We start from the raw sequence: 45,507 nt of genomic DNA, 5'->3' as shown, positions 1-45,507 counted from the left end.
AGATACCGTGGTGCAAACCTGGTTGAATCTGGCTGAGCTGGATGCTGCAAAATCTTAGTCAGCTATTAATTAGGACGCTTTCAGTAAGATTCTGAAGTGTCCTTGCTGAGATCATCAAGGCCAGCTCTGCTGGCCTTTTGTTTATGCATAAAAAAAGCAAAAAAAAAGCCCATCACAGGGGATGGGCAAAGACTACACACAGCAATTCTTTACTTTACTCAGGGGAAAAAGGTTGTTTAAAAATCAGTGGTTTGATCTCAAACTTAGGATTCATGTTATTCACACCGTCTGCTGGCGTCTTTAAGAATCCTCTTATTAGTTTAAAGCTGATAATCTTTCGTGGCCTTTTTCACCGGTTTGACCTGATGATTCAGTGCGAAAAATAATCATTCCGTTAGCGAAACACTCCTAAATCGGCCAAATCTGCGTTTTTTCTTAAAAATCGCTTATGAAAAATAATGCGTAACGGGAGCAATTAAGTGATGGCGATTAACAGGCATTAATTGCCATCGCATAAGGCAAATGAGAGAAGAGAGAGACGGTGCGCGTTAACGCACCGTTTTGGAGGGTGTCAGTCGTTACGGTTGATCTTCTTCGTGCTCGGCCAGCGCTTCAATTGCCGTTTGCGGGTCATCATCAGGTGCGGGGGCTTCATGCATCCACACCGAAACCAGACGATAAGACACCGCCAGCACCACCGGTCCAATAAACAGCCCAATCATGCCGAAGGCGATCAATCCTCCGATAACCCCAGAAAGTATCAGAATCATCGGCAAATCTGCGCCCATACGAATCAGCATCGGACGCAGCACGCTATCAAGCGTGCCGACCACGCAACTCCACACCAGTAAGATGGTGCCCCAGGTGGTATCGCCACTCCAGTAGAGCCAAATGATGGCCGGCACCAGCACCACCAACGGGCCAAGTTGCACCAGGCACGTCAGAATCATCAGCACGGTGAGCAGGGTGGCGTAAGGGATGCCGGAAATCGCCAGGCCAATGCCGCCCAGCACACCCTGTACCAGCGCTGTCACCACCACGCCCAATGCCACGGCGCGGATCGCTTGTCCGGCCAACAGCACTGCCGCATCGCCGCGACGTCCGCCCATGCGATAAGCAAAGTGGCGAATGCCGTGACCGACTTGTTCACCGCGCCAGTAAAGCAGCACGCTAAACAGCAGCATCACAGCGAGGTGGATCATAAAGCGGCCAAAGTGGCCAGCCTGTGCGACAAAGAAGCCCGTGGTGCGACCAATGTATGGTTGCAGCTGATTTAAAATCGCCGTACCGCCGCCATCGACCATTTTGTGGTAGCTGGAGTAGGTTTTGTTACCGACATAAGGAATTTCACGCAGCCAGACAAAGTCCGGGAAAACCAGATGGCGTTGCGTGGCCCAGGCAATCACCGGCGCGCTGTTGTCGATCAGGCTACTCACCAGCAGGGCAATCGGAATAATAAACAGCAGCAGTAACAGAATGGTCATGGCGATCACCGCCAGCGATCGTCGTCCCCACAGCAGATGCTGCAAACGTATCATTAATGGCCAGGTGGCAATCACCACCATGCTGGCCCAGGCAAAGCCCAGAATGAAGGGTTGTACCACCCACAGGCAGGCGATGATCATGATCAGTATGAACATCAACGAGAACAGCAGTTGCGGTAGATCCATACCGCGTTGCAGGCTTTTCATCACAACGTTTTGACCTCAATTAATCCTTCATGGTGGGCCGCACGGGCCCTAATCAATGATGAGCTATTTCCTGAAAATTAAACAGAAAAAAGCAGGTGTCGCGGAGGTCTTTCCTGAAAAAACAGCAGGCGATAAAAAATATGATAAAACCAATGGTTGAAAAAAATAACCACGCAAACGTTTACAACATCTCGGTCGCGCAATAATGATCCCACAGATTTCCCAGGCACCCGGCCTCGTTCAACGGGTGCTGACATTCCTGCAGTCATTAAAAGAGCAAGGATTTACCGGTGATACCGCCACGAGCTATGCCGATCGGCTATCACTTTCTACCGATAACAGCATTTATCAGCTGTTACCTGATGCAGCGCTGTTCCCACGCTCGACCGCCGATGTCGCGTTGATTGCGCGTTTGGCTGGCGAGGAGCGGTTCAACAGCCTGACCTTCGCCCCACGCGGGGGTGGCACCGGCACGAATGGTCAATCACTGAATCAGGGTATCGTGGTCGACATGTCGCGCTACATGAATCGCATCCTGGAAATTAATCCTGAACAGGGTTGGGTGCGCGTTGAAGCGGGCGTGGTGAAAGATCAACTGAATGCCTGGCTGAAGCCTTATGGCTTTTTCTTCTCGCCTGAACTCTCCACAAGTAACCGCGCGACCTTAGGGGGCATGATTAACACCGATGCTTCTGGTCAAGGCTCGCTGGTGTACGGTAAAACCTCCGATCACGTTGAAGGTTTGCGCGCCGTATTAATCGGCGGCGATATTCTTGATACCCGCGCGATGCCGACCACGCTGGCAGAGCAATTGGCCGCCACCCCGACTGCGGAAGGGCGCATCTATCATGAAGTGCTCAATCGTTGCCGCGATCAGCGCGATCTGATTCTGGAAAAATTCCCCAAACTGAACCGCTTCCTGACGGGCTACGACCTGCGTCACGTGTTCAGTGATGATTTGCAAACCTTTGACCTGACGCGCTTGTTGTGTGGTGCCGAGGGGACGCTGGCATTTATTACCGAAGCGCGCCTCGATATCACACCCATTCCGAAAGTACGGCGTCTCGTCAATATCAAATATGACTCGTTTGACTCCGCGCTGCGTAATGCGCCCTTTATGGTCGAAGCCAAAGCACTGTCTGTCGAAACCGTGGATTCAAAAGTGCTGAACCTGGCGCGCGAAGATATCGTGTGGCATTCAGTGAAAGAGCTGATTACTGATGTGCCTGACAAAGAGATGCTCGGCCTGAACATCGTTGAATTTGCCGGTGACGATGGTGAACTGATTGAACACCAGGTCAATAGTTTGTGTGCACGGCTGGATGAGCTGATGCAGCAACAGCAAGGCGGCGTGATTGGCTATCAGCTGTGTAACGATTTGGGCGGCATTGAGCGCATCTACAATATGCGCAAAAAAGCCGTAGGCCTGTTGGGTAACGCGAAAGGGCGTGCCAAGCCGATTCCGTTTGTCGAGGATACCGCTGTCCCACCAGAGCAGTTAGCCGATTACATTGTCGATTTCCGTGCCTTACTCGACAGCCATGGTTTGAGCTATGGCATGTTTGGTCACGTTGATGCGGGGGTGCTGCACGTGCGCCCGGCGCTGGATATGTGCGACCCGCAGCAAGAGCTATTAATGAAACAAATCTCCGATGAAGTGGTGGCGCTAACGGCTCGCTACGGCGGATTACTGTGGGGCGAGCACGGCAAAGGTTTCCGCGCCCAGTACAGTCCAGCCTTCTTCGGTGAAACCCTGTTCAACGAACTGCGACGCATCAAAGCCGCTTTTGACCCGGATAATCGCATGAATCCTGGCAAAATCTGCACACCTTTTGGCTGCAGTGAGCCGATGATGCAGGTGGATGCCGTCAAACGTGGCACCTATGATCGCCAGATCCCGGTCACTGTGCGTAACGACTGGCGGGGAGCCATGGAGTGCAACGGCAACGGTTTATGCTTTAACTTTGATGCGCGCAGCCCGATGTGCCCATCCATGAAAATTACCCGCAACCGTATCCATTCGCCCAAAGGCCGTGCCACGTTAACGCGTGAGTGGCTACGTTTGTTGTCAGAGCAGGGCGTTGATCCCTCTCAGCTGGAGCAGGCACTGCCGAAGCAGGGCGCCAGTCTGCGTACCTTGATTCAACGTACCCGTAACTCCTGGCACGCGAAACAGGGCGAATATGATTTCTCGCATGAAGTCAAAGAGGCCATGTCCGGTTGCCTCGCCTGCAAAGCCTGTTCGACCCAGTGTCCGATAAAGATAGATGTGCCGAGTTTCCGCTCGCGCTTCCTGCAGCTGTATCACACCCGCTATCTGCGCCCGGTGAGCGATCATTTGGTGGCAACGGTGGAGAGTTATGCGCCGTTAATGGCAAAAGCGCCGAAAGTGTTCAACTTCTTTCTCAAGCAGCCATGGGTTCGCGAGTTGAGTCAAACCCATATCGGCATGGTGGATCTGCCGCTGCTCTCATCTCCGAGCCTGAAACAGCAGCTCAGTGGTCATCCGGCGATGAGCCTGACGCTGGAGCAGCTCGAAGCGATGGATGTGGCTCAGCGTGAAGACTGCGTGCTGGTGGTGCAGGATCCTTTCACCAGCTATTACGAAGCCCAGTTAGTGACTGATTTCGTGAAGCTGATTGAAAAGCTGGGCTATCGCCCAGTGCTGCTGCCGTTTTCACCTAATGGCAAAGCGCAACACGTGAAGGGCTTCCTGCAGCGTTTTGCACGTACCGCCACTAAAACTGCAGAACTTCTGAACCGCGTGGCAAAACTGGGTATGCCCATGGTCGGCGTCGATCCGGCCACCGTGTTGTGCTATCGCGACGAATATAAAGAAGTCCTGGGCGAGAAGCGGGGTGAGTTCCAGGTGCAACTGGTTCACGAATGGTTACAGCAAGCGACAGACTCGCGCACCGTGCAAATGGCCAGTGGGGAAGCATGGTACCTGTTCGCACACTGTACTGAAGTAACCGCGCTGCCCTCCACTCCCAACCAATGGCAGGATATTTTTGCGCGCTTCGGGGCTAAGCTGGAAAACGTCAATGTCGGCTGCTGCGGCATGGCCGGTACCTACGGCCACGAAAGTAAAAACCTGGAGAATTCACTGGGGATTTACGCGCTTTCATGGCATCCACAGTTGCAGAAGCTACCGCGTCAGCGTTGTCTGGCAACCGGCTTCTCGTGCCGTAGTCAGGTCAAACGTGCAGAAGGCAATGGGATGAGGCATCCACTGCAAGCGCTGCTGGAAATGATGTAAACAAATTGTAGTAGACGTCACAAAGCTGGATTAGAATATCCAGCCTGCGTGACGGACGAAATCACTTTGCAGGCTGGTGGCTTGGTCCCACTGGCCGCTGAGCGCCAGTTGATGACACAAGCGAGTCAACGACAGGCGCGCCAGTTGATAAGCCTGAATACGGAACAAACGGTCGCGATCGGCATTGCCCATCTCCTGCACCAAGCGGTGATGGAGCTTGCCCATGGCATGCAAATAGCTTTGATCGTCGCCGTTCAGTTCGCAGATTTCGGCCATGTCGAGGCAGGTATCGTTAAAGCGGCGCAGTTGGTCGATAGTACAATCGGTGCGGTTGAGCTTAGCCTGAGCCATATAGAAGTCTACGGTGATATCACGCACCGAAAACTTATATTCATCGATTTTGTGTTGTAACCAGGCCGAGACGGTAAGCGTCATGTCGCTGCTCTAAATGGGTTAATGATAATCATTATCATATTCAACCGCGTCAGGAATGCAATTCCCGCAATGAAATTTTATTGATTTCCTTTGCCTGTTAGTAAAATCGGCAATAACAATCTCTTTACATTGAAGAAAGGCGTAACCTATCAATTGTGACATTACCGTAAAGTTGAATTTTTAAATTTTTCGATATTTTAACGGGTTACGCAGTAAAGGCGCGCACGGGAATGCCGCTCACAAGCTGGTGTGAAGGGACTATGCTTAATAAAGCAGCAGTAAAAAACAGCACGAGATGATTATCCCTGCAAAACAAGCGGTTGAAGTGATATCTGATATCACTACCATAGGGGGATAGCCTGAAAAGGCCCAGACTTACGAGGTAGCACCATGTCATCAGTAAATGCAGCTTCTTTTTCACCCGAAGATTTCGTCTGGAAAGGACTTACGCTGACCGAAACGGCAGCGAAACAGATTCTTAGCCTGGTTGATCAGGATCCTGAAATTAAAGGCCTGAAACTGGGTGTGAAGCAGTCCGGCTGTGCCGGTTTTGGGTACGTTATGGATCTGGTGAAAGAGCCTGCCGATGACGACCTGACGTTTGAGCAATTCGGCGCAAAATTATTTGTGCCACTTCAGGCGATGCCGTTTGTTGACGGTACCGAGCTGGATTATGTCCGTGAAGGCCTGAATCAGATTTTTAAATTCAACAACCCTAAAGCTCAGCACGCCTGCGGGTGCGGTGAGAGCTTTGGCGTCGAGTAAGTGAAATATGTCACGACACAGCGAAGCATCTGACGATGTACAAATGTGGGAAGGTAGCCTGAACTACAAAGAAGGCTTCTTTACCCAGTTGCAAACCGACGAAATGGCTCACGGCATTAACGAAGATGTTGTGCGCGCTATTTCGGCCAAACGTAACGAACCTGAGTGGATGCTGGAATTCCGTCTCAAGGCGTTCCGCGCCTGGTTAGAGATGGAAGAGCCGCACTGGCTGAAAGCGAACTACACCAAACTCGATTATCAGGATTACAGCTATTACTCTGCGCCGTCTTGCGGCAATTGTGATGACAGCTGTGCCTCTGAACCGGGTGCGACCCAGACTTCTGGCAGCGTAGCGTCAAGCGACTACCTGACCAAAGAAGTGGAAGACGCGTTCAACCAGTTGGGCGTTCCGGTACGTGAAGGGCGTGAAGTGGCGGTTGACGCCATTTTCGACTCCGTATCCGTTTCCACTACCTATCGTGACAAACTGGCTGAGCAAGGCATTATTTTCTGCTCTTTCGGTGAAGCCATTCATGATCATCCAGAGCTGGTGCAGAAATACCTCGGCACAGTGGTTCCGCCTAACGATAACTTCTTCGCGGCGCTGAACTCAGCGGTGGCTTCTGACGGAACCTTCGTTTACATCCCTAAAGGCGTCCGTTGCCCTATGGAGTTGTCAACCTACTTCCGTATCAACGCCGCCAAAACCGGTCAGTTTGAACGTACGATTCTGATTGCCGATGAAGACAGCTATGTGAGCTACATCGAAGGTTGTTCCGCGCCGGTGCGTGATACCTACCAGCTGCACGCCGCAGTGGTTGAAGTCATCATTCACAAAAATGCGGAAGTGAAGTACTCCACCGTACAGAACTGGTTCCCTGGTGGTGAAGGCGAGGGCGGTATCCTCAACTTCGTGACCAAGCGCGCCCTGTGCGAAGGCGACCACAGCAAAATGTCCTGGACCCAGTCAGAGACCGGCTCTGCCATCACCTGGAAATACCCGAGCTGCATCCTGCGCGGTGATTATTCTGTGGGCGAGTTCTACTCTGTGGCCCTGACCAGCGGTCGCCAGCAGGCGGATACCGGCACCAAGATGATCCACATTGGTAAAAACACCAAGTCGACCATCATCTCGAAAGGGATCTCCGCCGGTAAGAGCGAAAACACCTATCGTGGCCTGGTGAAAATCATGCCAACCGCGACTAACGCGCGTAACTTCACCCAGTGTGACTCCATGCTGATTGGCCCGGACTGCGGTGCGCACACCTTCCCGTATGTGGAAACGCGCAACAACACCGCACAGCTAGAACATGAAGCCACCACGTCACGTATTGGTGAAGATCAGATGTTCTACTGTCTGCAGCGTGGCATTAGCGAAGAAGATGCGATCTCCATGATCGTTAACGGCTTCTGTAAAGACGTTTTCTCCGAGCTGCCACTGGAATTTGCTGTGGAAGCGCAAAAACTGTTGGCTATCAGCCTTGAGCACAGTGTGGGCTGATGCCACACGCGTTGCCGGAAGCAATGTGAAGGAAAGAGTATGTTAAGCATTAAAGATTTACAGGTTAGTGTTGAAGACAAAGAAATTCTGCGCGGACTGAACCTTGAAGTAAAACCGGGGGAAGTGCACGCCATTATGGGACCTAACGGTTCGGGTAAAAGTACCCTGTCGGCAACACTGGCTGGTCGTGAAGATTACGAAGTTACCGGCGGTTCTGTCAGTTTCAAAGGCAAAGATTTGCTGGAGCTGGAGCCGGAAGAGCGCGCGGGTGAAGGTATCTTCATGGCGTTCCAGTACCCGGTAGAGATCCCGGGTGTCAGTAACCAATTCTTCTTGCAGACTTCTGTCAATGCGGTGCGCAAATACCGTGAGCAAGAAGAACTGGATCGTTTCGACTTCCAGGACTTCATCGAAGACAAAATCAAATTGCTGAAGATGCCAGAAGATTTGCTGACTCGTTCAGTAAACGTCGGCTTCTCCGGTGGTGAAAAGAAGCGTAATGACATCTTGCAGATGGCAGCGCTGGAACCTGAACTGTGCATTCTGGATGAAACCGACTCCGGTCTGGACATCGATGCACTGAAAATTGTCGCTGAAGGTGTTAACAGCCTGCGTGACGGTAAGCGTTCATTCATTATCGTAACTCACTATCAGCGCATCCTGGATTACATCAAGCCTGACCACGTACACGTGCTGTATCAGGGCAAGATCGTGAAATCTGGCGACTTCACGCTGGTTAAGCAGTTGGAGGAGCAAGGCTATGGCTGGCTTACCGACGAAGAGTGATAATGCGCTGCAACAGTGGCACCACCTGTTTGAATCGCGCGGTGAAGCGCGCTCATTGCAGGCACAGCAGCACTGGCAGCAACTGATGCGTCTCGGCTTGCCAACTCGCAAGCACGAAAACTGGAAATACACCGCGCTGGATGGTCTGCTGGCCAATCAGTTCGTGTTACCCGAAGAACAGGCGGTGACTGCCGAGCAGGTGGCCGAATTGGCTCTGCCGCTGGACGCTGTTCGTCTGGTGTTTGTTGATGGCCGTTTCCAGCCCGAGCTGAGCGCGCGCGACACCGAACTGTTTGAGGTGCAGCACAGCCGCGCTGCTGAGCGCTGTCCGTTGCCAGCCGCCGTGCAGCCTGAAGTGTTTCTGCATCTGACTGAAAGCCTGGCGGAAGAGGTCACCTCTATTCGTCTGGCGCGCGGCAAATCAGCAGCTCGCCCGCTCTACTTGCTGCACATCACCAGCGGCAAGGCCGATGCGCTAAACACGGTGCATCACCGTCATCACCTTGAGCTGGAGCAGAGTGCTGAAGCTGAGGTGATTGAGCACTACGTCACGCTGAACGGTGCCTCGCACTTTACCGGCGCGCGTTTTACTTTTGCTGTCGCAGACAATGCCAAGCTGAAGCACATTAAGCTGGCCTTTGAAGAGAGCAGCAGCTACCACTTTGCGCACAATGACATTGTGATTGGTGGTGATGCGCAGGTCAGCAGTACCAGTTTTCTGCTGGGTGCGGGCTTGTCACGTCACAACACCAGCGTGCAGCTCAATGGTGAAAATACTGAGCTGGCACTGAACAGCCTGATCTTGCCGATCAATTCAGAAGTGGCGGATACCCGTAGCTATCTGGAGCACAACAAAGGTCACTGCCTGAGTCGTCAGCTGCACAAAACCATTTCGCGTGACAAAGGCCGTTCCATCTTCAATGGTCACATTAAAGTGGCACAGCATGCGCTGAAAACTGACGGGCAGATGACCAACAATAACCTGTTGCTTGGTCGCCTGGCGGAAGTTGACACCAAGCCACAGCTGGAAATCTATGCTGATGACGTGAAGTGCAGCCACGGCGCGACTATTGGTCGTATCGATGACGAGCAGATGTTCTATCTGCGTTCGCGCGGTATCACCGAAGAAGCGGCACAGCAGATGATCATCCATGCGTTCGCGGCCGAATTGACCGAGATCCTGGAAGAAGAGTCACTGCGTCAGGTGGTACTGCAACGCATTACGGCGCGTTTCCCCGGAGTTGAGTTATGAGTTTCGATCTCGAACGAATCAGAGCGGAATTTCCGATTCTGAAACGTGAGGTCAACGGACATCCGCTGGCCTACCTTGATAGCGCGGCCAGCGCTCAGCGCCCGCTCGCGGTTATCAATGCGGAAAGTTATTTCTACCAGCACGGCTACGCCGCCGTGCATCGTGGTATTCACTCGCTGAGTGCCCAAGCCACTACCGACATGGAAAACGTGCGCACCCAGGCTGCGCGCTTTCTTAATGCGGCCTCGCCGGAAGAGATCATCTTCGTTAAAGGCACCACTGAAGGCATCAATCTGGTCGCCAACAGCTGGGGCGGCAGTCAGTTGCAGCCCGGTGATAACATCATCATCACCGAGATGGAGCATCACGCCAACATCGTGCCTTGGCAGATGGTGGCGCAACGCACCGGTGCTGAAATTCGCGTGTTGCCACTGAATGCACAAGGCGAATTGGCTCTGGAGCAACTGGGTGGTCTGATTGATAGCCGCACCCGTTTGCTGGCGGTGACGCACGTTTCCAACGTGCTCGGCACGGTGAACCCGGTCAAAGCCATTGTTGCGCAGGCGAAAGCCGCAGGCGTGGTGACGCTGGTGGACGGCGCGCAAGCCGTGATGCACCACGCGGTGGATGTGCAAGATATTGACTGCGATTTCTACGCCTTCTCCGGCCATAAAATCTATGGTCCGACCGGTATCGGTGTACTGTATGCGCGTAAAGCGCTGCAGGAAATCATGCCGCCGTGGGAAGGCGGCGGTTCAATGATCGATCAGGTTATGCTGCCAACTGGCACCACCTGGAACAGCACGCCATGGCGTTTTGAAGCGGGTACACCTAATACTGGTGGCATTATCGGACTGGGTGCCGCGTTGAGCTGGATCAGCGAACTGGGTTTGGAAGCGATCAATGAGCGTGAAAGCGCGCTGATGCGTTACGCACTGGATAAACTGGCCTCGGTGCCTGATCTGGTGATTTACGGTCCCGCGCAGCGTAGCGGTGTCGTTGCTTTTAACCTCGGCAAACACCACGCGTTTGACGTAGGAAGTTTCCTTGATCAATACGGTATTGCCATCCGTACCGGCCATCACTGTGCGATGCCGCTGATGCGTCATTTTGCGGTGCCAGCCATGTGTCGCGCCTCCTTCGCCCTGTACAACAGTGAAGAAGAGGCCGATCGCCTGGCGGCAGGTTTGACCCGTATTCATCGTCTGCTGGGCGGTTGAGCAGATTTCAGGAGTAATCCATGGCGAATTTGCCAGATAAAGAGAAACTGGTGCGCAATTTTAATCGTTGCGCAAACTGGGAAGAGAAGTACCTTTACATCATTGAGCTTGGGGCGAAATTACCAGAATCCTCTGAAAGCTTGCAGCAACCTAAGTACGTGATTTCAGGTTGCCAGAGCCAGGTTTGGATCCGCATGACCCCCCAGGCAGATGGCACCATCGCCTTTGAAGGTGACAGTGATGCCGCTATTGTTAAGGGTTTGATTGCAGTGGTGTTTAGTCTATATCAAGGGCTGAAATCACAGGAAATTCTCGACCTCGATGTTCGTCACTGGTTTGGCGAATTAGCACTGACTCAACACCTCACTCCTACGCGTTCGCAGGGACTGGAAGCGATGATTCGCGCGATCCGTCATAACGCACAAAGCCTCAGCTAAGTTACACTCCCCAGACCCCGGCATGACCGGGGTCTGTTCCATCCGACAAAGAGAAAATTGCATGAAACCAGCGTTACGTTTAGCCGGTGCATTGCTGTTGTCCTGCTTCGGGCTTTCTGCACCTGCATTTGCTACGGAATATCCCCTGCCAGCCGATAACAGCCGTTTAATTGGCGAGAATACCCTGACCACCGTGCCGGACGACAAACGGCCCTTAGAGAGCATTGCTGCGCATTATAAGATTGGTATGCTCGGCATGTTAGAGGCCAACCCTGGCGTTGATCCCTGGTTGCCGAAGGCCGGTACCCAATTAACGGTGCCGCTGCAGATGCTGCTACCGGATGCGCCACGGGAAGGTATCGTTGTTAACCTTGCGGAACTGAGATTGTATTACTATCCGAAAGGCGAAAATCGCGTGGTGGTCTATCCGATCGGTATCGGTCAGTTGGGTGCAGCGACACCCAATATGGTCACTACTATCAGCCAGAAGATCCCCAACCCGACCTGGACTCCTACCGTCAATATCCGCAAACGCTACGCCAAAGAGGGCATTACTCTACCTGGTGTGGTACCTGCAGGGCCTGATAACCCAATGGGACTGTTTGCCATGCGTCTGGCGCGAGGAACCGGGCAGTATCTGATTCATGGCACCAACGCTGACTTCGGTATTGGCATGCGTGTCAGCTCTGGCTGCATTCGTTTACGTCCGGATGATATCGAAGCGCTGTTTAACAGCGTGCCGAAGGGAACCCGCGTACAAATCATCAATGAGCCGATTAAGGTGGCCGTGGAGCCGGATGGTAAGCGTTACGTCGAAGTGCATCAGCCACTGTCACGTAATGAGAAGGATGATCCGCAAACCATGCCAATTGCGCTGACGGCGAAGATGAAGGCTTTCCTCAATAGCCAGCACAGTGACACGGCATTGATGAAAGAGGCGATTGCACGCCGTTCTGGCATGCCGGTGTTGGTGAGCAGTGGCGAGCCAGTCACACAGGACACGGCGTTACCTGCAGTGCTGCAAACGCAGCAGAAGGGGGAACAAGCCACTATCACCGAGGCATTGGGAGAGGCGAAGACAACGCCTTAACGCAGGGCCAAAATCAGGACAAAAAAAATGGTGCCACATGGGCACCATTTTTCAAACCAGAACTCTTACTTACGGTAAGAGTGAGCCTGGTTGTCCAGACGCTGGTTAGCGCGAGCTGCGTCATCTTTAGCAGCCTGAACGTCAGAACGGATTGCGTTCACGTCGTTGCTCAGCTGGTCAACTTTAGCGTTCAGAGTCTGAACGTCTGAAGACAGCTGGTCGATTTTAGCGTTGCTTGAGCAACCAGCCAGCAGAGTTGAACCCAGAATTACCGCGCCCAGTACCAGTTTAGTACGATTCATTATTAATACCCTCTAGAATTGAGTTAATCTCCATGTAGCGTTACAAGTATTACACAAAGCTTTTTGAGTTGAGAATAAATTTTTGATGAGAACATGCTTAAATTTGATCGTTCGCTCAAAGAAACAGCGTTTCGCAGAAGATGATGAAAATATTTAGCTAAAACAGAGAGATTTAATCGGACTAACCTTAATTGTGCGGGATATTGAATAGTTATTTTCGATTGGAAAATTCTGGTTTTTGTATTAGCGCAAGATTAAAAAAGCGCCTTAAAAAGGCGCTTTTAAATAAAACTTCAACCAAAAATCAGAGTACGTGCACAGAAGCGGTGTTGGTGGTGCCACTTGGCACCAGTGCGCCAGAAACCATCACCACGACATCACCTTTTTGTGCGTAGCTGCTGTCCAACGCCAGTTCTTTACCAATGCGGTAGAAATCGTCAGTCGAGGCAATTTCAGTGACCAGACGCGTTTCAATACCTTTGCTCAGAATCAACTGGCGCGCGGTGGTAGGATTGGTGGTCAGTGCCAGAATGGTGGCGTATGGGAAATATTTACGCACAGCCTTGGCTGATTTACCGCCTTCAGTTGCCACAACAATCACTGGCGCTTCCAGTTTCTCAGCAGTTTCAACAGCGCCGCGACAGACGGCTTCAGTGATACGCAGTTTGCGAGACTCCAGCAGCTCATCGATACGTGATTTCATCACGCGATCGGTACGCTCACAGATGGTCGCCATGATAGTGACGGATTCGAGCGGATACTTACCTTTAGCACTTTCGCCTGACAGCATGACAGCATCGGTGCCATCCAGGATGGCGTTGGCCACATCACCGGCTTCCGCACGGGTAGGGCGCGGGTTTTTGATCATGGAGTCCAGCATCTGCGTAGCGGTAATCACCACTTTACGTGCTTTATTACACTTCTTGATCATCATCTTCTGAGCGAAGATCACTTCTTCAACCGGGATTTCAACCCCCAGATCGCCACGAGCCACCATGATGCCATCAGAAGCTTCCAGAATTTCGTCGAAGTTATTCAGACCTTCCTGGTTCTCGATCTTAGAGATGATCTGAATGTGTTCGCCACCGTGTGCTTTCAGGTGCTCACGGATTTCCAGGACATCTGAACGCTTACGGATAAAGGAAGCAGCAACATAATCGACGTTCTGTTCGCAACCGAAAATCAGGTCACGCTTATCTTTTTCTGCCAGAGCGGGCAGCTGAATGGAGACACCTGGCAGGTTAACGCCTTTGTTCTCACCCAGATCGCCGTTGTTCAATACGGTGCAAACTACGGTGTTTTCAGTGACTTCAGTCACTTGCATCCCGATCAGGCCGTCATCAACCAGAACGGTATTGCCGATTTTCAAGTCTTCAGTGAAGCCAGAGTAGGTCACAGCAACACGTTCGTTGTTGCCAATCACTGACTGGTCAGTGGTGAAGGTGAAGGTCTGGCCAGCCTTTAATGAAACGTCATTGCCACCGTCCAGTTTCATGGTACGGATTTCAGGGCCTTTGGTGTCCAGCAGAATCGCGGCCTGACGACCGGTTTTTTCCATGACGGCGCGCATATTGGTAATACGCTGACCATGTTCGGCATAATCACCGTGAGAGAAGTTCAGGCGCATGACGTTCATGCCTGCTTCCAGCAGTTGAGTCAGCATCTCTTCAGATTCGGTTTTCGGACCGATAGTACAAACAATCTTGGTCTTTTTCATGTCAGGTTTTCTGTAAGTTGTGATGGATGATAAAGGTCGGGATTCGCAGCGCAAGGCAGCGAAGTGAAAATGAGTATGGTGTTGGTTCGGATCGTACAGAAGTAAGAATAGGTGACGAAGGCCAGCCGTGCAGAGAAGTTATGCAGTACGCGAGGGAACTGGTTAAGCAGTGTTGCGCAAATCATTAGAGTTGTTTGCATAGGCACGTTAGCGCTGAAACCTTTCAGGTGGACAACGCGGCATAGTATAGTCGCTAAGTATGCGAAAACCAATATAAAAGCTAAGAGAGAAAACGATTCAGATCAAGGAAAGGGGTGTTGCGCAAAGAGAGAGAATACGAAAAGTGGTGCGCTCTAATGGACTCGAACCATCGACCCCCACCATGTCAAGGTGGTGCTCTAACCAACTGAGCTAAGAGCGCATTGCAGAAATTTGGTGCGTCCGAGTGGACTCGAACCACCGACCCCCACCATGTCAAGGTGGTGCTCTAACCAACTGAGCTACGGACGCACTTGGTGCGCTCTAATGGACTCGAACCATCGACCCCCACCATGTCAAGGTGGTGCTCTAACCAACTGAGCTAAGAGCGCAACATGCTGTCAGGGCGACAGCGGGGACGAATATTAACGGCAGGCCGCGATGCTGGCAAGGGAAAAAATGAATTTCCATGACGACTGACCAGCATCTGTGCGACCCGCTGTTTTTTTAAGCGAGAAGGGGCCAAATAACGGCCCCTTCAGCCACTTAGCGCGCTGCACGTGCCAAAATGACCTGTGCAGGCAGGCGCTGCAAACGTCGAATTCGCCAGATCATCATGATGGCGGCGGAAGTCAGGCCAACAATGAATCCACACCAGAATCCAGCCGGACCCAGTTTAGGTACGACCCAGTCCGTCAACGCCAGAATGTAGCCAACGGGTAATCCCAACACCCAATAGGCAATAAAGGTAATGAAGAAGATCGACCGCGTATCTTTATAACCACGTAGGATCCCGCTACCGATCACCTGAATAGAGTCGGAGAACTGGTATATAGCGGCCAGCAACATTAGCTGGGCTGCGAGCGTAATCACTTCAGGATTCGCGGTGTAGAGCGCCGCAATATCTGCTCTGAACGTCACGGTGAAGATCGCCGTGATTGCAGCCATGCTGATACCGACACCTTGTCCGGTCCAGGCCGCCACACGTGCTTGCTCTGCGGAGCCTTGTCCCAAACGGTAGCCGACACGGATGGTGGTTGCCACGCCGAGTGATAGTGGCAGAACAAACATCAGCGAACTGAAGTTCAGCGCTATCTGGTGCCCTGCAACTTTGACAATGCCTAACGGTGAAACCAGCAACGCCACAACGGCGAACAGGGTCACTTCGAAGAACAGCGCCAACGCCACAGGTAAACCTAACGTGAACAGACGCGTTAGCACGGCTTTTGAAGGCGCGGACCAACGTGTGTTCATGCGAATATCGCGCATGCTGGCCATGCGTTTCACCCAGAAGCGCATCACAATGAACATCACCCAATACACCGAGGCTGTTGCCACGCCGCAACCGACACCGCCGAGCGCCGGCATGCCAAAATGACCATAAATGAAGACATAGTTCAGCGGAATGTTCACCATCAGGCCCAGAAAACCGAGTAACATCGCCGGTTTGGTTTTCGACAAACCTTCACATTGGTTGCGAGCGACCTGGAAGAAGAGATAGCCAGGGGCGCCCCACAATAAGGCATGCAGATACCCCTCTGCTTTAGCCGCCAGTTGCGGATCGATATCATGCATCGCATGGATGAGATAACCCGCGTTCCACAGCACAATCATGATCAGCAACGCCACGGCCAGGGCTAACCAATACCCCTGGCGTACCTGTTCTGCGATGCGTTCACGTCGCCCTGAACCGTTGAGTTGCGCAACGGTTGGCGTCAAAGCCAGTAGAAGACCATGACCAAACAGAATGGCGGGAAGCCAGATAGAGGTGCCGACAGCAACGGCGGCCATATCCGTGGCGCTTACCGCACCGGCCATAATGGTATCCACAAAACCCATCGCTGTCTGAGCCACCTGAGCAAGGATGACCGGGATCGCGAGGGCCAGCAATTGACGCGCTTCTGTTAAATACTTCTGCACGTAACACCTGCTTAAATTATCAAGAGAGTGGGGTGAAATCCCCAGAGAATGCGCGGCATAGTGTAACGGGAGCACTCTGTTCCACCAAACTTTGATCGCATTTTGTTAAGTTATTTGTGTAAAGTTTGAACTCCGGCAAATTAAACGCCGCAGGCTAAGCTGTGATAAACTACGGCAAACTTCACCAAGGCTGAGATTATGTTTACTGGGATTGTGCAGGGCACGGCCGAAATTATCGCCGTTGAAGAAAAAGAGCTGTTTCGTACCCATATTGTGCGTTTGCCGGAAGAGTTGTTGCCCGGTCTGGCACTGGGCGCATCGGTTGCGCATAACGGTTGCTGCCTGACCGTGACGGCGATTGAGGGCGATCGCGTCAGTTTCGATTTGATCAAAGAGACATTGCGCATTACTAACCTGGGTGAATTACAGGTTGGTGATATCGTGAATATTGAACGTGCGGCGAAGTTCAGCGATGAAATTGGCGGTCACTTAATGTCCGGCCATATTATGACCACGGCTGAAATTTGCAAAATTATCCAGTCAGAAAACAACCGTGAAGTGTGGTTTAAATTGCAGGATGCATCGCAAATAAAATACATCCTGCATAAAGGCTTTGTTGGCATCGACGGCATCAGCCTTACGGTTGGGGATGTGACGAAAAGCAAATTCTGCGTGCACCTGATTCCGGAAACGTTGGAACGCACCACGTTGGGAGCCAAAAAATTGGGGCATAAGGTCAACATTGAGATCGACCCGCACACGCAGGCGATTGTCGAAACTGTTGAGCGCGTGTTGGCGCAACGTGAAGCTGCGGCGTTAGCTCACCTCGACGACGCGGAATAAAAGAGATAAAAAAGGCGCCCGCGGCGCCTTTGTTTTTAGCTTCACACATAATTAACGTGCTACACGTAATCCGCCATCCTTCCCGCGACTGAATACCACCTGCCACAGCTGAATATCACGCGCACGGAAAGCACCCGCGCAGGCGTTGAGATAGTAACTGAACATGCGTTTGAAACGGTCGCCGTACTTCTCTGACAGCTGCGGCCAGGCCGCCTGGAAACGTTCATACCAGGCCATTAACGTAGTGTCATAGTCAGCGCCAAAGTTGTGCCAGTCTTCCATAATAAAATGTTTCTCGCTGGCATCAGCAATTTGACGCACAGAAGGCAGGCAGCCATTCGGGAAAATGTATTTATCAATCCACGGATCGACGTTCATATCGGTGGTGATGGCACCAATGGTATGCAGTAAAAATATGCCGTCTGGTTTGAGGTTGCGATCAGCGACGTCAAAATAAGTGGCATAGTTTTTCGGCCCCACGTGCTCAAACATCCCAACCGAAACAATACGATCAAATTGCAGGTTCAAGTCGCGGTAGTCTTGCAGCAGAATGGTGACATCCAGGCCTTCACAGCGCTGCTGTGCCAGTTTCTGCTGCTCAGCGGAAATGGTGACGCCATGAACTTTCACGCCATAGTGACGCGCGGCAAACTCCGCCAGTCCACCCCATCCGCAACCGATATCCAGTAGTGTCATACCGGGTTCGAGCTGCAATTTGCGGCAAATCATATCTAATTTGGCGTGTTGCGCCTGTTCAAGCGTCTCCGCATCTTTCCAGTAACCGCAGGAATATTGCATGAAAGGATCGAGCATCAGCGAAAAGAGGTCATTGCCCAGATCGTAATGTTCTTTACCAACAATCCATGCGCGTTTTTTCGACTGTAAATTGGTCAATCGCGCGGCAGCAATGCGCAACGTATCCTTGAAATGGTGAGGCAGTTGTTTGTCCAGGTGTTGTTTCAGTACGCGATGGAAAAATACATCCAGCTGTTCGCAATCCCACCAGCCGTCCATATAACTCTCACCTAAACCCAACGATCCTTCTTGCAAAACGCGTTTGAAAAAATCAGGGTGCTTAACCTGAATATCCCAGGGGCGTGTGCCATTGATGGTAACATCAGCGCGTTCCAGTAATTCGCTGACGATACGAAACCAGTGGTTTTCTTCAAGGCTCACTTCTTCTATACACGATGAACTCATAGCTTCTCCATCACCTTTCCGATTTGAACCTGAGGAAATAATAGTCAATTTCCCCAGGCCTGTGAGAGAACTCACGGAAAATCCGTGCGCCACATAGCCGACGTTTTACAGAGGTATGAATCTGAATAGAAATGTCTGGCACAAATCAGGAGAGGAAGATCGTGCAGACGCCATCCCAGCGACAGAGTCGCTTAAAATTAATACAATTATGTTATTGATTTGTTACGGGAATGCTGACCCACCGAGTATATGCTCACGTGGGTCAATATTCAACGAGTTATCGTTAGTATGCTAACGAAAGTTATTTCGTTAGTGATTATCTTCGCAGGGACGAGAGTTGTGAGCAACATCACTTTGTGCGCAAGGCGAACGCTGCCAGATAAAGCCAGCCCATGCCAGCACGACCGTTGCCACCATCACGAGGGTCGTATTGTGCAGCGCTTGTGCCAATCCTGCGGATACCAGCAGACTGGCAATAAAGCACAGGCCGAGTTGAAACAAGTTCTGTAAACCCGCCGCTTTACCTGTGGCCTGAGGGAAGGGGGCCAAAGCACTGGCAACCACTATCGGGTAAATCGCGCCATTTGCCAGCGCCATGCCGCAGAAAGGCAACAATAATGCCACTAATGATGGAGCAGGCAGCATGGCGACCACAAACAGACTGAGGATGCTCAGGCTATAAACCACCAGCAGCCATGGAAGAAGCTGCGCACCCTGATAACGATTGAGCAGCGCGCGGCAGCCGAAGCCACCAATCAGAAAAGCAATGGTCTGTGGGATATAGCTCAAGCCAATGTCTGCGGGTGTTAACCCTGCTGAGGCGAGAATAAAAGGTGAACCGGTTAGCCACGCGAAAAAACTGGCAGAACAGGCTGAGTAAATCAGCACGTTGCCACTGTATACGCGGGTCTTCAGCAGCGTGAGCCAGCCAGGTTGCGCAACCTTTGCAGCCTGACCCTTTTTGCGGGCAGTCAGTTGCAGGGTGCCAATGAGCAGCAAAACGGTGATCGCTGTGAGCGCGATAAAAATACTGCGCCAATGGAAGTGTCCCATTAGCCAGGCACCCAGCAATGGGGCTAAAGCTGGCGAGAGCGCGACCAGAGGCATGATGGTGGCAAACACTTTGTTGGCTTGTGCTTTCGGGTATCGATCCACCACCAGTGCCTGCCAGCTCACGGCCGCCGCACAGACGCCCACAGCCTGTACGAAGCGCAATGCCAGCATCAGGTTTACATCTCTTACCCACAACATGCCAAGGCAGCCCAAGGCGAAAAGTGTCAATCCTGCCAACAGAATTGGTTTACGACCAAAGCGATCCGACAAGGGGCCCCAAAACACCTGCGCACAGGCAAACCCACCGAGAAACAGGCTAAGGCTAGCGCTGATCGTACCCGGAGTCGTGGCAAAATCGCGTTGCATGTCACCAAAAGCGGGCAGATACATATCCGTGGCGAGAAAGCCGAGCATACTCAGCAAGGCAAGGTAGGGCAGAAATCCTTTTGAAGACAACATAGTGATTCTCATTGGCAGATTGAACGCCGGGGAGTGTAAAAGAGTGCGTTGCGGTTTGTGAAACGCTAATATTTGCAACCTGCTGTTAAAAATTTTGAAGGCAAATCCATGTGGTCTGAGTATGCACTGGAAGTAGTAGATGCGGTGGCGCGCAGCGGCAGTTTCAGCGCGGCAGCGCAAGAGTTGCATCGTGTGCCTTCTGCCGTCAGCTATACCGTCAGGCAGCTGGAAACCTGGTTAGCGGTTCCGTTGTTTGAACGTCAGCATCGTGAAGTCGTCTTAACACCAGCTGGTGAGCACTTTGTCCGTGAAGGGCGATCTGTTATCAAAAAAATGCTTGCAACGCGCAGGCAGTGCCAACAGTTGGCGAACGGCTGGCGCGGACAGTTGAGCATCGCGGTGGACTGCATCGTCAAACCCCAGCGCACCCGACAACTGGTGAAAGATTTTTACCGTCATTTCCCGGATATGGAGCTGATTATCAGCTACGAAGTGTTCAACGGTGTCTGGGATGCGCTGGCCGACGGGCGTGTTGATGTCGCTATTGGCGCAACGCAGGCGGTTCCGGTTGGCGGGCGTTTCGCCTTTCAGGATATGGGGGCCTTAAACTGGCGTTGCGTTGTCAGTCCCGATCATCCGTTGGTCAACAATACAGAATTAAATGATGAAATATTGCGTGCCTGGCCATCGCTGGTGCTGGAAGATACGTCTCGCGCATTACCCAGACGTATGACCTGGACCCTGGACAATCAGCGGCGTTTGGTGGTGCCGGAGTGGGAAACCGGAATGGATTGTTTGCAGGCGGGATTGTGTGTCGGCATGGTGCCAGGGCATTTAGCGCGGCCACTGTTGGATCAAGGCACGCTGGTGGAATTGCCACTGCCGCAGCCGTTTCCTGACAGCCCTTGCTGTGTCAGTTGGTCAGAGCAGCGAGCATCACCCGCGTTGGATTGGCTTCTGGCTTATCTGGGTGATGCAGAGACGCTGAACCACGAATGGCTCAGCGAAACGCGAGGTTAGCGGCGATAGTCGCGGAATGGACCATCGGCAACGGAGCGGCGCTCAATCAAGGTCGGTTGAACCTCAATAGTTTGTGGCTCTTCACGCTTGCTGGTGATGCGATCCAGCAACATTTCGAGGGCTTTCTCGCCCAACTCAGCCTTCGGTTGGTGCACGGTGGTGAGTGCTGGCGTGAAAAAGCGCGCGTTGCGCACGTTATCGTAACCGATCACGGAAATATCTTGCGGGACGCGCAAGCCCATCTCATCTGCTGCGCAAATCGCGCCCATTGCCATGATATCGCCACCACAGAATACGGCAGTTGGACGCTGTTTCTGATTCAGGATTTGTTGCATCGCCTGATAGCCTGAATCGGGTTCAAAATCACCCTGCACAATCCACTCTGGCCGCACCGTGACCCCGGCTTCATTCATTGCCTGTAAGAAGCCAGCGTGGCGTCCACCGCCCGTGTTGCGTTCAAGCTGTCCTGGGATCGCGCCTATATCGCGGTGACCACGTTCGATCAAATAGCGCCCAGCCAAATAACCGCCGTGGAAAGCATTGTCCTGCACGGTGTCGGTAAAGTCACCGCGCGAAGCACCCCAGTCCATCACCACCATCGGGATATTGCGATTCTCCTCCAGCATTTGCAGCAGGTCATCTGGGTATTCTGAGCACATTACCAACAGACCATCGACGCGCTTCTGCGCCATCATCGAGAGATAGGCACGCTGCTTTTGCAGGTCGTTGTGCGCATTGCCAAGGATTAATGTGTAGCCGCGCTCGAAGCAGTGATTCTCCACCGCTTCAATGATCTCAGCAAAGTAGGGGGCTTCACTTGAAGTCGCCAGCAATCCCAATGTCTTGGTGTGATTGACTTTCAAGCTGCGCGCAACGGCGCTGGGGGAATAGTGCAATTCTTTAATAGCTTCCCAAACGGCGTTACGCGTCTCTTCTGCGACAAAACGCGTTTTGTTGATGACATGCGAAACCGTGGTGGTGGAGACACCCGCGCGTTTTGCTACATCTTTAATTGTGGCCATGAAAATGGACCTCCCCGGCTTATCGCAAAGTACTGATAAGTATATTGTTAAACGTTTGCGTCTGCGAAGGGTTTTGCACCCGAAAATTTGGGTCAATGCTGCCTGTTCAGGCAGGAAAAATCGCTTCAGCAGGCTGTAAATACAGCATGCGCAAAATGGGTTGCGCAACGAAAGGCGGCGATTCTAGCAAGCTGGCGCGGATAAGACGAGATTTTTGCCTGACGCTATGCGAAAATTGTTTTAACCCTAATAAAAGTGTGACTAAGGAGTAGTGATGAGTACAGATCTGAAGCTGGCCCTGATGACCACGGTTGGCGCACTGTTAATGATTATTGCGTTTAGCTTTACGGCCATCCTGCATTAAACAAAAGCGTATAAAAAAAGCCGGTGCTGTGAAAGCATCCGGCTTCTTTTATACGTTGCGCAACGACTAACGAATGGTTTTCGGCGTCATCATGCGGCGTGCGCCAACATAATGTTTCTCCCAATAATCCTCACCCAACGCACTAATCTGAATGTCTTTACCGGTTCGTGGTGACTGAATAAATTTACCATTACCAAGGTAGACACCCACGTGGTCGGCAGCGCCTCGATTGTTAATACGGAAGAAGACTAAATCGCCTTTTTCGAGCATCTGGCGCTTAATCGGCGCTGCATCATGTAAGTGATACATCTCATTCGCGGTACGCGGGAATTTGTATTTGACTAAATCTTTGTAGGCGTACCACACCAGACCACTGCAGTCGAAACCGGTATTCGGCGAGGTGCCCCCCCACTGATAAGGTTTGCCCAACTGGCCCATCAATTTGGTCATCGCCGTTTCACGCGCCTTTTGATAACGCTGGCGGTGTGATTTGCTCATGCGAATGCCGGTCAGTTCCAGCGCTTCATCATCGACTTCTCGCGTTTTTTTAGCTAAGCGTTGATGACCATATTTCTTTGCTGGGGATTTCAGCAGGGATTTCTTACGGGTGGTTTTGTGCAGTGCGGTTTCTGTCTTGCTTTGTTTCTTCAGCTTGAGTTTTTGCACCGTAGTCGACAGGCGAGACTTTTTAGCCGTGGTTTTCACCGGACGTCGCTTGCGACGCTCATCTTCGCGCGCGCTTTTTTTCTCAGCATTATGCAAACTGGCGTTAACGGGCGCATGCGGTGAAGCAGAGGCTACATTAACGAACAGTTGGGCGAAAGCCAGTATGATAAGCGTAATCAGTAAACGCATAGTCCGGTTACAGGTTAAGCAGTCTGATAAAAAACAGGCCGCGGCTACGTAAGAGAAATCTGATCAACGATCAGCGCCGAAGTGATTCTAATCCACTTTTTTTCCAAAAGGTAAGGCCTTTTTCTATTAATCTGTTACACGGCTTGTTCTGTTGTCTTAATGAGCAATTTCAGCTGGTTAACGCAGCGAAACTATTGCTAATTATTAATTTATTCATGTCTTTTAATGATATGAAATTGTTATTGAAGTTGGCGGAACTTAACAAACATGGCGATTCGCAGGTCGCGAACGCAAAATCCCGTTTTCAGTGCAGGCCTGAAGTCGCTACAATAAACAAACACGAAGTGATGCTTTAAGGAAGGCAATAATGAGTACTGTTGAAAAAATTCAGCGCCAGATCGCAGAAAACCCAATCCTGCTGTACATGAAAGGTTCCCCGAAACTGCCTAGCTGCGGTTTCTCTGCGCAAGCTGTGCAGGCACTCTCGGCCTGTGGTGAGCGCTTCGCCTACGTCGATATTCTGCAGAACCCGGATATCCGTGCCGAATTGCCAAAAATCGCTAACTGGCCAACCTTCCCGCAGCTGTGGGTGGATGGTGAGCTGGTCGGCGGTTGCGACATCATCGTCGAGATGTTCCAGCGTGGCGAACTCCAGCCGCTGCTGAAAGAAACCGCTGAGAAGTATAAAGAAGCGGAATAAGTGAAAAGGCCGACAAATGTCGGCCTTTTCTTTGGCTGCTGATCAGGCCGACGCGTCGTCTTCTGACTGCTCATCGTTAAACGCCAGCGGCCAGCCGCCCAAACGTTTCCAACGATTCACCAGTTCACAAAACAGCGTTGCCGTTTGCTCGGTGTCGTACAGTGCGGAGTGAGCCTGCGTGCTGTCGAAATCCATCCCCGCAGCCTTACAGGCTTTAGCCAGAACGGTCTGACCCAACACCAAACCACTCAATGCTGCCGTATCAAAGGTGGCAAACGGATGGAAGGGATTGCGCTTCAGGCTGGCGCGCTCGGCAGCAGCCATCACGAAGTTGAGATCGAAAGTGGCGTTGTGCGCCACGATAATGGCGCGATTACAGCCGTGATCTTTGGTGCCTTTACGCACCATTTTGAATATCGCATGCAGCGCTTCATATTCGCTCACCGCACCGCGTAATGGGTTGGTCGGGTCAATGCCGGTAAAGGCCAGTGCTGCCGGGTTAAGAATCGCGCCTTCGAACGGCTCCACGTGGAAATGCAGGGTTTCATCACGGTGTAACCAGCCATCTTCATCCATCTTGAGCGTGGTGGCTGCAATCTCTAGCAGCGCATCGGTTTGTGCGTTGAAACCCGCGGTTTCGACATCAATTACCACAGGATAAAAACCACGGAAACGTTGATGGAGAGCGTTTAAGGCGTTCGAATCAGACATCAGGATCTCATAGCTGGAAATGGGGCAGCGCGCATTATGGCAAAAAATACAGCGGGGTGCAGCAGGAGAGGGAGGTCAGCCCGCAAATTAGCAGGCTGACAAACGGGACTAGTGCCCGAGGCCGTGACCGGCATGTTTGTTTTCGATCAGCTCGATTTTGTAGCCATCGGGATCTTCCACAAACGCAATAATGGTGGTGCCACCTTTGACCGGGCCCGCTTCACGGGTGACGTTACCGCCCACGCTGCGAATGCGCTCGCAGGTTTCCGCCACGTTATCTACGCCCAGTGCAATATGACCATAGGCATTGCCCAGATCGTATTTATCCACGCCCCAGTTGTACGTCAGCTCAATCACCGCGCCTTCGCTCTCTTCGGTGTAGCCAACAAATGCCAGGGTGTATTTGTATTCGGTGTTTTCGCTCTGGCGCAGCACGCGCATGCCCAGCACGCGGGTGTAGAAATCGATTGAGCGTTGCAGATCGCCAACACGTAACATGGTGTGAAGTAAACGCATAACATCCTCTTTTTAAAAGTCATCAAGGAATGACAAAGACTATCAAGTATAGCCAGTTAACGCCCTGAAGAAACAGCACTGCCGCACATCCGGTGCGGCAGCTTGATTCTTACAGGGTTGGATAATCAGTGTAGCCTTCTGCGCCGCCACCGTAGAAACTCTCCGGACGCTGCGGATTCAGCGGGGCGTCTTGTTGCAGGCGAGCCACCAAATCAGGGTTAGCGATAAAATCGCGACCAAAGGCCACGGCATCGATCAGGCCGCGAGCAATCAGGTCATCCGCTTTCTCAACGGTATACGCACCGGCACCAATGATCACGCCAGGGAAGATCGCTCGCACTTTCTCACGGAAGGCGTCGCTGTAGGGCTGACCACCGGCCCAGTCTGGCTCAGAAAGGTGCAAATACGCGAGGCCGCGTTTACCCAGTTCCGCGATATACCACAGCGCCGCTTCTTCTTCATCCGGGCCGTTTTCCAGATTCTGGAACGCGCCAATCGGTGACACGCGAATACCGATACGATCGGCAGACCAGTTGGCAATTGCCGCATCGACCACTTCTAAGGCGAAACGGCCGCGCTTCTCGATGGAACCGCCATATTCATCGGTGCGCTGGTTAGAACCCGGCGCCAGGAACTGGTGCATCAAATAACCGTGCGCAGAGTGCAGCTCCAGCAAATCGAAGTCGGCTTCACGCGCGTTGGACGCGGCCTGGCCAAAGTCTTTTACGATCTGCTGAATCTCCGCCACGCTCAGTTCACGCGGCAGGGAAGTATCTTCACGATAGACGCTACCATCTGCAGCGCGCAGTGAGGTGCGGGTACCGGCTGCCAGTGCGGAAGGGGCAACCGGCGCTTTGCCTTCTGGTTGTACGCTGTTATGCGAAATACGGCCGGTATGCCACAACTGTACGGCACTGTGACCATGGGCAGCATGAATGCTCTCGTTGACCACTTTCCACGCGGCAATTTGTTGTTGCGTATGCAGACCTGGTGCGCCTGCGTAGCCTTTCGCCTGGAAAGAAATTTGCGTGGCTTCGGTGATGATTAAACCGGCGCTGGCACGCTGCTGGTAGTACTCAGCCATCAGCGGGGTCGGAATATCGCCCGGCTCAATGCTGCGCAGACGCGTCAGCGGGGCCATAAATACGCGGTTAGGTACGGTAATCGCACCTACTTTAAGCGGGGAGAACAGCTGTTTACTCGCCATGATGACTCCTGTAAGTAGACCGGTCGTCTAGAAACTACGGTTTTTAAAAATCAGTAGCCAGTTAGCCACTGTTCGATGGTTTCGAGTGCCAGGCTAATCGGGCCTGGCTCACGGGAAATTTTGCTCTGTAGACTGGCACCGAGCCACAGCAAATAGCAACGTTGCGCCAGTTGCTGCGGCGTTTGCCCGAAAGGTAGAGCCTGTTCAGCTGCGACTTCGGTCAAACAGCGCGCATAAGCCGCAATCATCGCGGTTGCGCCATGTTGCAGCGCATCACGCATCGGCTCAGAGAGGTCGCACACTTCTGCTGATAACTTCACGCCAAGGCAGCCGACGATATGGCCCTGTTCGACGAACAAGGTTTCGCCATAGCGGAAGTGATTGAGCAGTCGTTCACGCGCGGGGATACCGGGCTGATTCAGTTGCTGCTCAACCTGCTGCAGATAGTTAACGAAATAGCGCTCCAGCAGCGCGACACCGAAAGCTTCTTTTGAGCGGAAGTAGTGATAAAACGATCCTTTCGGCACTTCCGCCAGCGCCAGCATCTCGCTCAGGCCCATTCCGGTAAAACCGCGTTGCAGGCAAACCTGCTCGCCAGTAGCGAGCAGATGTTCACGGGTTTCGTTGCGTTGCACAGTCTTGTTCATGGGCAGCAGGTTATTAGACCGGTCGGTCTAATGCAAACCTTATCCAACATGTTGGCACGATCTGATCATATCCAACTGCGGTTGATACTCGCTTGTCTGGACGTTGAACATGCCTAAAACCGTATGGAAAAGATTATCTTGCGACACTTTTTCACTCGCAGCCTGCTGGCGTAAACATGACTCATCAATATGATAGGCCGCGGCGTAACCCGGTGACATCCACATCAGCAAGGGAATGTGCGTCTGTTGTGAAGGAGCAAACAGATAAGGTGCGCCGTGCAGATACATGCCGTGCTCGCCAAGGGATTCACCGTGATCGGAGAGATACACCAACGCCACGTTGAAGCGATCGCTTAAGGCTTTGAGTTTATCAATCGTGCGACTCACCATATCGTCGGTGTACAGCAGCGAATTGTCATAGGTGTTGACCAGCGCCTGATGATCGCAATCCTGAATCTGATTACTGTCGCAGGTTGGCGTGAAACGTCGGAATGCCGCTGGATAGCGCTGGAAATAGGCCGGACCATGGCTGCCCATTTGATGCAACACAATGATGCCGTCGTTATGCAGGCTGTCTACGTAATTATCGAAACGGTGCAGCAGCACATCATCCAGGCAGAAACCGTCGTGGCAATATTGCGGCAATTTCCACTGTGTCATATCGGTGTGCGGGACGCGGTCGCAGGCACCTTTACAGCCACCGTCGTTTTCACGCCACAGCACGCTGACACCGGCGTGGGCAAGGATATCCAGCACGCCTTCCTGATGATGCGCCAGATTGGCATCGTAGTGTTCGCGCGGCATATTTGAGAACATGCAAGGCACTGAAATCGCGGTCTCGGTACCGCAGGAGCTGGCATCAGGATAGTAGATAACCTGCTGTTTTTTCAGTTCTGGGTTGGTTTCGCGCGCGTAGCCGCCCAGTGAGAAATTCTCTGCACGGCCGGTTTCGCCCACCACCAACACCACCAGCGTTTTCTTCTGGGCTTGTGCGATCAGCGGGCCTTTCTTCGCATCCTGGCCCAATTTCACCAGTGCCTGGCTGCCTTGCAGATAGCGCTGGTCGACGTAGTGACCGGTGCCGCTGACAATGTTAGCCGGGGTGATCATTTTCACCAGCCCTTTATTGTTGCGGATCAGTGAGGCGTAGTCTTTATAGAACAGCACCGCCATCAACAGGATAAGCAAGATGGCGCCCAGCGCACCCGCAAGACGTTGCAACAGGCTCCACCACCAGCGCTGTCCCGTTTTAATCCGCACCAGACAGATCGCCGCGACGGGCACGAGTCCCATCAACACCATCCACACCACATAACTGCTGCTGATCAGGGCCCCGGCCTCTTGTGCATCGGACTCAAACACGTTTTCAATCATGTTGGTGTCGATCACCGTGCCGAAGCTGTGCATGAAGTAATTGGCCGCAGCACTGACCAGCACTAAAGCGATCAGTAATGGCTTGCGAACATAGGGCCACGCCAGCAGCGAGAATATTAAATAGAAAGCAGATGCTAGCACTACAGGAATACTGGCCGCGAACAGATAATCATGCAGGCGATCATAAGGGATGATCTCCCAGGCCCGCAGCAGAAACAGGGCGTTGAGAACGAAAGTAAAGAACAGGGCGGCAATCAGATTAAAGCGACTGGCATGGCACTGTGGCTTGTTCGGGAATTTCATGAAAACTCAATAGCAAAATGGAATGTGACAATCGTATGAATTCAATATGAGGAAAACCTTAACGTTCACTAAACACTACTGATCTAAAGGTTTACGTGCAGCGATCATTGGTAAATATCCATTACCGCCAGAGGATTCGATTGAAATGTCGACAAATGGCGTTTGCACTTTGCACAATGTGACTAAGCTGTTATCAATAAGGCGTGTGTGGTTAACACTGGAGTAGATGTGGCCGAGCAATTAGAGTTCTTTCCGGTTCCCAGCCCCTGCCGCGGAATTTGCCAAAGCGATGCGCGGGGCTATTGCCGCGGTTGCCTGCGTAGCCGTGAGGAGCGTTTTAACTGGATGAAGTTCACGGATGCTGAGAAACGCGATGTGTTGCGTCTATGCCGTCAGCGCTGGTTGCGTCTACATCGCCAGCAAAAAGTGGATGAAAATCATGATCCGGAACAACCGTCGCTGTTTTAAGAAAACGACGATTGGTCTTTCCGTTATACTCCCGACCTGACGATCCGGATTCGTATTTAAGGGAGTGTATCGATGTTACAACAGCAAACTATCGCCCCACAGGGCCCCCTGTTTTCGCCGCTGATTGTCGGCTACTGGCGCCTGTTGGAGTGGGGGATGACACCGCAACAGGTGGTAGGCTTTATTGAACATCACCTGTCATTGGGTATCACTACTGTCGATCACGCCGATATTTATGGTGATTACGGCTGTGAGGCGGCATTTGGTGCCGCACTGCGTCTGGCGCCGGGACTGCGTGAAAAACTGCAGATCGTGACCAAATGCGGTATTGCCACTCGCGCCAAACCAGAGCACAAAATTGGGCACTACATCACTGAAGCCAGCCATATACTGCACAGCGCTGAAAACTCGCTGCAGCATTTCAACACCGATTATCTGGACCTGCTGCTGATTCATCGTCCTGATCCGTTGATGGACGCGGATGAAATTGCTGAAGCCTTTATGGATCTGCATCAGAGCGGCAAAGTGCGTCATTTTGGTGTGTCTAATTTCACCGCTTCGCAGTTCACGCTGTTGCAATCGCGCCTGCCGTTTAGCCTGGTGACCAATCAGCTTGAGATCTCTCCGCTGGAACAATCCAGCATTCTTGATGGCACGCTTGACCAGTGTCAGCAGCAGCGCATGCGTCCGATGGCGTGGTCATGCCTCGGCGGCGGCCGACTGTTTAATGATCCCCTTTATCAACCGCTGCGCGACGAACTCGAGCAGGTGAAGCGCGAAACGGACGCCACCAGCATTGAGCAGGTGGTGTATGCGTGGGTGATGAAGCTACCAAGCCGTCCACTGCCGATCATCGGTTCAGGTAAAGCCACGCGTGTTGCAGACGCGGTGGGTGCCTGCAATCTGACGTTGGATCGTCAGCAGTGGTTCCGCCTACGCAAAGCGGCCATCGGTTCTGATGTGCCCTGAAACGTAAAACTAAGTCAAATTACGGCAGCCCGGAGCATTCCGGTTTAGGATTACTGGGCATCCTAACCGTAAGGAGACGTTATGAAGAAAATCCTCATTGCCGCAATGGCACTGGCCTGTGCTACGGCAGCGCAGGCCGCTTCTGAAGAGGTCACGCTGCATGAAGTGACCGCGCAAGGTATTGGCGCGGCGATTGGCAAGGTGACAATCAGTGAAACCCCGTATGGCCTGCAGTTCGCGCCCGCGTTAACCGGACTCAAACCGGGTATACATGGTTTCCACGTCCATGCCAAAGGCAGTTGTGAACCGGCAACGATTGAAGGAAAAGCCGTTGCTGCAGGAGCCGCAGGGGGGCATTTTGATCCACAGAACAGCGGGAAACATCTGGGGCCTTACGCTGACGGGCATTTAGGTGATCTGCCCGCTATATTCGTTACCGATGATGGCAAGGCAGATTATCCGGTGGTCGCCCCGCGCATTAAAACGCTCAGTGAAATTAAAGGCAAAGCGTTGATGGTGCATGTAGGGGGGGATAACCATGCCGATCATCCGCAACCATTGGGCGGCGGCGGTGCGCGTTTTGCCTGTGGTGTGATTTAATCGCCAGGCGACAGATAACCTGTCGCCTTTCACTCTTCTTCACGAAAAATTCTGCACCACTTTCCCGCTACACTCTGTGCCTTATCCATCCTATGATGTTGATTCAGGAATAAAACCGCTCAGGGGCTGGAATGAAAACGCGTGGGATTTTGCTGTTATGTTTTTTGCTGGCAGGGTGTGACCAACCTAATGAGACACAGCTGAGGTTGGACGCCAGTCGGCAGTTACAGCGTACCATTGACACCAATCCATTGCGTGGCAGCTGTGAGAGCATCGCCCGTGGAAGAGAATGGTTGACGCCGCGCACCCTGGAGCAGTTGGAGGCCAAAGGCTGCCAGAACGTCTTGCGCAGCGCCACCGAAACCAACTTCACCCACACTGAAACCTTCCACCGTGCCTTGACCACCGTCTGTGGCGGTATTCAAGGCAAAAGTTTCACCGGCACCACCCTCAATCGCCGCTTTATCTACTCATCTGAAGAAAAAGCGCTGGTGATTGAACCGATGACCGATCAGGACAAAACCCGTTTTGAGGGGCACAAAACCTTGCAGCAGCTGCAGGACGATTTTGATCGTCAGATGACGCAATACTGTCAGTAATCAATCCGGTACCGCCTGGCTTAACTGAGCCAGAGAGCAGCGCAAGCGCCATAAAATCCCGGCGAGGGTGTTGGCTTCACTGTCTGGCTGTGTTTGCAGTTGCGAAATCATGGCTTCCAGCTCATCCAGTGTGGCCTGCAAGGAGGTGTGACGCACCCCGCGCAGGCTCATAATCCGTTGCAGATCTTGCAAACTGCTGTCTCGCACCTGGGCCAGCGTGGCGGAGGCGGGCTGCCATTCACGCAGTTGCCAGACGATATGGGAACAGTTGAGCAACACCACGCCCCAGCGCAGCAGCCAGACACGTGCCTGTTCATCCCGGCTATTGCTCAACTGGCTGATGTGATGATAAATCTGCGATTCAAAATGACTTTCACTTAATCGCGGATGTCGACGCAGTTGGTCGAGAAAGGCATGACGTAACGCGCGGATATGGCGACGGCTGCGACGAGCATCCGAACTCGGGCGCAACACCTGGAAGGCCATCCACGCCAGCATGACGCCGCACACTTTTGCCAGGTTATCGTTGAGGAAGCTTTGGTAATCCCAGTCCGGCGGGTTCGTTACCGCAATAAAAGACCCCATGAAGACAATAAACTGGCCCCACATTCCGGCGCGTTTTTTCTGCTGCAATTTGAAAAGTTGCAAGGTGATCAGCAGTGGAAACAGCACCAGCAGGAATTGCCATAAGGCGCTGATTTGCACCATCAGACCAAACTGCAGCAAAAAACTAAACAGCGACAGCCATAACAAGGTTTTGAGTAACAACGACACGCTGCCGCTGGGTGAGGGCGCAGAGGAGTAGAGCACGCAGGCAATGGCGGTGAGCGTTAATGCCGCGGCACCAGCATCCCATTGGGTGCCAATCCAGAAGGCGCAGCCCAGCATGATCACGCTGAAGGTGCGCAACGCGCTCCAGCCGGCCTCAGCACTGTCACTCTCGCGGGCTAGCGAGGGGGCATAAGGTGGTTGAAAACGGGTATCGGCATCGGCGCGTTCTATCAGTCGAATCCAGCGATTGACGTTGAGATAGACCCAGCAGAAATAGCGCAGACGCTGTACAAACGCACGCTGACGAAAGTCGCCCGTCGCTTCAGGGGTAATGCTGCGTAAAATTAGCGCCAGGCGATACTTGTCGCACTGAGGCAGTGCCAACTCATGCAACAACTGCTGAATGGCGTTATACAGTTCTGGCGGAGCATCGGGCCAGTTAAGCAGCATGCGGCGCAGGCTGGAGAGCACGCTGGTAAGACGCAACTGCTGATGCAGAACATAATTGAGCACATTGTTTTGGCGTCGATAGCGGTAGTGGCTCCAGAACGCCTGAATACGCAGCAGGTTCATGGTGAGAATCTGGCTAATGACATTCTCATGCGCGGTACGCACATTGTCAGTACTGCTCTCTTGTAACAGCAGCACCGCGTGGTCGAGCAGACGTGCATGCATCTGACGTAGCGAGGTCATTAAGGTGTTGCCATCGGAGGTGCTGGGCAAAATCATCATCATCAGCCCGGCGCAAAGAATGCCCGAAATCACCTCGCACACCCGCGCCTGGGTGATATCCCACAGCTGAGTGACGTCAGTGATATTCACGCTACTGAAGGCAATAATGGCGGCGGTGTACCCGGCAAGAGAAAAAGCGTAGGCGACGTTATTTTGATAGTGGTTGGCAATCCAGGTACAGAAAGCCAGCCAACCGGCCATAAAGAAGGCAAACAGCCAGGGCTCGTTTAAGGTATGGCCCGCAATCAGCAGGGCGGCCGTAGCGCCGAGCAGACTGCCGACAATGCGCCCCAAACTTTTGCTGATGGCGCCTCCCACCGTGGGAAAGCTGACAACCGCGGCCGAGGTCATGGCCCAGTAAGGCTCGTCGAGTTGAAGGGCATAGGCGATAGTCAGCGCCAGACACATGGCGATGGCATTGCGTAAGGCATAGCGCCATTCGCCGCCGGTTGCCTTAATCCACGGGAGGTTTTGCCAGGCCAGCCACTGCAAATTCATCCTGACCTCAGTGCGCAATCGATATGGTGCAAGTGGTGCCCGCTACCAGCGGCACGTCATCGGGAATGGCGTCTAAGCGAATCCGCACCGGTACGCGCTGTGCCAGACGTACCCAAGGCACGTTGGGCTTGATATCGGGGACCAGTCCGCTATCGGTCGAGACGCTCTGATCATAAATCGCCCGGCCAATACTCTCCACTTTACCCTGCAACCTTGTGCCATTGCTGTAAAGCACAATGTCCGCTTGCGCACCCGGTTGGATATGGCGCAACTTGGTCTCTTCGAAGTAACCCATCACGTAATAAGAGTGACTATCTACCATAGCGAACAGCGGTGTGCCTGCCGTGGCGTAATTGCCTGGGCGCAGTGTGAGATTACTGATCCACCCGTCGGTAGGTGCAGTGATGGTGGTTTGTTGCAGATTCCAACGCGCCTGATCGAGACTGGCCTGGGCTGCTTTGGTGGTGGCTGCCGCGGCGTTGGCCGTCAGTCGCGCAGCATCCATATCCTCTGCGGAGATGACGTTACGCGGCAGGCTTGCTCGACGATTGGCCTCATGCTGGGCTTTGGCCAGGTCAGATTGTGCCTTAGCCAACTGCGCGTCGGCATTATCCAGCGCAATTTGCCATGGCACGGGATCGATCTTCAGTAAGGTGTCACCTTTGTGCACAAACTGGTTATCGCGGACGGCGAGTTCAATGATGCGGCCAGACACTTCCGGGGTGATATCCACCAGTTCCGCGCGCACTTTGCCATCACGCGTCCAGGGGGACTGCATGTAGTAATTCCACATCCACCAACCGGCAATCAGGGCCAGGGCAAACACCACCAGGGTGGAAAAGTATTTAAAAGGGTTGAATTTCATGGTGATTTATCCGAGGCTCAGTATCCACAGTGCGCCAGTGACGCACAAAACGAATAGGGAAAGATCCATCAAGGTGGGATGCCAGATGTCGCCGGAGTAAATCCAGCCGCGTAGCAATGGGTGAATCAGTAACCAGAAGAAGAAACCCAACAGCACAGCTTTGAACAGCGGCGGAAAGAACAGCGAAGCACCGAAAACCAGGTCGGTAAGCGGAGCGGTGGCGGAAAGTGCGGTTATGGACACGTGTCATCATCCTTCTTTGTCCCAGGTTCTCTCTCAAAGAAGCGTAGAAGAGAGCGTGCCGTCTGGCCTGAGATTTGTAATTTGTCCTGTAAACTCGCAGAATAGTGTAAAATCTGGCTTGATAGCTAGCAAGCTAATTATAAGGAGATGAAATGGATACGCCCCTCGGAACAGACCTGTCTCGCCTGGTACGCATTTGGCGTGCCTTGATCGACCAGCGTTTGAAGCCGCTTGAGTTAACACAAACGCATTGGGTGACGTTACACAATATTCATCAACTCCCGCCAGAGCAGTCACAGATCCAACTGGCGAAGGCCATCGGCATTGAGCAGCCTTCATTGGTGCGCACGCTGGATCAGCTCGAAGATAAAGGGTTAATCACCCGTGCAACTTGCGCCAACGATCGTCGTGCCAAGCGCATTAAGCTGACCAAGCAGGCTGAACCGATTATCGAACAGGTCGAGAGCGTGATTGATGCCACACGGGATGACATCCTCTCCGGCATCAGCCTGGAGGAGATCAATCAGATGGTAACGCTGATTGCTCGACTGGAAAAAAATATTACTCGAGTTACAAAACCGGGAGAAATAAAAAAACCGCGCGCTGGCGTCGGTTTTTTTTATCTGTTCGCTTAGCGTGGTGAAACGGTCACCTGGCTGCCATTGGAAGCCATCACGACACGCTGGCCCACGGAATAGCGGCTTGCGGCCTGCTTCTGCACCACCATGATGGTGTTGCCATCATCTTTACGGATTTCCAGCTCAACGCCATCAGATTTGTTCATCGCACCCTGAACGCCTTGACCTGCAACGCCGCCGAGTACCGCGCCGCCGGCGGTTGCCAGGCTACGACCGGTGCCGCCGCCAATGGTGTTACCAAGGAAACCACCCAGTACGGCACCGCCGATCGCACCAATCACGTTATTCTCGTCGCCGCCCTGGATTTTCACCGGGCGAACCGATACCAGGGTGCCGTAAGAAACACTTTGTACTTGTTTGGCTTCGCTGGCGCTATACACATCACCGGAAAGGGTATCGTTGCTGACACAACCTGCCAGCGTCAGGCCGGTGAGTGCCACGGCTACAAAACGCTTAATCATCAGAAAGCTCCTTAATGCAAAAAAACGCCATGTTCTCGTCCTCTACTGCAAGAGTATAAGACAGAAAGCTGGCAATTGACTCTATGTCCAAATATTACGCGGCTGAAGCAGAGGATAGACCATTGCCCCTCAACAAAAATTCAATTTCGTGCTGAAAATATTTTAGCGCTGAACAGGAGTGTGTCGCGAAGTTGAAAAGCGGAATTTTATCATAGAATTAGCCGCGTTATTTTGCCAGGCTAAACAAAGATGAATCACAGACTCGCGTGTGGGTAAGGAACCGCTATGAAATCAGGACGCTATATCGGCGTGATGTCCGGCACCAGCCTCGATGGCGTGGATGTGGTGCTGGCGGCTATTGATCAGCACATGGTCGCGCAACAGGCCAGCTATTGCCACCCGATGCCGCAAGAGATCCGCCAGCAGGTGTTGGCGATTTGTCAGGGCCAGTCACTCACCTTGTCCCAGCTTGGGCAACTCGATACCCGCTTGGGCAAGCTGTTTGCTGAAGCGGTATTAACCCTGATGCAGCAAGAGTCGCTGGAGGCCAGTGACATTATGGCGATTGGTTGCCACGGCCAAACGGTGTGGCACGAACCACAAAGTGACGCACCCAATACGCTGCAAATCGGCGATAGCAATCAGATAGCCGCTGCAACAGGTGTCACGGTGATTGGTGATTTCCGTCGCCGTGATATGGCGTTAGGTGGGCAGGGCGCACCCTTGGTGCCTGCTTTCCATCAGGCACTGTTAATGGATAGCGTTGAGCGGCGTATGGTATTGAATATTGGGGGCATCGCCAATTTATCCTTACTGATTCCCGGTCAGCCGGTGCGCGGATTCGATACCGGGCCGGGTAATATGCTGATTGATGCCTGGATTTGGCGCCACAAAGGGTTAGCCTACGATAAAGATGCGGATTGGGCGCGCAGTGGACAGGTGGTTCCCGCACTGTTGGAAGAGATGTTAAATGATCCCTGGTTTGCCCTGCCGCCGCCAAAAAGCACCGGTCGCGAATACTTCAACCTCGGTTGGGTCGAACGGCAACTGCAGCGTTTCCCTGCGCTGGCACCCCAGGATGTGCAAGCCACACTCAGTGAACTGACCGCGACTACTATCGCGCAGCAGGTGCAACTGAATGATGGCTGCGATCGTCTACTGGTGTGCGGGGGAGGCGGACGAAATCCGTTGCTGATGGCGCGTCTGGCTGCGCATCTGCCCGGTACGGAAGTGGGTACCACCGATGCGGCGGGTATACGCGGTGATGATATGGAAGCGCTGGCGTTTGCCTGGCTGGCCTATCGCACATTATCGGGCCTGCCGGGCAATTTGCCTGCGGTGACGGGTGCGCGGGAAATGAGTGTGTTGGGCGCGATCTATCCCGCCAATACCCGACCAACACGTTAAGGAGTGAAAGATGAAAAAAATCGTTATTTTAGTGGGAAGTCTGGTGATGTTGAGTGGCTGCGGTATGCTGCACAAACAGGAACAGGCACCTCAGACGTTACGTTATCAGTGCGGCACTTTGCCCCTGACGGTCACGCTGGATAATCCAAAGCAGCAGGTTAGCTTTATTCTGGATGGCAAGCCGCTGACGTTAACACAAACCGTGTCAGCATCAGGGGCGCGATACAGTGACGGGACCTATGTCTTCTGGTCAAAAGGCAACGGCGCTTTTGTTGAGCGTAATGACAAAATCGTGATTAATGACTGTGAATTGCAACATGCGGATGCGTCCGCCCAGTAACCAAGAGAACCAGCATGAGCGACAGTGACAGCTTGCAAAATATTGCCCATCTGCGTCGTGAGTACACCCGCGGCGGGCTGCGACGTAATGATCTGCCAGACACGCCTCTGGCACTGTTTGAACAGTGGTTAAAGCAGGCGTGTGATGCGCAGTTGCCCGATCCTACGGCCATGACGGTGGCCACGGTGGACAGCAATGGGCAACCCTATCAGCGCATTGTGCTGCTCAAGCACTATGACGATCGGGGAATGGTGTTTTACACCAATCTCGGCAGCCGTAAAGCGATGCAATTGGCGGATAACCCTCGCATCTCGCTGCACTTCCCTTGGCACTATCTTGAGCGCCAGGTGATGGTGCTGGGAGAAGTGGAGAAACTGACGCCCTTGGAAGTGCTGAAATACTTCAGCAGCCGCCCGCGTGACAGCCAGATTGGCGCCTGGGTTTCAAAGCAGTCGAGCCGTATCTCGGCGCGCGGTGTGCTGGAGGGCAAGTTCCTGGAACTGAAGCAGAAGTTCCAGCAAGGTGAGGTGCCGCTGCCCAGTTTCTGGGGCGGATACCGCGTCAAATTTCACACTATGGAGTTCTGGCAGGGGGGAGAACACCGTCTGCACGATCGCTTCCTCTACCAACGTGAAGACAATGGCTGGACGATTGACCGCTTAGCGCCTTAAAACTGCGTTTTACCCCCTATCAACGCTGGCGCAGTTGGCGTCAGCGCTTTATGCTATACGCCTCTTTTTTTCGTATCCGCATCTCAGCGGAAAGCTGTGTACCAGCCTAGGTGCAGTCTGATCAATTTGGAGTCAGTGATGACCAGCAGTAACCTGATACAACAATTGCAAGAAAGGGGCTTAGTCGCCCAGGTAACGGACGAGGAAGCGTTAGCAGAGCGACTGGCGCAAGGGCCAATTGCACTGTATTGCGGCTTCGATCCGACCGCTGATAGCTTGCATTTGGGCCATCTGGTGCCGCTGCTCTGCCTGAAACGTTTTCAGGACGCCGGACACAAGCCGGTCGCGCTGGTGGGTGGTGCCACCGGTCTGATTGGCGATCCCAGCTTTAAAGCAGCAGAACGTAAACTCAACACCACCGATACCGTGGGCGAATGGGTTGAGAAAATTCGTCACCAGGTGGCGCCTTTCCTTAACTTCGATTGCGGTGATAACAGCGCCATCGCGGCCAATAACTACGACTGGTTCGGCGGCATGAATGTGCTGACCTTCCTGCGCGACATCGGTAAACACTTCTCTGTTAACCAGATGATTAACCGCGAAGCGGTAAAACAGCGTCTGAACCGTGAAGATCAGGGGATCTCATACACTGAGTTCTCTTACAACCTGCTGCAGGGTTACGATTTTGCAGAACTGAACAAGCGTTATGACGTGGTGCTGCAGATTGGCGGTTCCGATCAGTGGGGCAACATCACTTCGGGTATCGACTTAACGCGTCGTCTGCATCAACAGCAAGCCTGGGGCCTGACGGTTCCTCTGATCACCAAATCAGACGGCACCAAGTTCGGTAAAACCGAAGGTGGCGCGGTCTGGCTCGATGCCAAGAAAACCAGCCCGTACAAGTTCTACCAGTTCTGGATTAATACCGCGGATTCTGACGTCTATCGCTTCCTGAAGTTCTTCACCTTCATGAGCATTGAAGAGATCAATGCGCTGGAAGAAGAAGATAAAAACAGCGGTAAAGCGCCACGCGCCCAGTATGTGTTGGCAGAGCAGGTGACGCGTCTGGTACATGGCGAAGCGGGTCTGACAGCAGCGAAACGCATTACTGAAAGCCTGTTCTCTGGCAGCCTGAGTGAGATGACCGAAGCGGACTTCGAGCAGTTAGCGCAGGACGGTATGCCGGTGATCAATCTGACCGCCGATGACGATCTGCAGCAGGCGCTGGTTGCCGCTGAACTGGTGCCTTCACGCGGGCAGGCGCGCACCATGATCGGCTCTAACGCGGTGTCTCTGAACGGTGAAAAACAATCTGATGCCGAGTATCGTTTCAGCGAGAGTGACAAACTGTTTGGTCGCTTTACGCTGTTGCGTCGCGGTAAAAAACACTACTGCCTGATAAACTGGCAGTAAGGTTCGACGGCCGGTTTCCGGCCCTTTTTTATGGCAAGGCAGTACAGGGCAATAATGAAAAATATCCTCGCAATCCAGTCTCATGTGGTTTACGGCCACGCTGGTAACAGCGCCGCCGAATTCCCAATGCGTCGCATGGGCGCAAACGTTTGGCCGTTGAACACGGTTCAGTTCTCGAATCACACGCAATACGGTCACTGGACCGGCACCGTGATGCCCGCTACCCATCTGACGGAGATCGTCAAAGGTATTGCGGCGATCGATCGCCTGAAGACCTGTGATGCGGTGCTGAGTGGTTATTTAGGTTCTGCGGAGCAAGGCGAGCAAATTTTAGAGATCGTGCGCCAGGTAAAAGCGGCCAACCCGAATGCCTGGTTCTTCTGCGATCCGGTGATGGGGCATCCTGAAAAAGGCTGTATCGTTGCTCCAGGCGTTGCGGAGTTCCACTGCAAGATGGCGATGCCCGCCAGCGATATCATCGCACCAAATCTGCTGGAGCTTGAAATGCTCAGCGGCTATGAAATCGCCAACGTTGAGCAAGCGGTGGTGGCGGCTCGCGCATTGGTCGCGCAAGGCCCGAAAGTGGTATTGGTGAAACATCTGGCACGCGCTGGACGTCGCAGCGATCGCTTTGAAATGCTGCTGGTGACGGCTGACGAGTGCTGGCACATCAGCCGCCCGCTGGTGGATTTTGGTGTGCGCCAACCGGTCGGTGTGGGCGATCTCACCAGTGGTCTGCTGTTGGTCGACTTGCTGCACGGTAAATCACTGCAGGATGCGCTGGAACACGTGACGGCGGCAGTGTATGAAGTGATGCTGAAAACCCACGAGATGGGTGAGTACGAATTACAGTTGGTGGCGGCACAGGATGCGATTGCCCAGCCAACCCAGCATTTCGCGGCAGAAAAGCTGTAAGGGCGTCCTTGGGCTGATAACAGCCACTTGAGCGCTTATATCGGTGCGCATGAATGCGCACCCTACATCGACAATGTGAACGTAGTGTAGGGTCGCCATTGATGGCGACCAAAACGCGAGCGCTTAAACCAGCCCTTCCGCTTTCAACGCGGCCTGCACTGCAGGACGTTCAGCGACCCGGTTAAACCACGCTTCCAGCGCATCCAGCCCACTCAGATCCAGCTTGATGGCTTTTGCCCAGCGTGTCACCACGAACAGATACACATCGGCAACGGTATAACGCAGGCCCATCAGCCACTGCTTATCTTCCAGCGCTGCATTCACCGCCTGATATTTCTTCTCAAGCTGCGCACGGACAATTGCTTTGTACTCTTCTGGCGTGTCCGGACGGAACAGTGGAGAGAAAGTTTTGTGCAGCTCACTGCTGACAAAACTCAGCCATTCCAGCGTGTGATAGCGTGTCAGGCTACCGGTGGGTGCCAGCAGATTACGATCCGGTTTGAGATCCGCCAGATACTGCACAATCGCCACGCCTTCGGTCAGCAAACTACCATCATCAAACTGCAGCGCGGGAACCTGTCCTTTCGGGTTAATCTGCCAGTAATCTTCTCCCAACTCGGTGACTTTCTTCTGCAGATCGACATTCACCTGCGTAAAGTCCAGCCCGCATTCACGCGCAACGATGTGCGGTGACAGCGAACAGGCACCGGGCTTGCAATAGAGTTTCATCATGGCTTCTCCTGGAGTGTTGTAGTGATCGAAACAGCATAAATCTGCAAAAAAATTTTACCAGTGACAGCGATCAGGAATTACCGTCTGGGTTGCGCTTTTCTGCCGTGAAGCAGGGAAGCGAAGGCAACTGCTCAAGGGCAAAATCCCAAAATTGACGGACCTTGGGTGTCATATTCTTCACGCGCTGCGCCACCAGTTGGACCGGCAAGGGCGCGGGTTCCCACTCAGGTAATAAACGGACCAGCTTTCCGTCATGCACGTCATCCAGTACCTGATAGGAGAGCAAACGTCCGATGCCCTGGCCGCCGCGCAGTGTTTCCAGCTGGCTGGCAATATCATTAACACGTAAACGGGGGAAAATTCTCACCCGGAGATCGTGGGCGAAGCGCCACTCTCGCGTGTGGCGCAGGCTGGTGATCAGCGCATGTTGCTGGAGTTCAGCTGGATGAGTGGGCACACCGGCCCGCTGTAAATAATCGGGACTGGCGACTAGCGTAGAACGCACGTTCCCTACCTGGCGCGCAACCATTGATGAGTCCTGTAGCTCACCAATGCGCAGGGCGATATCCAGCCCGTTTTCAATCAGATCCTGATAGCTGTCGCTGAGCACCACTTCGATTTGCATCTCCGGATGCTGCTGCAGAAAAGCATTCACCAGTGGCATCACGTGGAGGCGACCAAAAGGAACGGGCGCGGTGATGCGTAACAGCCCCTGTAATCCGCTGTGGTGCGCGCTATCCAGCGCCTTTTGATAATCACTCAGTAACTGTTGCGCCTGTTCAAACAGCTGCCAGCCGGCTTCAGTGGGTGCCAACTGACGGGTGGTACGCTCAATCAGTGTGGTACTGAAGCGTGATTCCAGGGCATTCAAGGTGCGCGTGATCACCGGAGGAGATCGCTGAAGAAGGCGTGCAGCGCCTGCCAGGCTACCTTGCTGAATCACCGCGACAAAAATCTGTAGCTCTTCAAACCTATCCATGATGATACCAGCTCGGTTAACAGGGTGCCGTCATCATGCGTTTAATGAGATAAAAAGCGAAGCTTTGGTAGCAGGAAACGTTAAAGAAGCGGGAAGAAAAGGCGGGGGATGTTAAAAAGCCGGGCATTTGCCCGGCTTTCTGGTCTCAAACCTTATTACTGATTGGCGTTAGCGCTTTTCAGTTCCGGTTGAGTAGCATCATTTTGCGTCATGCGATTCAGCAGCGGCGCAGTGATCAGCATCAGGATGGCGATAGTGCCTGTAGCGATACCAATCTGCTGGAACACGTGGCTATACACTGCCAGCGAGGCATGTGGGTCGGTCACATCATTCGGTACTGCCATCAGGTTGGCCACTTTACCGGCAATCATTGCTGCGCCAGCGGTGGTCAGGAACCATGAACCCATGATGAAGCCCATCAGACGCTGTGGTACCAACTGTGCAACCATCGCCAGACCCAGACCCGAAATCATCAACTCGCCAATACTCTGCAGCGCATAACTGATGATTAACCAGTTAACTGAAACGATACCAGCATCGTTAGCGAATTTGGCGCCAAACGGCAACACCAGGAAGGCGGCAGAACACAACACCATACCAATCGCGAATTTGTGCGGCATCGGCAGTTTGTCGCCCAGCTTGTTATAAACCGCAGCCAGAATCGGGCTCGCCAGCATGATCCAGAACGGGTTCAGCGCCTGGAACTGCTCTGGCTCAAAGGTGATACCCAGAATCGCATGTTCAACGTTGCGGATGGCAAAGAAGTTCAGCGAGGTTGGCATCTGCATGTACAACACGAAGAAGACAATCGCTTCCAGCATCAACAGGAAGGCGACGATCATTTTACGACGTGCGGCGCCTTTCAGTGCAAAGGCTTCCTTGGCAAACACCAGCACGATACCGATGGCAATCACGCCCAGCGCCATACGCGCGATGCTCTGGTGATGCAACAGCCAGGCGGCGATAGCAATCAGGACCACCACGGCAACCAGCGTCATCAGCAGCTTGCTGACATTCAGCGGGGCGAAGTCTGGTTTAGAACCGTAGTTTTTCACCAGACGCTGGCAGAACAGGAAGTTCAGCAGCGTAATCACCAGCCCAACAACCGACAGCGAGAAGGCCGCGCCCCAGCCGTAATGGGCAGCCAGCCACGGTGTCAGCATCATGGAGAACAGCGAACCGATATTGATCGACATATAGAACATGGTGAAAGCGCCGTCGATACGCGGGTCATCTTTCTCATAGCACGTTGAGAGTAAAGACGATGGGTTCGCTTTAAACAGGCCGCTACCGACGGCGATGGTCGCCATACCCGCGTAGACCATGGCGGTATCGTGCCCGGAGAAGGCAATCAGCGAATAGCCTAATGCCAGTACGATGACGCCGAGAACGATCACGCGTTTGGTACCCAACACTTTATCGCCCAACCAGCCGCCGATGGCGACCATACCGTAAACCAAGGCGCTGAAAGAGGTGAACAGGGTGATGGAGTCCGCTTCGGTCATCCCCAGTTGTTTCACCAGATAAACGGCCATGATGGCTTGCAGACCGTAGTAGCCAAAACGCTCCCACAGTTCGATGGAGAAGATCAGATAAAACGCTTTCGGTTGCTTGAAGGCGTTGAGGCTTACGGCCTCGTCAGTGTGTTTGTTTGCAGTTGACACGTGTACCTCAGTTTATACATAGCCTGTTTTACGACAGGAATTAAGTCTGCGTCGGGCTGAGTCATCCCGCGCAACATTGTTATTAGAAAGGAAAAACGGCGCCTAATTTGGCTGAATCAGGCCATCAGGGCAAGCATTTTCTGCACGCTGAAATACTTGTAACAGGTAGGGTTAATGCCGTTATAAGAAGTTGTAAATCAGTGTTAAATATTGCTGAGTGGCATTATATCAGAATAAATCTGTCGGCTGGAGATCTGAAGGATCATTTTCCTGAAATAAACCGCTCAAATGGTATTATGCAGAACATAACCCTAGAGATGATTATTTATACCGTCATTACGTCCATGCAAGCTTAACATTTGAGCACAATAGGTTGATAAATGAGCGTAAAGTGCAGCCAGAAGTTTCCAATAGTCTAATTTGTTGATCCTGCGCACATAATTGCGAATTAATTAAACCAGTAAAAGAAGTAAACGTTTGCGTAGATGACATCTGGCGAGTAAATCACCGTTAACAGCGTGGTTTAACCGCATAAAATGTAGGCTTCCAGTTAAATGCGCGAATGCGAAAACCTGATTAATCGTGCCGAACTCCTTTTAGACAGCGACTCAACTTTGCTGTAACCTCGTTTTTTCCCTGAAAGGAAGTCATCATGACGCAGTCCGTTCGTGTCGCCCTGATCGGCGATTACCGTGCCAATGCCGTTGCACACCAAGCCATTCCTCCTGCTGTTCAACTCGCTGCAAATTCGCTTTCACTCAACGTCACCGCCGACTGGATCGCCACCCCTGAAATTGAGCAACGCAATTTGGCCGATTACGATGCCATTTGGGTAGTGCCAGGCAGCCCCTATCTTAATGATGAAGGTGTGTTCGCCACGATCCGCTGGGCACGCGAAAACCACAAACCTTTCCTCGGATCCTGCGGGGGTTTTCAGTATGCGATAGTGGAGTACGCGCGCCATGTGTTGGGTTGGGAAGATGCGTCCCACGCGGAAACCGACAAAGAGGGGCGCTGGGTGATCGCGCCGCTGGCCTGTTCGCTGGTGGAACAGCGCGGGACGGTGACCTTCGAACCGGGATCGCGTATCGCGCAAGCCTACGGTGCATTAAAAAGTGACGAAGGCTATCACTGCAATTTTGGCGTGAATCCGGAATTCAGCGCTGCGCTGGCCAGCAAAAACCTGAATATCATCTCGTGGGATTTGGACGGTGACGTACGCGGTATAGAGTTGACCGACCATCCGTTCTTTGTCGCGACGCTGTTCCAGTCAGAACGTGCGGCGCTACAAAACCGTTTGTCACCGCTGGTTGTGGCATGGCTGCAAGCTGCTGCGCAATAAGCTTAGGGGGAGGCCTTTAGGCCTTAATGCTCGTCAGTTAAGAACTCAGGCTGCTTATTGATAAGTGGCCTTTCTTTTCTGTGCGGGCTCTGCCACCACTACTGCCCCCTCTGGGCCGTCCTCGCGCCGCTAAAGCGGTACCTTCGACTTCCACGTCGTGCCGGACGGACCGTTCGCGGATGACCATCCATGGTCGGCCGCGAACCGCCCCACGCCTACCCGCGTGGGGCTCCTGGCCCAACGTAAAAGTCTCAGCGCTGCGGATAAACCCTAAGGGGGCAGCAGAGGCGTCATAGCCTCAGACAATGTGCCCTTTTTGACAACGCGCATTGAAGCTGATGAGCTGGCTGGGG

General features: G+C 52.9%; 44 protein-coding genes, 3 tRNA genes and 1 other RNA gene. 23 read left to right on the top strand and 25 right to left on the bottom strand.

Annotation, left to right across the window (positions count from 1 at the left end; translation table 11 throughout):
- Nucleotides 1-157 precede the first annotated feature (157 nt).
- An RNA gene (rprA, locus tag PSSD_RS26225) (antisense sRNA RprA) lies at nt 158-266 on the bottom strand.
- Between the two features lie 312 nt (nt 267-578).
- Nucleotides 579-1,691, bottom strand: coding sequence for an AI-2E family transporter YdiK (gene ydiK, locus PSSD_RS15240; protein WP_039335765.1), 1,113 nt, complete (start codon nt 1,689-1,691; stop codon nt 579-581).
- 205 nt (nt 1,692-1,896) lie between these two features.
- On the opposite strand from ydiK, the gene ydiJ reads away from it, so the two are divergent.
- Nucleotides 1,897-4,950 (top strand): D-2-hydroxyglutarate dehydrogenase YdiJ, encoded by a 3,054-nt coding sequence (gene ydiJ / locus PSSD_RS15235; protein ID WP_058972794.1) that lies wholly within the window; start codon nt 1,897-1,899, stop codon nt 4,948-4,950.
- 30 nt (nt 4,951-4,980) lie between these two features.
- Here ydiJ and PSSD_RS15230 read toward each other — a convergent pair whose 3' ends face one another.
- Complete coding sequence (locus PSSD_RS15230; protein ID WP_039335769.1) at nt 4,981-5,385, bottom strand: hypothetical protein; 405 nt, start codon at nt 5,383-5,385, stop codon at nt 4,981-4,983.
- A gap of 390 nt (nt 5,386-5,775) precedes the next feature.
- On the opposite strand from PSSD_RS15230, the gene sufA reads away from it, so the two are divergent.
- The 7 genes from sufA (at nt 5,776) to PSSD_RS15195 (ending at nt 12,436) form a co-directional block, all read left to right on the top strand.
- Entirely contained in the window at nt 5,776-6,150 is a 375-nt protein-coding gene (gene sufA, locus PSSD_RS15225) for a Fe-S cluster assembly scaffold SufA (protein ID WP_039335772.1), read from the top strand.
- A gap of 7 nt (nt 6,151-6,157) precedes the next feature.
- Complete coding sequence (sufB, locus tag PSSD_RS15220) at nt 6,158-7,651, top strand: Fe-S cluster assembly protein SufB (protein ID WP_039335774.1); 1,494 nt, start codon at nt 6,158-6,160, stop codon at nt 7,649-7,651.
- A 39-nt stretch (nt 7,652-7,690) separates the two neighbouring features.
- Complete coding sequence (gene sufC, locus PSSD_RS15215; RefSeq protein ID WP_039335776.1) at nt 7,691-8,437, top strand: Fe-S cluster assembly ATPase SufC; 747 nt, start codon at nt 7,691-7,693, stop codon at nt 8,435-8,437.
- Nucleotides 8,412-9,689, top strand: coding sequence for a Fe-S cluster assembly protein SufD (gene sufD, locus PSSD_RS15210; RefSeq protein ID WP_058972793.1), 1,278 nt, complete (start codon nt 8,412-8,414; stop codon nt 9,687-9,689). Before sufC ends, sufD begins: the two co-directional genes overlap by 26 nt.
- The gene (sufS, locus tag PSSD_RS15205) at nt 9,686-10,909 is read left to right on the top strand and encodes a cysteine desulfurase SufS (protein ID WP_039335780.1); all 1,224 of its coding nucleotides are present in this window, start codon (nt 9,686-9,688) and stop codon (nt 10,907-10,909) included. Before sufD ends, sufS begins: the two co-directional genes overlap by 4 nt.
- 20 nt (nt 10,910-10,929) lie before the next feature.
- The gene (gene sufE / locus PSSD_RS15200) at nt 10,930-11,346 is read left to right on the top strand and encodes a cysteine desulfuration protein SufE (RefSeq protein WP_039335784.1); all 417 of its coding nucleotides are present in this window, start codon (nt 10,930-10,932) and stop codon (nt 11,344-11,346) included.
- Between the two features lie 61 nt (nt 11,347-11,407).
- Nucleotides 11,408-12,436: a L,D-transpeptidase family protein gene (locus tag PSSD_RS15195; RefSeq protein ID WP_039335786.1), complete on the top strand. Its 1,029-nt coding sequence runs from the start codon at nt 11,408-11,410 to the stop codon at nt 12,434-12,436.
- 65 nt (nt 12,437-12,501) lie between these two features.
- Here PSSD_RS15195 and PSSD_RS15190 read toward each other — a convergent pair whose 3' ends face one another.
- From PSSD_RS15190 to PSSD_RS15165, 6 genes are all read right to left on the bottom strand, one after another.
- Nucleotides 12,502-12,738: a major outer membrane lipoprotein gene (locus PSSD_RS15190; RefSeq protein ID WP_007374746.1), complete on the bottom strand. Its 237-nt coding sequence runs from the start codon at nt 12,736-12,738 to the stop codon at nt 12,502-12,504.
- A 304-nt stretch (nt 12,739-13,042) separates the two neighbouring features.
- The gene (gene pykF, locus PSSD_RS15185; protein ID WP_058972792.1) at nt 13,043-14,455 is read right to left on the bottom strand and encodes a pyruvate kinase PykF; all 1,413 of its coding nucleotides are present in this window, start codon (nt 14,453-14,455) and stop codon (nt 13,043-13,045) included.
- Between the two features lie 344 nt (nt 14,456-14,799).
- A tRNA-Val gene (locus tag PSSD_RS15180) sits at nt 14,800-14,876 on the bottom strand.
- Nucleotides 14,877-14,888: 12 nt separating this feature from the next.
- Nucleotides 14,889-14,965 (bottom strand) — tRNA-Val (locus PSSD_RS15175).
- A 3-nt stretch (nt 14,966-14,968) separates the two neighbouring features.
- A tRNA-Val gene (locus tag PSSD_RS15170) sits at nt 14,969-15,045 on the bottom strand.
- Between the two features lie 154 nt (nt 15,046-15,199).
- Complete coding sequence (locus PSSD_RS15165; protein WP_058972791.1) at nt 15,200-16,573, bottom strand: MATE family efflux transporter; 1,374 nt, start codon at nt 16,571-16,573, stop codon at nt 15,200-15,202.
- Between the two features lie 198 nt (nt 16,574-16,771).
- Between PSSD_RS15165 and PSSD_RS15160 the strand changes: the two genes are divergently transcribed.
- On the top strand, nt 16,772-17,416 hold the full coding sequence (locus tag PSSD_RS15160) for a riboflavin synthase (RefSeq protein WP_058972790.1): 645 nt from the start codon (nt 16,772-16,774) through the stop codon (nt 17,414-17,416).
- 51 nt (nt 17,417-17,467) lie between these two features.
- Here PSSD_RS15160 and cfa read toward each other — a convergent pair whose 3' ends face one another.
- Together cfa and punC are read right to left on the bottom strand one after the other, a co-directional pair.
- On the bottom strand, nt 17,468-18,616 hold the full coding sequence (gene cfa / locus PSSD_RS15155) for a cyclopropane fatty acyl phospholipid synthase (protein WP_058972789.1): 1,149 nt from the start codon (nt 18,614-18,616) through the stop codon (nt 17,468-17,470).
- A 309-nt stretch (nt 18,617-18,925) separates the two neighbouring features.
- A complete protein-coding gene (gene punC / locus PSSD_RS15150; RefSeq protein ID WP_058972788.1) occupies nt 18,926-20,128 on the bottom strand; it encodes a purine nucleoside transporter PunC in 1,203 nt (400 codons plus the stop codon).
- A gap of 108 nt (nt 20,129-20,236) precedes the next feature.
- On the opposite strand from punC, the gene punR reads away from it, so the two are divergent.
- Nucleotides 20,237-21,148, top strand: coding sequence for a DNA-binding transcriptional activator PunR (punR, locus tag PSSD_RS15145; protein WP_039335799.1), 912 nt, complete (start codon nt 20,237-20,239; stop codon nt 21,146-21,148).
- Here punR and purR read toward each other — a convergent pair.
- Nucleotides 21,145-22,170 (bottom strand): HTH-type transcriptional repressor PurR, encoded by a 1,026-nt coding sequence (purR, locus tag PSSD_RS15140; RefSeq protein ID WP_039335801.1) that lies wholly within the window; start codon nt 22,168-22,170, stop codon nt 21,145-21,147. The two genes, punR and purR, sit on opposite strands and share 4 nt — an antisense overlap.
- A 274-nt stretch (nt 22,171-22,444) precedes the next feature.
- On the opposite strand from purR, the gene cydH reads away from it, so the two are divergent.
- Nucleotides 22,445-22,534: a cytochrome bd-I oxidase subunit CydH gene (cydH, locus tag PSSD_RS27480; protein WP_097119278.1), complete on the top strand. Its 90-nt coding sequence runs from the start codon at nt 22,445-22,447 to the stop codon at nt 22,532-22,534.
- 66 nt (nt 22,535-22,600) lie between these two features.
- Here cydH and PSSD_RS15135 read toward each other — a convergent pair whose 3' ends face one another.
- Nucleotides 22,601-23,389, bottom strand: coding sequence for a C40 family peptidase (locus PSSD_RS15135; protein WP_058972787.1), 789 nt, complete (start codon nt 23,387-23,389; stop codon nt 22,601-22,603).
- A gap of 364 nt (nt 23,390-23,753) precedes the next feature.
- On the opposite strand from PSSD_RS15135, the gene PSSD_RS15130 reads away from it, so the two are divergent.
- Nucleotides 23,754-24,089, top strand: a complete 336-nt coding sequence (locus tag PSSD_RS15130; RefSeq protein ID WP_197063369.1) for a Grx4 family monothiol glutaredoxin — start codon at nt 23,754-23,756, stop codon at nt 24,087-24,089.
- Nucleotides 24,090-24,131: 42 nt separating this feature from the next.
- Here the strand turns inward: PSSD_RS15130 and rnt are convergent, their stop codons facing one another.
- The 5 genes from rnt to eptA all read right to left on the bottom strand — a co-directional run bounded on the left by rnt (nt 24,132) and on the right by eptA (nt 28,847).
- The gene (gene rnt / locus PSSD_RS15125; RefSeq protein ID WP_058972786.1) at nt 24,132-24,800 is read right to left on the bottom strand and encodes a ribonuclease T; all 669 of its coding nucleotides are present in this window, start codon (nt 24,798-24,800) and stop codon (nt 24,132-24,134) included.
- 108 nt (nt 24,801-24,908) lie between these two features.
- Nucleotides 24,909-25,316, bottom strand: a complete 408-nt coding sequence (gloA, locus tag PSSD_RS15120) for a lactoylglutathione lyase (RefSeq protein WP_034821634.1) — start codon at nt 25,314-25,316, stop codon at nt 24,909-24,911.
- A gap of 109 nt (nt 25,317-25,425) precedes the next feature.
- The gene (locus PSSD_RS15115) at nt 25,426-26,523 is read right to left on the bottom strand and encodes an alkene reductase (RefSeq protein WP_039335810.1); all 1,098 of its coding nucleotides are present in this window, start codon (nt 26,521-26,523) and stop codon (nt 25,426-25,428) included.
- A 50-nt stretch (nt 26,524-26,573) separates the two neighbouring features.
- Nucleotides 26,574-27,170 carry a TetR/AcrR family transcriptional regulator gene (locus tag PSSD_RS15110; protein WP_039335812.1) on the bottom strand — a complete coding sequence of 199 codons (597 nt, stop codon included), beginning with the start codon at nt 27,168-27,170 and terminating at the stop codon, nt 26,574-26,576.
- A gap of 39 nt (nt 27,171-27,209) precedes the next feature.
- Nucleotides 27,210-28,847, bottom strand: coding sequence for a phosphoethanolamine transferase EptA (gene eptA / locus PSSD_RS15105; RefSeq protein WP_058972785.1), 1,638 nt, complete (start codon nt 28,845-28,847; stop codon nt 27,210-27,212).
- Nucleotides 28,848-29,075: 228 nt separating this feature from the next.
- On the opposite strand from eptA, the gene PSSD_RS15100 reads away from it, so the two are divergent.
- The 4 genes from PSSD_RS15100 (at nt 29,076) to PSSD_RS15085 (ending at nt 31,483) form a co-directional block, all read left to right on the top strand.
- The gene (locus PSSD_RS15100) at nt 29,076-29,315 is read left to right on the top strand and encodes a DUF1289 domain-containing protein (RefSeq protein WP_039335816.1); all 240 of its coding nucleotides are present in this window, start codon (nt 29,076-29,078) and stop codon (nt 29,313-29,315) included.
- A gap of 72 nt (nt 29,316-29,387) precedes the next feature.
- Nucleotides 29,388-30,284, top strand: coding sequence for an aldo/keto reductase (locus tag PSSD_RS15095; RefSeq protein ID WP_058972784.1), 897 nt, complete (start codon nt 29,388-29,390; stop codon nt 30,282-30,284).
- Between the two features lie 81 nt (nt 30,285-30,365).
- The gene (sodC, locus tag PSSD_RS15090; protein ID WP_058972783.1) at nt 30,366-30,884 is read left to right on the top strand and encodes a superoxide dismutase family protein; all 519 of its coding nucleotides are present in this window, start codon (nt 30,366-30,368) and stop codon (nt 30,882-30,884) included.
- Nucleotides 30,885-31,015: 131 nt separating this feature from the next.
- Entirely contained in the window at nt 31,016-31,483 is a 468-nt protein-coding gene (locus tag PSSD_RS15085) for a hypothetical protein (RefSeq protein WP_058972782.1), read from the top strand.
- On the opposite strand, the gene PSSD_RS15080 is transcribed toward PSSD_RS15085, so the two are convergent.
- From PSSD_RS15080 to PSSD_RS15070, 3 genes are read right to left on the bottom strand one after another with little or no spacing between them, the layout of a single operon-like run.
- The gene (locus PSSD_RS15080; protein ID WP_058972781.1) at nt 31,484-33,484 is read right to left on the bottom strand and encodes an FUSC family protein; all 2,001 of its coding nucleotides are present in this window, start codon (nt 33,482-33,484) and stop codon (nt 31,484-31,486) included. It abuts the gene before it with no gap.
- A 7-nt stretch (nt 33,485-33,491) separates the two neighbouring features.
- Nucleotides 33,492-34,349, bottom strand: a complete 858-nt coding sequence (locus PSSD_RS15075) for an efflux RND transporter periplasmic adaptor subunit (RefSeq protein ID WP_039334196.1) — start codon at nt 34,347-34,349, stop codon at nt 33,492-33,494.
- A gap of 6 nt (nt 34,350-34,355) precedes the next feature.
- Complete coding sequence (locus tag PSSD_RS15070; RefSeq protein ID WP_039334194.1) at nt 34,356-34,592, bottom strand: DUF1656 domain-containing protein; 237 nt, start codon at nt 34,590-34,592, stop codon at nt 34,356-34,358.
- Between the two features lie 152 nt (nt 34,593-34,744).
- On the opposite strand from PSSD_RS15070, the gene slyA reads away from it, so the two are divergent.
- Nucleotides 34,745-35,227: a transcriptional regulator SlyA gene (gene slyA, locus PSSD_RS15065; protein ID WP_167347680.1), complete on the top strand. Its 483-nt coding sequence runs from the start codon at nt 34,745-34,747 to the stop codon at nt 35,225-35,227.
- Here the strand turns inward: slyA and slyB are convergent.
- A complete protein-coding gene (slyB, locus tag PSSD_RS15060; protein WP_058972780.1) occupies nt 35,224-35,691 on the bottom strand; it encodes an outer membrane lipoprotein SlyB in 468 nt (155 codons plus the stop codon). The genes slyA and slyB overlap by 4 nt on opposite strands.
- A 285-nt stretch (nt 35,692-35,976) precedes the next feature.
- Between slyB and anmK the strand changes: the two genes are divergently transcribed.
- The 5 genes from anmK (at nt 35,977) to pdxY (ending at nt 40,437) form a co-directional block, all read left to right on the top strand.
- On the top strand, nt 35,977-37,098 hold the full coding sequence (gene anmK / locus PSSD_RS15055; protein ID WP_058972779.1) for an anhydro-N-acetylmuramic acid kinase: 1,122 nt from the start codon (nt 35,977-35,979) through the stop codon (nt 37,096-37,098).
- 10 nt (nt 37,099-37,108) lie between these two features.
- Nucleotides 37,109-37,438, top strand: coding sequence for an MliC family protein (locus PSSD_RS15050; RefSeq protein ID WP_039334186.1), 330 nt, complete (start codon nt 37,109-37,111; stop codon nt 37,436-37,438).
- A 14-nt stretch (nt 37,439-37,452) separates the two neighbouring features.
- Nucleotides 37,453-38,109, top strand: coding sequence for a pyridoxamine 5'-phosphate oxidase (gene pdxH / locus PSSD_RS15045; RefSeq protein WP_058972778.1), 657 nt, complete (start codon nt 37,453-37,455; stop codon nt 38,107-38,109).
- 138 nt (nt 38,110-38,247) lie between these two features.
- Entirely contained in the window at nt 38,248-39,522 is a 1,275-nt protein-coding gene (gene tyrS / locus PSSD_RS15040; RefSeq protein ID WP_039334182.1) for a tyrosine--tRNA ligase, read from the top strand.
- A gap of 54 nt (nt 39,523-39,576) precedes the next feature.
- On the top strand, nt 39,577-40,437 hold the full coding sequence (pdxY, locus tag PSSD_RS15035; protein ID WP_058972777.1) for a pyridoxal kinase PdxY: 861 nt from the start codon (nt 39,577-39,579) through the stop codon (nt 40,435-40,437).
- A gap of 123 nt (nt 40,438-40,560) precedes the next feature.
- On the opposite strand, the gene gstA is transcribed toward pdxY, so the two are convergent.
- From gstA to dtpA, 3 genes are all read right to left on the bottom strand, one after another.
- The gene (gene gstA / locus PSSD_RS15030; protein ID WP_201023820.1) at nt 40,561-41,166 is read right to left on the bottom strand and encodes a glutathione transferase GstA; all 606 of its coding nucleotides are present in this window, start codon (nt 41,164-41,166) and stop codon (nt 40,561-40,563) included.
- A gap of 73 nt (nt 41,167-41,239) precedes the next feature.
- Nucleotides 41,240-42,148 (bottom strand): LysR family transcriptional regulator, encoded by a 909-nt coding sequence (locus tag PSSD_RS15025; RefSeq protein WP_058972775.1) that lies wholly within the window; start codon nt 42,146-42,148, stop codon nt 41,240-41,242.
- A 155-nt stretch (nt 42,149-42,303) separates the two neighbouring features.
- Nucleotides 42,304-43,812 (bottom strand): dipeptide/tripeptide permease DtpA, encoded by a 1,509-nt coding sequence (gene dtpA, locus PSSD_RS15020; protein ID WP_058972774.1) that lies wholly within the window; start codon nt 43,810-43,812, stop codon nt 42,304-42,306.
- A 652-nt stretch (nt 43,813-44,464) separates the two neighbouring features.
- On the opposite strand from dtpA, the gene PSSD_RS15015 reads away from it, so the two are divergent.
- Nucleotides 44,465-45,154: a CTP synthase C-terminal region-related (seleno)protein gene (locus PSSD_RS15015; protein ID WP_058972773.1), complete on the top strand. Its 690-nt coding sequence runs from the start codon at nt 44,465-44,467 to the stop codon at nt 45,152-45,154.
- Nucleotides 45,155-45,507 lie beyond the last annotated feature (353 nt).

The organism is Type-D symbiont of Plautia stali (assembly GCF_001485335.1).
Taxonomy (GTDB): domain Bacteria; phylum Pseudomonadota; class Gammaproteobacteria; order Enterobacterales; family Enterobacteriaceae; genus Pantoea; species Pantoea vagans_C.
Note: the sequence above shows the minus strand (reverse complement) of the source record. Positions and strands in the feature narration are given on the sequence as shown.

Bases quoted from the DNA above. Each gene is read 5' to 3' on its own strand.
- ydiJ (WP_058972794.1), top strand. From the start codon at position 1,897: ATGATCCCACAGATTTCCCAGGCACCCGGCCTCGTTCAACGGGTGCTG.
- pdxY (WP_058972777.1), top strand. From the start codon at position 39,577: ATGAAAAATATCCTCGCAATCCAGTCTCATGTGGTTTACGGCCACGCT.
- PSSD_RS15025 (WP_058972775.1), bottom strand. From the start codon at position 42,148: ATGGATAGGTTTGAAGAGCTACAGATTTTTGTCGCGGTGATTCAGCAA.
- rnt (WP_058972786.1), bottom strand. From the start codon at position 24,800: ATGTCTGATTCGAACGCCTTAAACGCTCTCCATCAACGTTTCCGTGGT.
- sufE (WP_039335784.1), top strand. From the start codon at position 10,930: ATGGCGAATTTGCCAGATAAAGAGAAACTGGTGCGCAATTTTAATCGT.
- PSSD_RS15110 (WP_039335812.1), bottom strand. From the start codon at position 27,170: ATGAACAAGACTGTGCAACGCAACGAAACCCGTGAACATCTGCTCGCT.
- sufD (WP_058972793.1), top strand. From the start codon at position 8,412: ATGGCTGGCTTACCGACGAAGAGTGATAATGCGCTGCAACAGTGGCAC.
- cydH (WP_097119278.1), top strand. From the start codon at position 22,445: ATGAGTACAGATCTGAAGCTGGCCCTGATGACCACGGTTGGCGCACTG.
- PSSD_RS15015 (WP_058972773.1), top strand. From the start codon at position 44,465: ATGACGCAGTCCGTTCGTGTCGCCCTGATCGGCGATTACCGTGCCAAT.
- PSSD_RS15230 (WP_039335769.1), bottom strand. From the start codon at position 5,385: ATGACGCTTACCGTCTCGGCCTGGTTACAACACAAAATCGATGAATAT.
- pdxH (WP_058972778.1), top strand. From the start codon at position 37,453: ATGAGCGACAGTGACAGCTTGCAAAATATTGCCCATCTGCGTCGTGAG.
- PSSD_RS15160 (WP_058972790.1), top strand. From the start codon at position 16,772: ATGTTTACTGGGATTGTGCAGGGCACGGCCGAAATTATCGCCGTTGAA.
- slyB (WP_058972780.1), bottom strand. From the start codon at position 35,691: ATGATTAAGCGTTTTGTAGCCGTGGCACTCACCGGCCTGACGCTGGCA.
- PSSD_RS15080 (WP_058972781.1), bottom strand. From the start codon at position 33,484: ATGAATTTGCAGTGGCTGGCCTGGCAAAACCTCCCGTGGATTAAGGCA.
- PSSD_RS15135 (WP_058972787.1), bottom strand. From the start codon at position 23,389: ATGCGTTTACTGATTACGCTTATCATACTGGCTTTCGCCCAACTGTTC.
- punR (WP_039335799.1), top strand. From the start codon at position 20,237: ATGTGGTCTGAGTATGCACTGGAAGTAGTAGATGCGGTGGCGCGCAGC.
- ydiK (WP_039335765.1), bottom strand. From the start codon at position 1,691: ATGAAAAGCCTGCAACGCGGTATGGATCTACCGCAACTGCTGTTCTCG.
- PSSD_RS15115 (WP_039335810.1), bottom strand. From the start codon at position 26,523: ATGGCGAGTAAACAGCTGTTCTCCCCGCTTAAAGTAGGTGCGATTACC.
- PSSD_RS15095 (WP_058972784.1), top strand. From the start codon at position 29,388: ATGTTACAACAGCAAACTATCGCCCCACAGGGCCCCCTGTTTTCGCCG.
- PSSD_RS15050 (WP_039334186.1), top strand. From the start codon at position 37,109: ATGAAAAAAATCGTTATTTTAGTGGGAAGTCTGGTGATGTTGAGTGGC.
- PSSD_RS15190 (WP_007374746.1), bottom strand. From the start codon at position 12,738: ATGAATCGTACTAAACTGGTACTGGGCGCGGTAATTCTGGGTTCAACT.
- sufS (WP_039335780.1), top strand. From the start codon at position 9,686: ATGAGTTTCGATCTCGAACGAATCAGAGCGGAATTTCCGATTCTGAAA.
- purR (WP_039335801.1), bottom strand. From the start codon at position 22,170: ATGGCCACAATTAAAGATGTAGCAAAACGCGCGGGTGTCTCCACCACC.
- sufB (WP_039335774.1), top strand. From the start codon at position 6,158: ATGTCACGACACAGCGAAGCATCTGACGATGTACAAATGTGGGAAGGT.
- anmK (WP_058972779.1), top strand. From the start codon at position 35,977: ATGAAATCAGGACGCTATATCGGCGTGATGTCCGGCACCAGCCTCGAT.
- gstA (WP_201023820.1), bottom strand. From the start codon at position 41,166: ATGAAACTCTATTGCAAGCCCGGTGCCTGTTCGCTGTCACCGCACATC.
- PSSD_RS15085 (WP_058972782.1), top strand. From the start codon at position 31,016: ATGAAAACGCGTGGGATTTTGCTGTTATGTTTTTTGCTGGCAGGGTGT.
- PSSD_RS15075 (WP_039334196.1), bottom strand. From the start codon at position 34,349: ATGAAATTCAACCCTTTTAAATACTTTTCCACCCTGGTGGTGTTTGCC.
- sodC (WP_058972783.1), top strand. From the start codon at position 30,366: ATGAAGAAAATCCTCATTGCCGCAATGGCACTGGCCTGTGCTACGGCA.
- cfa (WP_058972789.1), bottom strand. From the start codon at position 18,616: ATGAGTTCATCGTGTATAGAAGAAGTGAGCCTTGAAGAAAACCACTGG.
- gloA (WP_034821634.1), bottom strand. From the start codon at position 25,316: ATGCGTTTACTTCACACCATGTTACGTGTTGGCGATCTGCAACGCTCA.
- sufC (WP_039335776.1), top strand. From the start codon at position 7,691: ATGTTAAGCATTAAAGATTTACAGGTTAGTGTTGAAGACAAAGAAATT.
- tyrS (WP_039334182.1), top strand. From the start codon at position 38,248: ATGACCAGCAGTAACCTGATACAACAATTGCAAGAAAGGGGCTTAGTC.
- sufA (WP_039335772.1), top strand. From the start codon at position 5,776: ATGTCATCAGTAAATGCAGCTTCTTTTTCACCCGAAGATTTCGTCTGG.
- pykF (WP_058972792.1), bottom strand. From the start codon at position 14,455: ATGAAAAAGACCAAGATTGTTTGTACTATCGGTCCGAAAACCGAATCT.
- punC (WP_058972788.1), bottom strand. From the start codon at position 20,128: ATGTTGTCTTCAAAAGGATTTCTGCCCTACCTTGCCTTGCTGAGTATG.
- slyA (WP_167347680.1), top strand. From the start codon at position 34,745: ATGGATACGCCCCTCGGAACAGACCTGTCTCGCCTGGTACGCATTTGG.
- eptA (WP_058972785.1), bottom strand. From the start codon at position 28,847: ATGAAATTCCCGAACAAGCCACAGTGCCATGCCAGTCGCTTTAATCTG.
- PSSD_RS15195 (WP_039335786.1), top strand. From the start codon at position 11,408: ATGAAACCAGCGTTACGTTTAGCCGGTGCATTGCTGTTGTCCTGCTTC.